Source organism: Lysobacter sp. CFH 32150 (genome assembly GCF_022758295.1).
Taxonomy (GTDB): domain Bacteria; phylum Pseudomonadota; class Gammaproteobacteria; order Xanthomonadales; family Xanthomonadaceae; genus CFH-32150.
On the sequence record NZ_JALDWJ010000004.1, the window covers coordinates 1 to 57,042 of the forward strand.

At 66.4% G+C, this 57,042-nt stretch carries 49 protein-coding genes, 1 tRNA gene and 2 pseudogenes (1 of these 52 only partly in view); 29 read left to right on the plus strand and 23 right to left on the minus strand.

Annotation, left to right across the window (positions count from 1 at the left end; all coding sequences use genetic code 11):
- The 3 genes from MO486_RS08110 to plsB all read left to right on the plus strand — a co-directional run.
- Positions 1 to 1,601: M4 family metallopeptidase (locus MO486_RS08110; RefSeq protein ID WP_242906036.1), on the plus strand; the 1,601-nt coding region annotated here is incomplete at its 5' end.
- Positions 1,602 to 1,965: 364 nt separating this feature from the next.
- Complete coding sequence (locus tag MO486_RS08115) at positions 1,966 to 2,835, plus strand: hypothetical protein (RefSeq protein ID WP_242906040.1); 870 nt, start codon at positions 1,966 to 1,968, stop codon at positions 2,833 to 2,835.
- 47 nt (positions 2,836 to 2,882) lie between these two features.
- Positions 2,883 to 5,564 (plus strand): glycerol-3-phosphate 1-O-acyltransferase PlsB, encoded by a 2,682-nt coding sequence (gene plsB / locus MO486_RS08120; RefSeq protein WP_242906052.1) that lies wholly within the window; start codon positions 2,883 to 2,885, stop codon positions 5,562 to 5,564.
- 61 nt (positions 5,565 to 5,625) lie between these two features.
- On the opposite strand, the gene MO486_RS08125 is transcribed toward plsB, so the two are convergent.
- Together MO486_RS08125 and MO486_RS08130 are read right to left on the minus strand one after the other, a co-directional pair.
- Positions 5,626 to 5,835 carry a YdcH family protein gene (locus MO486_RS08125; protein ID WP_242906690.1) on the minus strand — a complete coding sequence of 70 codons (210 nt, stop codon included), beginning with the start codon at positions 5,833 to 5,835 and terminating at the stop codon, positions 5,626 to 5,628.
- Positions 5,836 to 5,932: 97 nt separating this feature from the next.
- Positions 5,933 to 9,427: a PxKF domain-containing protein gene (locus MO486_RS08130; protein ID WP_242906058.1), complete on the minus strand. Its 3,495-nt coding sequence runs from the start codon at positions 9,425 to 9,427 to the stop codon at positions 5,933 to 5,935.
- A 195-nt stretch (positions 9,428 to 9,622) separates the two neighbouring features.
- Between MO486_RS08130 and ttcA the strand changes: the two genes are divergently transcribed.
- The 5 genes from ttcA (at position 9,623) to MO486_RS08155 (ending at position 13,514) form a co-directional block, all read left to right on the plus strand.
- The gene (ttcA, locus tag MO486_RS08135; RefSeq protein ID WP_242906060.1) at positions 9,623 to 10,528 is read left to right on the plus strand and encodes a tRNA 2-thiocytidine(32) synthetase TtcA; all 906 of its coding nucleotides are present in this window, start codon (positions 9,623 to 9,625) and stop codon (positions 10,526 to 10,528) included.
- A gap of 32 nt (positions 10,529 to 10,560) precedes the next feature.
- Positions 10,561 to 11,466 (plus strand): recombination-associated protein RdgC, encoded by a 906-nt coding sequence (locus MO486_RS08140; protein WP_242906062.1) that lies wholly within the window; start codon positions 10,561 to 10,563, stop codon positions 11,464 to 11,466.
- A 104-nt stretch (positions 11,467 to 11,570) separates the two neighbouring features.
- Entirely contained in the window at positions 11,571 to 12,353 is a 783-nt protein-coding gene (locus MO486_RS08145) for a SprT family zinc-dependent metalloprotease (protein ID WP_242906064.1), read from the plus strand.
- A gap of 59 nt (positions 12,354 to 12,412) precedes the next feature.
- Entirely contained in the window at positions 12,413 to 12,910 is a 498-nt protein-coding gene (locus tag MO486_RS08150) for a hypothetical protein (protein ID WP_242906066.1), read from the plus strand.
- Positions 12,911 to 13,046: 136 nt separating this feature from the next.
- Entirely contained in the window at positions 13,047 to 13,514 is a 468-nt protein-coding gene (locus MO486_RS08155) for a hypothetical protein (RefSeq protein WP_242906070.1), read from the plus strand.
- 9 nt (positions 13,515 to 13,523) lie between these two features.
- Here the strand turns inward: MO486_RS08155 and MO486_RS08160 are convergent, their stop codons facing one another.
- Both MO486_RS08160 and hemH read right to left on the minus strand, forming a co-directional pair.
- Complete coding sequence (locus tag MO486_RS08160) at positions 13,524 to 14,375, minus strand: alpha/beta hydrolase (RefSeq protein WP_242906692.1); 852 nt, start codon at positions 14,373 to 14,375, stop codon at positions 13,524 to 13,526.
- Entirely contained in the window at positions 14,375 to 15,331 is a 957-nt protein-coding gene (hemH, locus tag MO486_RS08165; protein WP_242906075.1) for a ferrochelatase, read from the minus strand. Before hemH ends, MO486_RS08160 begins: the two co-directional genes overlap by 1 nt.
- Before the next feature lie 129 nt (positions 15,332 to 15,460).
- On the opposite strand from hemH, the gene MO486_RS08170 reads away from it, so the two are divergent.
- From MO486_RS08170 to MO486_RS08190, 5 genes and pseudogenes are all read left to right on the plus strand, one after another.
- Entirely contained in the window at positions 15,461 to 16,366 is a 906-nt protein-coding gene (locus MO486_RS08170; RefSeq protein WP_242906077.1) for a lipid-binding SYLF domain-containing protein, read from the plus strand.
- 71 nt (positions 16,367 to 16,437) lie between these two features.
- Positions 16,438 to 16,668 carry a Sec-independent protein translocase subunit TatA gene (tatA, locus tag MO486_RS08175; RefSeq protein WP_242906079.1) on the plus strand — a complete coding sequence of 77 codons (231 nt, stop codon included), beginning with the start codon at positions 16,438 to 16,440 and terminating at the stop codon, positions 16,666 to 16,668.
- A gap of 42 nt (positions 16,669 to 16,710) precedes the next feature.
- A pseudogene (gene tatB / locus MO486_RS08180) lies at positions 16,711 to 16,971 on the plus strand (Sec-independent protein translocase protein TatB); the annotation flags it as partial.
- Between the two features lie 82 nt (positions 16,972 to 17,053).
- Positions 17,054 to 17,788 carry a twin-arginine translocase subunit TatC gene (tatC, locus tag MO486_RS08185; protein ID WP_242906081.1) on the plus strand — a complete coding sequence of 245 codons (735 nt, stop codon included), beginning with the start codon at positions 17,054 to 17,056 and terminating at the stop codon, positions 17,786 to 17,788.
- 1 nt (position 17,789) lies between these two features.
- Positions 17,790 to 18,473, plus strand: a complete 684-nt coding sequence (locus MO486_RS08190) for an RDD family protein (protein ID WP_242906083.1) — start codon at positions 17,790 to 17,792, stop codon at positions 18,471 to 18,473.
- Positions 18,474 to 18,482: 9 nt separating this feature from the next.
- On the opposite strand, the gene MO486_RS08195 is transcribed toward MO486_RS08190, so the two are convergent.
- Positions 18,483 to 19,397 (minus strand): hypothetical protein, encoded by a 915-nt coding sequence (locus MO486_RS08195; protein WP_242906085.1) that lies wholly within the window; start codon positions 19,395 to 19,397, stop codon positions 18,483 to 18,485.
- 76 nt (positions 19,398 to 19,473) lie between these two features.
- Positions 19,474 to 20,220 (minus strand): glutamine amidotransferase, encoded by a 747-nt coding sequence (locus MO486_RS08200; protein ID WP_255746374.1) that lies wholly within the window; start codon positions 20,218 to 20,220, stop codon positions 19,474 to 19,476.
- Between the two features lie 99 nt (positions 20,221 to 20,319).
- Here MO486_RS08200 and glyQ point away from each other — a divergent pair, with 99 nt between their 5' ends.
- From glyQ to MO486_RS08240, 8 genes are all read left to right on the plus strand, one after another.
- Positions 20,320 to 21,210: a glycine--tRNA ligase subunit alpha gene (gene glyQ, locus MO486_RS08205; RefSeq protein WP_242906087.1), complete on the plus strand. Its 891-nt coding sequence runs from the start codon at positions 20,320 to 20,322 to the stop codon at positions 21,208 to 21,210.
- Positions 21,210 to 23,384: a glycine--tRNA ligase subunit beta gene (gene glyS, locus MO486_RS08210; RefSeq protein WP_242906089.1), complete on the plus strand. Its 2,175-nt coding sequence runs from the start codon at positions 21,210 to 21,212 to the stop codon at positions 23,382 to 23,384. Before glyQ ends, glyS begins: the two co-directional genes overlap by 1 nt.
- A 428-nt stretch (positions 23,385 to 23,812) precedes the next feature.
- Positions 23,813 to 25,600: an autotransporter assembly complex family protein gene (locus MO486_RS08215; protein ID WP_242906091.1), complete on the plus strand. Its 1,788-nt coding sequence runs from the start codon at positions 23,813 to 23,815 to the stop codon at positions 25,598 to 25,600.
- A complete protein-coding gene (locus MO486_RS08220; protein WP_242906093.1) occupies positions 25,597 to 29,403 on the plus strand; it encodes a translocation/assembly module TamB domain-containing protein in 3,807 nt (1,268 codons plus the stop codon). Before MO486_RS08215 ends, MO486_RS08220 begins: the two co-directional genes overlap by 4 nt.
- 44 nt (positions 29,404 to 29,447) lie before the next feature.
- Entirely contained in the window at positions 29,448 to 30,167 is a 720-nt protein-coding gene (locus MO486_RS08225; protein ID WP_242906096.1) for a hypothetical protein, read from the plus strand.
- Positions 30,168 to 30,170: 3 nt separating this feature from the next.
- Positions 30,171 to 31,244, plus strand: a complete 1,074-nt coding sequence (locus MO486_RS08230; protein WP_242906098.1) for a winged helix DNA-binding domain-containing protein — start codon at positions 30,171 to 30,173, stop codon at positions 31,242 to 31,244.
- 11 nt (positions 31,245 to 31,255) lie between these two features.
- Complete coding sequence (locus MO486_RS08235; protein ID WP_242906100.1) at positions 31,256 to 31,825, plus strand: GNAT family N-acetyltransferase; 570 nt, start codon at positions 31,256 to 31,258, stop codon at positions 31,823 to 31,825.
- Between the two features lie 39 nt (positions 31,826 to 31,864).
- Positions 31,865 to 32,083: a hypothetical protein gene (locus MO486_RS08240; RefSeq protein WP_242906102.1), complete on the plus strand. Its 219-nt coding sequence runs from the start codon at positions 31,865 to 31,867 to the stop codon at positions 32,081 to 32,083.
- Between the two features lie 9 nt (positions 32,084 to 32,092).
- Here the strand turns inward: MO486_RS08240 and MO486_RS08245 are convergent, their stop codons facing one another.
- The 4 genes from MO486_RS08245 to MO486_RS08260 form a co-directional block, all read right to left on the minus strand.
- Entirely contained in the window at positions 32,093 to 32,899 is an 807-nt protein-coding gene (locus tag MO486_RS08245) for an isocitrate lyase/phosphoenolpyruvate mutase family protein (protein ID WP_242906103.1), read from the minus strand.
- Between the two features lie 77 nt (positions 32,900 to 32,976).
- A complete protein-coding gene (locus MO486_RS08250; protein WP_242906104.1) occupies positions 32,977 to 34,251 on the minus strand; it encodes a hypothetical protein in 1,275 nt (424 codons plus the stop codon).
- Between the two features lie 76 nt (positions 34,252 to 34,327).
- A complete protein-coding gene (gene mnmG / locus MO486_RS08255; protein WP_242906105.1) occupies positions 34,328 to 36,232 on the minus strand; it encodes a tRNA uridine-5-carboxymethylaminomethyl(34) synthesis enzyme MnmG in 1,905 nt (634 codons plus the stop codon).
- A 471-nt stretch (positions 36,233 to 36,703) separates the two neighbouring features.
- Positions 36,704 to 37,390: a hypothetical protein gene (locus MO486_RS08260; RefSeq protein WP_242906107.1), complete on the minus strand. Its 687-nt coding sequence runs from the start codon at positions 37,388 to 37,390 to the stop codon at positions 36,704 to 36,706.
- Positions 37,391 to 37,536: 146 nt separating this feature from the next.
- Between MO486_RS08260 and MO486_RS08265 the strand changes: the two genes are divergently transcribed.
- From MO486_RS08265 to MO486_RS08275, 3 genes are all read left to right on the plus strand, one after another.
- Positions 37,537 to 38,532: a pyridoxal-phosphate dependent enzyme gene (locus MO486_RS08265; protein ID WP_242906109.1), complete on the plus strand. Its 996-nt coding sequence runs from the start codon at positions 37,537 to 37,539 to the stop codon at positions 38,530 to 38,532.
- A complete protein-coding gene (locus MO486_RS08270; RefSeq protein WP_242906111.1) occupies positions 38,529 to 38,960 on the plus strand; it encodes a ketosteroid isomerase-related protein in 432 nt (143 codons plus the stop codon). Before MO486_RS08265 ends, MO486_RS08270 begins: the two co-directional genes overlap by 4 nt.
- A 73-nt stretch (positions 38,961 to 39,033) precedes the next feature.
- The gene (locus MO486_RS08275; protein WP_242906113.1) at positions 39,034 to 40,512 is read left to right on the plus strand and encodes a glycosyltransferase family 39 protein; all 1,479 of its coding nucleotides are present in this window, start codon (positions 39,034 to 39,036) and stop codon (positions 40,510 to 40,512) included.
- A 27-nt stretch (positions 40,513 to 40,539) separates the two neighbouring features.
- Here the strand turns inward: MO486_RS08275 and bioC are convergent, their stop codons facing one another.
- The 4 genes and pseudogenes from bioC to bioB all read right to left on the minus strand — a co-directional run.
- Positions 40,540 to 41,451, minus strand: a complete 912-nt coding sequence (gene bioC / locus MO486_RS08280) for a malonyl-ACP O-methyltransferase BioC (RefSeq protein WP_242906115.1) — start codon at positions 41,449 to 41,451, stop codon at positions 40,540 to 40,542.
- Positions 41,448 to 42,215: a pimeloyl-ACP methyl ester esterase BioH gene (gene bioH / locus MO486_RS08285; protein WP_242906696.1), complete on the minus strand. Its 768-nt coding sequence runs from the start codon at positions 42,213 to 42,215 to the stop codon at positions 41,448 to 41,450. Before bioH ends, bioC begins: the two co-directional genes overlap by 4 nt.
- Positions 42,216 to 42,220: 5 nt before the next feature.
- Entirely contained in the window at positions 42,221 to 43,423 is a 1,203-nt protein-coding gene (gene bioF, locus MO486_RS08290) for an 8-amino-7-oxononanoate synthase (RefSeq protein WP_242906117.1), read from the minus strand.
- Between the two features lie 90 nt (positions 43,424 to 43,513).
- Positions 43,514 to 44,473: pseudogene (bioB, locus tag MO486_RS08295) on the minus strand (biotin synthase BioB); the annotation flags it as partial.
- 49 nt (positions 44,474 to 44,522) lie between these two features.
- Here bioB and MO486_RS08300 point away from each other — a divergent pair.
- Both MO486_RS08300 and MO486_RS08305 read left to right on the plus strand, forming a co-directional pair.
- Positions 44,523 to 45,275: a ComF family protein gene (locus MO486_RS08300; protein ID WP_242906119.1), complete on the plus strand. Its 753-nt coding sequence runs from the start codon at positions 44,523 to 44,525 to the stop codon at positions 45,273 to 45,275.
- A 90-nt stretch (positions 45,276 to 45,365) separates the two neighbouring features.
- Positions 45,366 to 45,848, plus strand: a complete 483-nt coding sequence (locus tag MO486_RS08305; protein WP_242906120.1) for a nuclear transport factor 2 family protein — start codon at positions 45,366 to 45,368, stop codon at positions 45,846 to 45,848.
- Positions 45,849 to 45,873: 25 nt separating this feature from the next.
- Here the strand turns inward: MO486_RS08305 and MO486_RS08310 are convergent, their stop codons facing one another.
- The 3 genes from MO486_RS08310 to ubiA all read right to left on the minus strand — a co-directional run bounded on the left by MO486_RS08310 (position 45,874) and on the right by ubiA (position 47,704).
- On the minus strand, positions 45,874 to 46,392 hold the full coding sequence (locus MO486_RS08310) for a Rid family hydrolase (RefSeq protein ID WP_242906128.1): 519 nt from the start codon (positions 46,390 to 46,392) through the stop codon (positions 45,874 to 45,876).
- 132 nt (positions 46,393 to 46,524) lie between these two features.
- The gene (locus MO486_RS08315; RefSeq protein ID WP_242906139.1) at positions 46,525 to 46,728 is read right to left on the minus strand and encodes a hypothetical protein; all 204 of its coding nucleotides are present in this window, start codon (positions 46,726 to 46,728) and stop codon (positions 46,525 to 46,527) included.
- A gap of 61 nt (positions 46,729 to 46,789) precedes the next feature.
- The gene (ubiA, locus tag MO486_RS08320; protein ID WP_242906147.1) at positions 46,790 to 47,704 is read right to left on the minus strand and encodes a 4-hydroxybenzoate octaprenyltransferase; all 915 of its coding nucleotides are present in this window, start codon (positions 47,702 to 47,704) and stop codon (positions 46,790 to 46,792) included.
- A 142-nt stretch (positions 47,705 to 47,846) separates the two neighbouring features.
- On the opposite strand from ubiA, the gene MO486_RS08325 reads away from it, so the two are divergent.
- The 3 genes from MO486_RS08325 to MO486_RS08335 all read left to right on the plus strand — a co-directional run bounded on the left by MO486_RS08325 (position 47,847) and on the right by MO486_RS08335 (position 50,890).
- Entirely contained in the window at positions 47,847 to 49,091 is a 1,245-nt protein-coding gene (locus MO486_RS08325) for an HD-GYP domain-containing protein (RefSeq protein ID WP_242906150.1), read from the plus strand.
- A 269-nt stretch (positions 49,092 to 49,360) separates the two neighbouring features.
- On the plus strand, positions 49,361 to 50,680 hold the full coding sequence (locus MO486_RS08330) for a bifunctional diguanylate cyclase/phosphodiesterase (RefSeq protein ID WP_242906152.1): 1,320 nt from the start codon (positions 49,361 to 49,363) through the stop codon (positions 50,678 to 50,680).
- 133 nt (positions 50,681 to 50,813) lie between these two features.
- Positions 50,814 to 50,890, plus strand: a tRNA-Arg gene (locus tag MO486_RS08335).
- 87 nt (positions 50,891 to 50,977) lie between these two features.
- On the opposite strand, the gene MO486_RS08340 is transcribed toward MO486_RS08335, so the two are convergent.
- From MO486_RS08340 to MO486_RS08365, 6 genes are all read right to left on the minus strand, one after another.
- Positions 50,978 to 51,430, minus strand: coding sequence for a cupin domain-containing protein (locus MO486_RS08340; RefSeq protein WP_242906154.1), 453 nt, complete (start codon positions 51,428 to 51,430; stop codon positions 50,978 to 50,980).
- 23 nt (positions 51,431 to 51,453) lie between these two features.
- The gene (gene kduD / locus MO486_RS08345) at positions 51,454 to 52,212 is read right to left on the minus strand and encodes a 2-dehydro-3-deoxy-D-gluconate 5-dehydrogenase KduD (RefSeq protein ID WP_242906158.1); all 759 of its coding nucleotides are present in this window, start codon (positions 52,210 to 52,212) and stop codon (positions 51,454 to 51,456) included.
- 25 nt (positions 52,213 to 52,237) lie between these two features.
- Positions 52,238 to 53,086 carry a 5-dehydro-4-deoxy-D-glucuronate isomerase gene (gene kduI, locus MO486_RS08350; RefSeq protein WP_242906159.1) on the minus strand — a complete coding sequence of 283 codons (849 nt, stop codon included), beginning with the start codon at positions 53,084 to 53,086 and terminating at the stop codon, positions 52,238 to 52,240.
- A gap of 95 nt (positions 53,087 to 53,181) precedes the next feature.
- Positions 53,182 to 54,255, minus strand: coding sequence for a LacI family DNA-binding transcriptional regulator (locus tag MO486_RS08355; protein WP_242906161.1), 1,074 nt, complete (start codon positions 54,253 to 54,255; stop codon positions 53,182 to 53,184).
- 47 nt (positions 54,256 to 54,302) lie between these two features.
- Positions 54,303 to 55,877: a family 43 glycosylhydrolase gene (locus MO486_RS08360; protein WP_242906164.1), complete on the minus strand. Its 1,575-nt coding sequence runs from the start codon at positions 55,875 to 55,877 to the stop codon at positions 54,303 to 54,305.
- Between the two features lie 16 nt (positions 55,878 to 55,893).
- Positions 55,894 to 57,042, minus strand: the 3' portion of a protein-coding gene (locus MO486_RS08365) for a TRAP transporter large permease (protein ID WP_242906166.1). Its footprint extends 132 nt past the window's final position; 1,149 of the gene's 1,281 nt are visible here — the last part of the coding sequence; its start codon lies off the right edge, out of view; the stop codon is at positions 55,894 to 55,896.

Genomic DNA, 57,042 nt, shown 5'->3' on the forward strand with positions numbered 1-57,042 from the left:
CGTATTTCGCCGATGCGGCGAAGGGCGGCGCGCCATCGCGTCCGTTCGTGATCGTCGACGCCAACAGCGGTGCGGTGCTGAAGCAGTGGGACAACCTGCAGCACGCGCTGATCGGCACCGGCCCCGGCGGCAACGCGAAGACCGGCCAGTACGAGTACGGCACCGACTTCGGCTTCAACGACGTGGCGCAAAGCGGCACCACCTGCACGATGAACAACGCCAACGTGAAGTCCGTGAACCTCAATCACGGCACCAGCGGCAGCACGGCGTTCTCGTACACCTGCCCGCGCAACACGTTCAAGGCCATCAACGGCGCCTATTCGCCAATCAATGATGCGCACTACTTCGGCGGCGTCGTCTACAACATGTATGCCGACTACGTCGGATCCGCGCCGCTGACGTTCCAGCTGACCATGCGCGTGCACTACAGCAACAACTACGAGAACGCGTTCTGGGACGGTTCGTCGATGACCTTCGGCGACGGTGCCACGACCTTCTACCCGCTGGTCAGCCTCGACGTGTCCGCGCACGAGGTGTCTCACGGCTATACGGAGCAGCAGTCGAACCTGATCTATTCCGGCCAGTCCGGCGGCATCAACGAAGCGTATTCCGACATCGCGGGCGAAGCGGCCGAGTACTTCATGCTCGGCAGCAACGACTTCATGGTTGGCGCGCAGATCTTCAAGGCCAATGGCGCGCTGCGCTACATGGATGACCCGACCCGCGATGGCCGTTCGATTGGCCATGCGTCCGATTACACCAGCGGCATGGACGTGCACTACTCATCGGGCGTGTACAACAAGGCGTTCTACTTGTTGGCACACAAGGCCGGCTGGAATACCAAGACCGCGTTCCAGGTCTTCGCCCGCGCCAACCGCGACTACTGGACGCCGAGCACCAACTTCAACCAGGGTGCCTGCGGCGTGCAAACGGCGGCGACCGACCTCGGCTTCGCCGTGGCCGACGTGACCGCAGCGTTCACTTCCGTAGGCGTGACCTGCACGCCGCCGCAGCCGCCGGGTGTGCTCACCAACGGCGTGCCGGTGACCGGCGTCTCCGGCGATGCGGGCAGCGAACAGTACTGGACGCTGACGGTACCGGCGGGTGCAACCAACCTGCAGTTCGTCACCTCCGGCGGTAGCGGCGATGCCGACCTGTATGTGAAGTTCGGTTCCGCGCCGACCACCGCCAGTTACGACTGCCGTTCGATCGGCAGCACCAACACCGAGACCTGCAACATCGCGACTGCGCAAGCGGGCACCTATTACGTGCTGATCAGTGGTTACAGCGCGTTCTCGGGCCTGAGCCTCACCGGCAGCTATACCGGCGGCGGTGGCGGCAACACGGCGCCGACTGCGAGCTTCAGTTTCTCGGCCTCGCGTTTGACCGTCAATTTCAACGACACCTCCACCGACAGCGACGGCACGATCGTGTCGTACCTCTGGAACTTCGGCGATGGCACCACCTCGACGACCGCCGATCCGACCCACACCTACGCGACGGCAGGCACGTACGCCGTCACCCTAACCGTCACCGACGACGATGGCGCCACGGGCACCACGAGCCAGTCGGTGCGGGTGAGGAAGAACGGCAAGCCATGACCGGTCCGGGCATGCCATGACGACTCAGGGGCAGTGTTCATGCGAATGCTGCCCCTGGTCGCATCTGATCCCAAGCCGGCTCACGGGGCTCGGCATCGGAAACAGTGAAATCAATCACTTATTCAATGCGTCTTCAGGGATTGCACTAGCTTTCGCGCCGGATTAGCCTGCAGACATCCAGCTGCGGCCGGAGCCATGCCACAACTGATACCCCCGACGTGAGTCGGACTTGAGGAGGCCCTGCGCCTCCTTTTTCTTTGGCCTGCTTTCCTTGGGCGCGCTCGCAGTATCGGCACCCGCTCCTTGCCCTGCATCGATGGCCGTGGCCAAGATGCCGACAGCGCCTGGGGGAGTCGCTCCATCCATGTTCCGTCACCTACGCATCGCCACAGCGCTGTTGCTCTGCCTGCTCGCCGCCTGCCAGCGGCAACCGCAGGGCGGCGAGACACGCCCGGCGCAGGCGGTACAGGCCTTGGCCGACCGCCTCCGCGACAACGACCTGACCGGCTTCGCCGCGATGGCGGTGCCGCCGGCCCTGCATGCGCAACTCGAAGCCGGATGGCGCGACGGCCGCAGCCGCTGGCCACTGGACGAGTTGCCGCTGGACGAACGACTGCCGGGGTTGCTCGCGGTGTTGTCGGCGAAAGACGCTGAAACAAAACTGCAGGCCACGTTCGACCGCGAGTTCGCCCGCGCCGGCCGCGACCTGCAGGCCGCCGCCGCCGCGCTCGGCCTGTTCGGCATGCAGTACGTGCGCAACGAGGGCGATTACAGCGCGGAAGAGCGCGCGCATTACCTACAAAGCATCGACGCGCTGAGCCGCTGGGCGTCCGCCGCACCCTTGTCCGATCCGCAACGCGCGCGCCGCACGATCGCGCTGCTGACCGCAGCGGCACGGCGCAGCGGAATCGACGACGACGCCGATTTCGCCGCACTCGGCATGGCCGACAGCCTGGACCGGCTGCAGCCGGTGTTCGCCGCCTTCAAGCGCACCTTTGCCGGGTACGGACTGGACCTCGACGCCAGTTTCGCCAGCGTCGATGCACGCCTGCTGCAGCAGACCGGCGATAGCGCGCGCGTGCGGCTGCACTACCGACTGGGCCCGGGCGAGATCGACAGCGTCGTCTCGATGCAGCGGATCGATGGCCGCTGGTACCTGCGCGACTACCTGCGCCACGCCGAGGCGTCGCTGGTACCGGCCGCTGCCGCCAGCGCCATCTCGGCCGCCCCTTAGGACCTGATCCACCAGCCCGCCGGCGCGACTCCGCCATAATGGCGGCGATGCCGACCCAGCCCACCCTGTTCGAGTCCGAGCCGCCGAAGCCGCAGGTCGCGGCCACGCCCGCCGCCATCCCCGCTGCCGAAGCCGCGCCCTCCGACGAGCCCACGGCTATCGAGTCGCCCACGAGCGACGCCGCGGAGATCGCCCCGGAGCTGCCGTTGCCGCCTCCGGCCCCGGCCGCGCCGGTCGCTGCCAGAACGCGCCGACCGTTGTGGGCCAAGCTGCTGGGCAAGGTAATCGAGCCGTGGATCGCGCTCGAGCTCGAACCCAAGGCCCCGGCACAACAGTTCGACGGCCGCCCGGTCTGCTATGTGCTCGAGGACTACGGCTTGAGCAACGCGCTGATCCTCGAACGCGCCTGCCGCGAAGCCGGACTGCCCTCGCCGCTGCAACCGATGCCGGGCGACCCGCTCGGGCGCAAGCGCGCCTATGTCGCGCTGTCGCGCCGGCACTCGAACGCGCTCGGCCTGCTGCCGGGCCCCGAGCACAAGACCCATTCCGGTTCGCTGGCGCGCCTGCTGGAAGCGCACCGCGCCGATCCGGCGCTGGACGTGCAGTTGGTGCCGGTGTCGATCTTCGTCGGCCGCGCGCCGAACAAGTCCAGCGGCTGGTTCTCGGTGCTGTTCTCGGAAAACTGGACCCTGGTCGGCCGCTTCCGCCGGCTGGTGGCCATCCTGCTCAACGGCCGCGACACCTCGGTGCAGTTCGCGCCGTCGGTGCCGCTGCACGAATTCATCGCCGAAGGCCTCGATCCCGAACGCACCGTGCGCAAGTTGTCGCGCGTGCTGCGCGCGCATTTCCACCGCATCCGCGCGGCGGTGATCGGCCCCGACCTGTCGACACGGCGTCTCCTCGCCGACAAGGTGCTCGCGGCCGAATCGGTGAAGGAAGCCATCGCCGACCAGGCACGCCGCGACAACAGCACCACCGAAGCCGCGTGGAAGAAGGCGCACGCGCTGATCTACGAGATCGCCGCCGACTATTCGCATCCGGTGGTGCGCTCGGCGAGCTTCCTCCTCGCGCCGGTCTGGAACCGCATCTACCGCGGCGTGCTGGTCCACCACCTCGACCAGCTCAAGCAGAACGCGCCCGGCAACGAAGTGGTCTACGTGCCCTGCCACCGCAGCCACATGGATTACCTGTTGCTGAGCTACCTGCTCTACACCAAGGGCATCGTGCCACCGCACATCGCCGCCGGCATCAACCTCAACCTGCCGGTGGTCGGCAGTTTCCTGCGCCGCGGCGGCGCTTTCTTCCTGCGCCGCAGCTTCCACGGCAATCCGATGTATTCGGCGGTGTTCACCGAATACATCGCACAGCTCGTCTCCGGCGGTTATTCGCTCGAGTACTTCATCGAAGGCGGGCGCTCGCGCACCGGTCGCCTGCTCCCGCCGAAGGGCGGCATGCTGGCGATGACCGTGCGCGCCTTCCTGCGCCAGCCGACGCGCCCGGTGCTGTTCCAGCCGGTGTACATCGGCTACGAGAAGCTGCTGGAAGGCACCAGCTACCTCGAAGAGCTCAGCGGCAAGCCGAAAGAGAAAGAATCGATCTGGCACATCATCACCGGCATCCCCAAGGTGCTGCGCAGCAACTTCGGCCAGGTGGTGGTGAACTTCGGCGAGCCGATCCGGCTCAGCGACACGCTCGCCGCGCACGCGCCGGAATGGGACGGCACGCCGCTGGAAGAAGACGACCGCCCCGACTGGCTGTCGAACACCATCGACGCACTCGCGCAGCAGATCCAGGTCAACATCAACCGCGCCGCCGACGTCAATCCGATCAACCTGCTGGCGATGGCCCTGCTGGCCACGCCCAAGCATGCGATGGGCGAAGGCGACCTGCTGGCGCAGATCGCGCTGTCGCAGAAACTGCTGGTCGATGTGCCGTACGCGGAACACGTCACCGTCACGCCGCACACGCCCGAACAGATCGTCGCCCACGGCGAGGAGATCAACGTCCTCACCCGCACCACGCATCCGCTTGGCGACGTGCTCAAGGTCGACGGCGACACCGCAGTGCTGCTCAGCTACTACCGCAACAACGTGCTGCACCTGTTCGTGGCCTCGGCGTGGATCGCGGTGTGCTTCCTGCACAACCGGCGCATGAGCCGCGGCCAGCTGCTGCGCCTGGGCCGTTCGCTATATCCGTTCCTGCAGGCCGAGTTGTTCCTGCCCTGGGATGAAGACGGTTTCGCCGACCGCATCGAACGCACCATCGAGGTCTTCGTCCGCGAAGGCCTGCTCGAACACGTCAGCGATGACGATGGCGGCATCCTCGCCCGCAACGCCGGCCAGACCGACGAGGTGTTCCGCCTGCGAGCGATCGGCCACTCGCTGCAGCAGGCCTTCGAGCGTTACTACATCGCAATCTCGGTGCTGGTGAAGAACGGTGCCGGCACCTTGAGCTCAGGCCAGCTGGAAAGCCTGTGCCAGCTCGCGGCGCAACGTCTGTCGCTGCTGTACGCACCCGCTGCGCCGGAGTTCTTCGACAAGACGCTGTTCCGCGGCTTCATCCAGCAGCTGCGCGGGTTGAAACTGGTGTGGCCCGACGCCAACGGCAAACTCGCCTTCGACCAGCGTCTCGACGTCTGGGCCAAGGACGCGCGCATCATCCTCGGCCGCGAGCTGCGGCACACGATCGAGAAGGTCAGTCCCGAAGCGGCGAAGCCGACGGCGCCGTAGGGCGGGTTTCAACCCGCCGGTGCGGGCGCATCGCAAATGCAATGGCGGGTTGAAACCCGCCCTACGCCGGTTCGTCCGGGATCAACGCACTCTCCAGCCGTTCGATGCTGTCCTTGAGCTGCAGCTTGCGCTTCTTCAGGCGCTTGATCGTCAGCTCGTCGGTTTCGACGTCGGCCTGCAGTTTGGCGATCGCTGCATCCAGGTCGCGGTGCTCGAGCTTCAACGCGATCACGCGCTGGGCGATGCGGGTCAGCTCGATGGGGTCGGTGATGTCGGTCACCCGCCGAGCTTAAACCGCGGGTGGGGCCGCGTCATGACCTGCTGGGAAAGCTGCGGCAGGGCGGACATCGCCCTGCCGCACGTCTTCATCAGTTGAACTTGAACTGCGCCGGATGCGCCTCGCCGTCGCCGAGGTCGAGGTTCACGCGTTTGCAGGTATTGCGATAGCCACTCGGTGCCGACCAGTCGAGCTGGTAGTAGCCGTTGCCCAGGTTCTGCAACTGGCTGTTGCCGCCGCCGTAGACCGAAATCCGGTTCTCGGTGGCGCTGGGGCACGCAATCGCCGTCGCGCCCACGGACGCGGCCGTGAGGTTGTTCACCGGTGCACCCTGCGCATCCACCACCCGCCAGCGGAACGGCGCCGAGCGGCCGGCCTTGAACACATTCAGCGTGGGCGGGTTCGCCACCGGCGAGCTGAAACCGACGAAGCCATAAGCGACGCGGTAATTCGCGCTGGCGTTGGCGCTGTTGCCAGCGGCATCGGTGACCGTGCAGGTCACGCTCTTGCTGCCGATGCTGCCGGTAGCGAGCGGCGCGCATTGCTGCGTGGCGATTCCCGACAATGCATCGCTGCCGTTCGCCGACGCCTGCGCCGTGCTGTTGAGCAGCAGCGTGGCCGCCACCGACGGCGCCAGCGTCGGCGCGGTGCGATCGATCTTCACCGTCACCACGTTGCTGGTCGCGCTGTTGCCGGCGGCGTCGGTCACGCTGCGTGTTGCGGACGTCAACGCCGTGCCCTCGCCACTCAACACCTGTGCGGCCGGGCAAGCCACGATGCCGGCGGTGCCGTCGCTGCAGCTGAAGCCCACGTCGACATCACTCTTGTACCAGCCGGCCGCATTCGGCGCGGTCATCGCGGCCGCGACGACCGTCGGCGCGGTGGCATCACGCTTGACCGTGACCGTCTTGCTGGTGGTGCCGCCTGCGGCGCTGGTCGCGGTGCAGGTGAAGCTGGCAGCCAGTGTGTCGCTGCTGAGCGTGACGGTATTGCAGCCGGTGGTCGAGCTGAGCGGCGAGCCGGAGTCGCTGACGTCCCAGCTTACCTGCACGTTGCTCACATACCAGCCGTTGTTGCCCAGCGTGCCGCTGATCGTCGGCGTCACCGTCGGCGGGCTGGTGTCGATGCGCCAGCTGTAGAGGACCGGCGATGCATCGCGGTTGCCAGCCACGTCGCGAGCGCGCACCGACAACGTGTGCGGGCCATCGACCAGGCCGGCAAAGGCGACATTCGCCGCGCAGGCCTGGTAAGCCGCGCCGTCGAGCGCGCATTCGAAGCCCTCCAGGCCCGACGTCGCATCGCTGCCCGCGACCACGAAGGCCGCGGTGGTCTGATTGGTGTAGGCGTCGGGGCCCGACGTGACACTGGTCTCCGGCGCCGTCGCATCGCGCTTGACGTTGACGGTCTCGGTCGCGCTGCCGCCATCGCTTTGCGCGGTGCAGATGAAGCCGGCGTTCGGACTGTCGTTGGTGAGCACGCTCGGCTCGCAGCCTGCGGTGAACGTGATCCACGATTCCGGTTCGTCCAGCAGCCAGGTGATCTCCACGTCGCTCGTATACCAATCGTCTTGGCCGCGCGTACCAGTCACGTTGGCCGTGATCGATGGCGGCGTGCCGTCGATGCGGAACACAAAATCGTTCTGCGCGACGAAGCCATTCTCGTTGCGGCCCTCGATCGTGACGGGATACACGCCCGCTGCAATCGGTGTCCCTGACAACTGGCCGTCGGTCCCCAGTGCAAGGCCCGGCGGCAGCGCGCCCGAGATGACACTGAAGGTGCCGGGCGTCTGGTGGTAACTGTCATTGGAGACCCATGTGTAGAGCGCGAGCCAAACCTGGATTGCCTGATTCAAGTGCAGCGGTGGCACGTCGCGCGGTTCGAGTTCCAAGTGCGGGTATTGACCACGGCTGTCGTCGCCCCAGCACACGCGCGCGCCGTCGCTGCGGATCGCGCAGCTGTGATCGTTGCCGCTGGTCACCGACACGTAACGGCCGGTCGGCGGCTGCGCCTCGTTGATCACGTGGTTGCCCCAGCACGCCAGGCGGCCGTCGGTGCGGATCGCGCAGCCGTACGAACCGGCCATCGACAGCGCACGGAAGTATCCGGTCGGCGGGTATTGCGCCGAGGGGCCCTGATCGCCCCAGCAGCGCACGAAGTTGTCACTGGTCAGTGCACAGCTGGACCAATCGCCCGCGGCGATCGCGAGGTAACGCACGCCGGCATCGGCGTAGGGCGGCGGATTCGGCACATCGGTCTGGCCGTTGCCGTTGTAGCCCCAGCACACGCCGTTGCCGTCGGCCTGCACCGCGCAACTGTGGGCGAAGCCGGCACTGACGCCGCGGTAAGGCTCGAAGCCCGGCGGCGTGGTCTGCCCGTTCTCGTTCCAGCCCCAGCACCGGATCTCGCCAGAGACCTCCAGCGCACATCCATGCATGCGGCCGAGCCCCAGCTGACGCAAATTCAGTCCCGACCCATTGTGCTCGCCGTGCTCGTTCGTGCCCCAGCATAGGGTGTCGCCGTTGTCGCGGCGCGCACAGCTGTAGGCATCGCCCGCGCCGATTTCGGTGAACCGGTCCCACGACCCATTGGGAGCATCGGTCTGGCCCTGGTTGTTTTCACCCCAGCACGCGACTGTTCCATCCGCGCGGACGTGGCAGTTGTGCGCCATCCCCGCGTCGATGCTGCCGAGGCCGAACACGCCCTCGGGCGGCGTCGCCTGGCCGAAGTCGTTGTTGCCCCAGCATTGCAGGTGCCCATCGCTGCGTAGCGCGCAGGCATGGGCCTCGCCGTCGCTGACTGCCGTGAAGGAACCGGCTGGCGCCAGTGGCGCACCGAGGCCACCACTCATGCACCGCAGGGCGCCGTTGTTTTCCAGCCAGCACTGCCCGCCGCCAACGCTGATGGCGATGACGTTGTTGCCAAACCAGTTGGCCCAACCTGCCACGCACGCGACCTCGCCATCTGCGCGCAAGCCGCAGGCGGTGCCATCGTTACCCGTTGCCAGGGCCGTGAAAGGGCCGCTCTGGGGCGTGTAGAAGATCTCTCCGTTCAAGTCCCAACACACCACGCTGCCATCGGCTTGCAGCCCACACGTGGTCGTCGGACCGACATCCAGCGCCACCAGTCGCGGCAGCTGCCATGGGATCTGGGGACCTTGCCCCCAGCATTCGACCTGTCCCCAGGTCCTCAGCCCGCAGGTGCGCTTGCCGCCCGCAGCGATGGCCGTGAACTCTCCCCATTCCGGCACCGTGGACTGGCCGTCGGCGTTGCTGCCCCAGCACACCGGCCGACCATCATCGCGGAGACCGCAGGAGTGGTCGCGTCCGGCGGTCAGCGCGATGAAATGTCCGGGCGGCGGTGTGGCTTCGCCATGGTCATTCTTGCCCCAGCACGCGACGGTGCCATTGCTGCGCAAGGCACAGGTATGGAAATCCCCTGCCGCCAGCACAACGACGCCACCGCGTCCGTCTGGTACGGCCCCTTCCTGGCGCACCTGCGCGGCTGCCGGCAGCGCCAGCAGGACTGCGATCAACACAAGGCACACGACAGACATGCCGCGCACCGCGCGGCTGAAGCGACTACTCATCCCTAACCCCCGAATCCTTTCCCACGCATCAGGCCGCGTGTTCGCCAAAACGTGCGCTCCGTTGCAGATTGCACGAGCGCCGGAGTATCGCCAGAGGCTCATGACGGTTCAACCCCGCCGGGACGAATCGGCATGCGTACGGGATGAACTTGCAGCGGCGACGTAAAATGACCGATCCGTTGCAACGCCCCCAACATGACCTCCGTCCTGCCCCTCGCCGAACCGTTGCCGCGCGCCAAGCGACAGGCGCACGAAGCCAACAAACTGGCCAAGCGCCTGCGCCACCAGGTGGGCCGCGCGATTGCCGACTTCGGCATGATCGAGGACGGCGACAAGGTGATGGTGTGCCTGTCCGGCGGCAAGGACAGCTACACGATGCTCGACATCCTGGTGCAGCTGCAGAAGAAGGCGCCGGTGCGGTTCGAGCTGGTCGCGGTGAACCTCGACCAGAAGCAGCCGGATTTCCCCGAGCACGTGCTGCCGACGTACCTGGCGTCGATCGGCGTGCCCTACAGGATCCTCGAGCAGGACACATATTCCGTCGTCACGCGCGTCGTGCCCGAAGGCAAGACGATGTGCTCGCTGTGTTCGCGACTGCGCCGCGGTGCGCTGTATGCGCATGCCGAGGCCGAAGGCTTCACCAAGATCGCGCTGGGCCACCACCGCGACGACCTGGTCGCCACCTTCTTCCTCAACCTGTTCTTCCACGCCAAGCTCGGCGGCATGCCGCCGAAGCTGCGGTCGGACGACGGCAAGCACGTGGTGATCCGGCCGCTGGCCTACGTGCGCGAGGAGGACATCGCCGCGTACGCGGCGGCGAAGCAGTTCCCGATCATCCCGTGCAACCTGTGCGGCTCTCAGGAAAATCTCCAGCGCAAGCAGGTCAAGCGGATGCTGGAAGCTTGGGAAAAAGACGCGCCGGGGCGGATCGAAACCATCGCACGCGCGCTTGGCGACATCCGCCCTTCGCAGCTGAGTGATCCGAAGTTGTTTGATTTCCTCGGGCTTGGCCGGCATGGTGATGCTCCGCTGCCGGATGCGCATGCGTGGTTGGCGGGTGAGCCCGCGGCACACGATCAAAACGATACCGACGCGGCCTGAACCGCGCGCCCTTTCCTTTCGCAGGACTTTCGATGTTCTTCCGCAACCTGACGTTGTTCCGTTTCCCAACCTCGCTCGACTTCACCGATCTCGAATCCCACCTCGAACCCGTCCGGCTCAAGCCGGTCGGCGCGCTGGAGTTGTCCTCGCGCGGTTTCGTCTCCCCGTTCGGCCGCGATGGCGAGGCGCTGTCGCATCGCATCAGCGACGCGCTGTGGCTCACCGTCGGCGGCGAGGACAAGCTGCTGCCCGGCGCAGTCGTCAACGACCTGCTGGCGAAGAAACTCGCCGAAATGGAACAGAAGGAAGGCCGCAAGCCCGGCGGCCGCGCACGCAAGCGCTTGAAGGAAGACCTGGTGCATGAGCTGCTGCCACGCGCGTTCGTGCGCCCGAGCCGCACCGACGCGCTGATCGACCTCGAGCACGGCATCTGCGTGATCGACACCTCCTCGCGCAAGAACGCGGAGAACGTGGTCAGCGAGATCCGCCACGCGCTCGGGAGTTTCCCGGCGCTGCCGCTGAATGCGGAAGTCGCGCCGCGTGCGGTGCTGACCGGTTGGATCGCCGGCGAGCCACTGCCGGAAGGCCTCTCGCTCGGCGACGAATGCGAACTGAAGGATGCCGCCGACAAGGGCGCGGTGGTGAAGTGCCAGCGCCAGGAACTGACCGGCGACGAGATCGGCAAGCACCTGGAAGCCGGCAAGCAGGTGACGCGCCTGGCATTGACGCTCGACGACCATGTGTCGTTCGTCCTCGGCGAGGACCTGGTGATCCGCAAGTTCAAGCTGCTCGATGGCGCAGTCGACCAGCTCGAAAGCACCGAACGCGACGATATCCGCGCCGAGCTGGATGCACGCTTCGCGCTGATGGCCGGCGAAGTGAAGCGCCTGTTCAGCGTGCTCGAGCCGGCGCTGAAGTTAAGCAAGGCCGACGCCTGAGTCCCCTGCAAGAGCCCCTGTAGGAGCGACGTGAGTCGCGAGCTTTTGCGTGCGCGACCAAAAAACAAGCTCGCGACTCACGTCGCTCCTACAATAGCCACCATATGCCCAACCTGATCCGTCGCCTGCTGGCGCCGAAGCCGCGCGTGCTCGAGCGCGATGCCATCGAGATCGTGCTGGCGGACGGCCGCACCGTCGAAGTCATGCGCATCCGCAATCCGCGTTCGCGACGCCTGCGCCTGTCGGTGGACGAGCGCGGCGCGCGCCTGACCATGCCGGTGCGTGCGAGTGCGATCTCCGGCCAGCGTTTCATCGCCGAGCATCGCGACTGGCTGGCGGAACAACTCGATCGCTACGTGCTCGCCGACATCCCTGCACTGGTCCGCGGAGAAACCTCGGCCTTGCCGTTGCGCGGCGCATGGTTGCCGCTGGAGTGGCGCGAAGGGCGTTATACGCGTGTCGATCGTGGCAGTGACGGGCTGACGTTTACGGTGCCCATGCGCGCCAGCGATGCTGCCTTGGCTCGCGCGTTGCGCGATTTCTACGAAGGCGAGGCGCGCGCCGATGTCGGCCGCTGGTTGCCGCAATACTTGCCGTCGCTGCCACGGCCGCCGCGGCGGGTGCAGTACAAGGTGATGTCGTCGCAATGGGGCTCGCTCGCGCCTGATGACACGGTCGCGCTCGATTTGGCGCTGCTGCTGGCGCGGCCATCGGCCTTCGAATACGTGCTGGTGCACGAGCTCTGCCACCTGATCCGCGCCGATCATTCACGCGTGTTCTGGCGGGAAGTCGAGGTACGTTTTCCGAGTTGGCGCGACGAACGCGATTACTTCCACACCGAAGGCCGGCGCCTGAAGGCCATGCTGCGCGCGTTGCTGTCCGGCTAGGGCCATTCGATACGTATTGAATGTGGTCGGCAACGTGCCGACGATGCTGGAGATCCGCCATGCGCCTGTTGCTGTTCCTGCTGTGCATCCCGATGTTCGCTGCCTGCGGTAAGCAGGCCGGGGATACCGTCGCCGAAGCCATGATCGAGCAGTCGACCGGCGCGGATGCCGAAATCGAACGCAAGGACGGCCGCGTCGACATCCAGGCCAAGGGCGCGCATATGCAGATTGCCGAGGAAGGCCAGGCGTTGGAACTGCCGGCCGATTTCCCCGCCGACGTGTACCGTCCCGAGGGTTTCCGCGTGCGCCACGTGATGGACGTGCCGACGATGTTGATGCTCACCGGGGAAGTGCAGGGCAATCGTGCCGCAGTGTTTGCAGAGGCGCGCGCGGCGATGGCGCAACAGGGGTGGACGGAAGTGCGGGCCGGCAAGATGGGTTCGGCCGATAGCGCCATGTTCCGCAAGGAGAAGCGCGAGATGGTGATGTCCTTGATGGACCGCGACGGCCTGGTGCAGCTGAGCATGCAGCTGCAGAAACCGAAGCCGAAGTCCTGACTGGCCCAGTCACCGCCGATCGGCGCTAAAAAGCGGGCGCGCGCTCCGATTGTTGTGATGCATGGATCATTTGGCCGGGCGGACTCGATGCTAACGTTGGCGTGGTTGTGTACCCGTCAACGGAAAGGAGTCCGCCATGGCAGTACTGCGCAACATCGATCGCAAACTCGCTCTGCTGGCCTGCATGACCCTGGTAGTGACTGCCTGCACCAGGGCCGTCGAAGAAGCGGCCGCCGCCGCCACCCTCACCCGACCTTCCATCGTGGATGCGGACACGTCTCCAACAGGCAGTGAACGCTACCCGGCCGATGTCTACCGGCCAGCCGACTACACCGTGCGCAGCGTGACCGAAACCGGACATGTGCTGACCATCAGTGGCGACGCGCCCGGAAGTGCAGCGGCTTTGTTCGCACAAGCGCGCGCGACGATGCCGATCCAGGGCTGGAAGGAGATGAGCGTCGAGGAGTACATGGAGGCGCGCATGCTGGCATTCGAGAAGTCCGGCTACGAGGCCAAGCTCACCTTCATCCCCAACGGCGACGCGACCCAGCTGCGCATGCAATTGCGCAGTCCGGGGTCGGGTGCGCAGCCCGGCATGGATTAGCGCCAGGCGTCAGCCGCGCAGGAAGAAATCGCCGATCGCGCCGGCGACGGCTGGCGCATCTTCCATGTGCAGGTGATGGCTGCCCGGCAGCACGATCAGTTCGCCGCGCGGCAGCAGGGCTGCGCGTTCGCTGCGCAGCGGCTCCGGGAAATACGATTGCGCGGGCGCGCCGTAGATCACCCGGGCTGGACATTCGATGCCGCGCAACAGATCGCGTACCTGCGCTTCGGTCATGCGCACCAGGGTCGGCAGGGTCAGGCGCGGATCGCTACGCCAGGTGTAACCGCCGTCAACGCGCGCGATCCCGCGCTCGACCAGCAGGCGTGCCGCGGCCTCGCTCACCTTGCCGATGCCTTGCATGCGCGCACGCACCGCGGTGTCGATGTCGGCGAACACACGTAGCTGCTTGTCGACCAGTCCGGTCTGTGCCGCGAACGCTTCGCGCAGGCGCGCGGCGGTGCGGTCTTCGGTTTCGACCAGCAGGCCCAGCGATTCGATCGACACCAGGCGTTCGATGCGCTGAGGCTGCGCCGCCGCCATCAGGCTGGCGACGCTGCCGCCGAGCGAATGTCCGAGCAGGGCAAAACGGTCCCAGCCCAGCGCATCGGCGGCGGCGAACGCGGCGCGCGCGGCGCTGGTCGCGAGGTAATCGGCGGCGGACGGCAGGTGCGCGCTGGCACCGTGGCCGGGCAGGTCGAGCGCGACCAGTTCGATGCCGACGAGGTGTTCGGCCAGCGGGATGAAGCTGGCGGCATTGTCGAGCCAGCCGTGCAACGCCAGCACGCGCGCACCGCCCTTGGCGCCACCGCGCAAGCCGGCAATGTTACCAAGCGCGGTATCGAGCATGAAGTCGCGCAGCATCACCACGCCGCCAGTTGGCGCTGGGCAAGCGCGGCGAGTGCATCGGCGTGTGCTGGTGTGGCGTTGAGACAGGGGATGTAGTGCAGCGCTTCACCGCCCGCGCTGCGGAATGCTTCCGCATTCACCATCGCGATCTCCTCCAGCGTTTCCAGGCAATCGACGGCAAAACCGGGGCAGACCACGTCGACGCGACGCACGCTATCCGCCGCGAGGGATTGCAGGGTCGCCTGCGTCGCAGGTTGCAACCACGCTTCCCGACCGAAACGCGATTGATAGGTGAGCATGAACTCATCGTCACGCAGTCCGAGCGTACGCGCGATCGCCGCCACGCTGGCCTCGCATTGCGTTGCATAGGGATCGCCGTCATCGACCAGGCGCTGCGGAATGCCGTGGAACGAAAGCACCAGTTTTTCGCCGCGACCATGCACCTGCCAGTGCGCGTGGATCGAAGCGGCGATCGCGGCGATCCAGCCGGCATCGAGGTGGTACTCGCTGACGAGACGCGTCTCGATGCCCTTTGCACCGGCGAGCACATCGGCGACCGACGCCGTGGTGGTGGTCGAATACTGCGGGTACAGCGGCAGCGCCAGCACGCGACGGATCCCTTCATCGCGCAGCGTGGCCAGCGTCGCCGCCAGCGCCGGCTCGCCATAGCGCATGGCATGCGCGACGCGCAGCTGCGGCAACTGCTGCTGCACCACCGCGGCCAACTCGCGCGTGTGCACCGCAAGCGGGGAACCGGCGTCCATCCAGATCTCCGCGTACTTACGCGCCACCCGGGCACCACGCAGGGGCAGGATCACGCCACGCAGCAGCGGCTGCCACAGCCACTGCGGCAGCTGCACCACGCGCGGATCGCTGAGGAATTCGGCCAGGTAATGCCGTACCGCACGCGGCGTCGGCGCTGCAGGCGTGCCGAGGTTGACCAGGAGCAGGGCGGTATCGGAATGGGACATCGCATTAGGATGACATGCGACCTAGGGCCTGTTAACGCATATGGAATGGGTCCTAGCAGGCCCACGATTCCAACTCGGTTCATCGCTGCGACACTAGCCTGACGCCACCCGCCCCCGCCGGAGTCCACCATGTCCGTCCAGCCGCGCCCGTACCTTCGAGTCCTCGTCCTGCTGCTAGCGGGTTTGTTCGCCACGACCACCATGGCCGGTTCGCAGGAAGACGACCGTGCACGCAACGCGGTGCGGGTGCTGACCGACTTCCAGGCAATTCCCGAATCGGCGATCCCGGACAAACTGCTCGACGAAGCCCGCGCCATAGTCGTAGTACCCGATTCGATCAAGGCTGGCCTGGTGATCGGCGGCCGTCGCGGCCATGGGCTGATGGCGGTGAAGAATCCGGACGGTACCTGGTCCAATCCCAGCTTCGTCAGCCTCACCGGCGGCAGCATCGGTTTCCAGGCGGGCGTGCAGTCGGCCGACATCGTGCTGGTGTTCCGCAGCGACCGCGGGCTGGAATCGATCGTCAACGGCAAATTCACCCTGGGCGCCGATGCCGGCGTCGCCGCCGGTCCGCTGGGCCGTAATGCCTCCACCGCCACCGATGGCGAACTGAAGGCGGAAATCTGGTCGTGGTCGCGCGCCCGCGGCCTGTTTGCCGGCGTGGCCCTGGACGGCGCCGTGCTGGCGATCGACGACCGCGCCAACGAAGCCGTCTATGGCCGCGACACCACGCCACGGATGATCTTCGAAGGCCGCATCAATGCGCAGCCGTCATCGGATGTCGTCGCCTTCCGCGACCAGCTCGAGGAAGCCAGCGCGACCGCCCGCAGCAATCGCGGCACGAATCCCCCAGTAACGACCGCTCCAGTCGCCACCAGTGCGACTGCGAACACCGCGACGAGCGTCGAAACGACCACCGAGCCCGCCACGGCAACGCCGCAACCGGCGGATGAGGCGCAAGGTGCGATGTTCGAGCCCGTGCCGAACACGCCCAGCGCACCGGAACCGCTGCCCGAGACTCCCAAGCAACCGTAAACGCCACCGCTCTCCAGCTGTCACACAGGCTGCGCTATCCTGAGTGTCCCTGTTATTCCTGTGAGTACGCCATGGGTGGTTTCAGTCTCTGGCATTGGCTGATCGTGCTGGTGATCGTGGTGCTGGTGTTCGGCACCAAGCGATTGGGCAACGTCGGTAAGGACCTCGGCGACGCGGTCAAGGGCTTCAAGAAAGGCATGCAGGACGACGACAAGCCTGCAGCCAAGCTCGGCGACGATTCGCAGCGCAACGCCACCAGCGAAACGCAGCGCGACACCGATCGCAACGACCAGGCGCGCTGACGCCGCCGGCGTCAGTCCCGCTCATCCCGAGTCCGTCGACGGATGTTCGATATCGGCTTTTCCGAGCTGCTGGTCATCGCGGTCGTCGCCTTGATCGTGCTCGGTCCGGAACGCCTGCCGAAGGCCGCGCGCTTCGCCGGCCTGTGGGTGCGGCGTGCGCGTGCGCAGTGGTATTCGGTCAAGTCCGAACTCGAACGCGACCTCGCCGCCGAGGAACTCAAGCGCAGCCTGCACGACACCGAAGCGGCCCTGCGCGGCGTCGAAAAAGATCTGCGAGACAGCGGTGACGAGGTCCGTCGCGAACTGGACGCCGTGCGTGCCACGGCGCAGGCGCCTGCCAGCACCGAAACGGGTCCCGGCACCACACCGCGCGCGGACGACGACGATGCACAACGCTGAGTCAGCGCCGGAAACCCGGCTGATCGACCACCTGATCGAACTGCGCGCACGCCTGCTGCGTGCAGTGGTCGGATTGCTGGTCGTGTTCGTCGCCTTGTTGCCGTTCGCCAATCGCCTGTATGCGTGGCTGGCGGCGCCGCTGTTGGCCAAGCTTCCGGCCGGCGGGCAACTGATCGCAGTGGAGGTCGCCTCGCCCTTCTTCGCACCGTTAAAGCTGGCTTTCTTCGTCGCCGTGGTGATCGCGATGCCATGGTTGCTGTACCAGGCCTGGGCTTTCGTCGCGCCGGGCCTGTACCAGCGCGAAAAACGCCTCGCCATGCCGCTGCTGGGCTCGGCGCTGGCGCTGTTCTATACCGGCTGCGGGTTCGCGTTCTACCTGGTGCTGCCGACGGTGTTCGGCTTCCTCGCCAAGGTCACGCCTGCAGGCGTGGCGATGATGACCGACATCAACGCCTACCTCGATTTCGTGCTGGTGATCTTCCTCGCCTTCGGCCTCAGCTTCGAGTTGCCGGTGGCGCTGGTGATCCTGGTACTGCTCGGCTGGGTGACGCCGACACAACTGCGCGAATGGCGCGGCTACGCCATCGTCGGCATCTTCGTCATCGCGGCGGTCATCACCCCGCCCGACGTGGTCTCGCAGCTGCTGCTGGCGGTGCCGATGGTGCTGTTGTACGAGCTGGGCATCATCGCTGCGCGATTGCTGGCACCGCGTTCGAACTGAGATGGCGCCTGCGGGATTCTGGAAACGCTGCGCCGCCTGGACGCTCGATGCGGCGATCCTGCTACCGCTGACCTGCATGCTGGCTGCGTCGTCGCTCGCAACCATGGGCGCCGCGACGACGGCCGCGGCGCAGACCCTGCTCAATGAGGTTGCCAGCGCCATGGCCCGGTTGCTGGAGCAAGGCAGTGATCCAATCGGCAGCGCACTCGCGCTCGTCCACGATCCAGTGCTGTTGCAAGGCAGCCAGGCGCTCGCGGCCGCGCTCACGCACGGACTGCAGCCGGTGCTCATCACGTTCGCAATGCTGACCGGCCTCTTTCACGTCGCGTTCGAACAAACGCGCTGGCGCGGCACGCCAGGCAAGCGCCTGCTCGGCATCGTGGTCGCCGATCGCGCCGGTGCGGCGCCATCCTTGCCGCTCAGCCTGTTGCGCAATGGCGCCGGTGTGCTGTCGTGGCTGAGCCTGAACCTCGGCCATGCCCTGGCTGCATTGCCACCGGAACATCGCGCACTGCACGACCGTATCGCCGGTACGCGTGTGCTCGCGCGACATCCCGGTCCCATGCCGCAGTGGGCGCGAATCTGGCTGATCGCGCAGGCCGTGCTGTTCGTGCTGGCTTGCGTTGGTGTCTCGTGGTGGGCGCAGCAGGCGCTCGATGCGGCCCTGCTGCGCGCACTGGGCTAGGCCCCGAGCTCAGGCTGCGACTGCGTCGTCGCGCGTGGGCGTCTCGCTGCCGCAGACATCACGCCACAGGTGGTAGACGACGCCGAACATCACCACGTACAGCACCAGCAACATGCCGATGTAAACCGGAAGCGCCAGCACGACCGCCAGCGTCGGATGGATCAGGTTGCCAAGCAGCGCCAGCAGCATCACCAGCAATCCGACACCGATCACCAGCAGCAGTCCCAGCACGAAGGCGCAGATCGCCAGCACCAGGATCGGCAGCAGGTTCTTGAGCGTACCGACCACGCCGTCGACCACGGCGCCGCCGACACTGCGCGAGCCCAACGCGACCTGGCCGAACCCGATCGCGTACATCCCGCCGACAAACAGCACGAACACGAAACTCAATGCGAAAAACAAACCGAAGTTCGCGGTGATCCCGGCAGGAACCGGAGGCACGGCCTTGGGATCCCCACCCTGCTGCGCGGCCGTGCTTACCGCTTGCCAGTACCACTCGAAGAATCCTTCGCCGAAGCAGACCCGCACCAGCAGCACGAAGCAGACGATGTAGATCGCGGTCATGATCAGGCCGAAGCCGATCATCCGGCCTGCGCCTTGCCCGCTTTTGTAGGTGTCAAACAACGCCGTGGCCGCGACCGGGCGGTCGTGCTCGCTGGCATCGATGACGCGCAGGAAACCGCCGATCAAAGGCGGCAACACCACCAGCGAGACCAGCATCACCACGCCCACCACGCTGAGCAACGCAGGGCCCTGCATACCGAAGCCCAACTGGGCGATCAACTGGACCGCGGTGGGAATCAGCCCCACCACCAACAACAGCGCGGCGGCGCCGAAGATCGCCTTCGGATTGCGCGCGCCCAGGTTGATGCCCCGTTTCAACCAGCTCCAGCCGGTACCCGGCCCCATTGCACGTGTCTGCATGTTCCCTACCCCTGGAAGTTGTGGGTCGTGATGTCGAGCATGCGCTGCTCCCCGGCAGCCATCCTAGACGAAAGCCTCAGCGCGCATGCAGCCCGCGCGCATGGCGCACGAACCGCCGCAGCACCTTGCGCGCATGTGGCGCGGCGCTGATGCTGCGCGCCAGTTGCTTCGAGCACCGCGACTCGCTGGCGAGCGCATCGTGGCGCGCGCGCACGTAGCCGTGCATGTGGGTGACGCTGAACTCAGGATGGAACTGCACGCCCCATACGTGATCCTGCCAGCGGAATGCGTGGCAATGGTCCTGCGCGGATTTCGCCAGCACCGTCGCGCCCTCCGGTGCGCGCAGCACGGTCTGCAGGTGCGTGGCCTGCGCCGGGAATTGCGCCGGCAACCCTGCGAACAACGGATCATGCTCGGCATGCGGATGCAGCTCGAGGTCGATCGTCCCCATCTCGCGCCCGGCCGGGTTGACGCCGACTTCGCCACCCAGCGCGTGCGCCAGCAGCTGGTGGCCGTAGCAGATGCCGAACAACGGCAGCCCGGCATGCGCGGCCTCGCGCAACCACTCGGCGCTGCGTTCGCTCCAGTCGTGGCGTTCGGTGACCATCGCCGCCGAACCGGTAACGATGACGCCGGCAAAGCCCTGCCGCGGCGGCAATGCATCGCCGCCTTCGACGTTCGTCACGACGGCCGCATCACGTTCGAGCCCGGCGGCGACGCGGATCCAATGCGGAAAGCCGCCGTGGCGGCGCATCGACGGCACCGGCTGCCCGGTTTCGAGGATGAGGAAGGGTTGCTTCAAAACAGCGCTCTCAACCGGCAAAAACCCTGAAAAACGTCGGCCCAACGCGGGCTCGGACGTGCGTTTGACAACTATACTAGCCCGCTTTTCCGCGCCCAGACACGGACCTCGCTCACGGTTATGACCGGCCCAACTTTCCAAGAGCTCATCCAAAAGCTCAACGCCTACTGGGCCGCGCAGGGTTGCGTGCTGATCCAGCCGCTGGACCTCGAAGTCGGCGCCGGCACCTTCCATCCGGCCACGTTCCTGCGTGCGCTCGGACCCGAAGCGTGGAACGCCGCCTATGTGCAGCCCTGCCGTCGTCCCACCGACGGCCGCTATGGCGAGAACCCGAACCGCCTGCAGCGCTACTACCAGTACCAGGTGGTGATGAAGCCGAATCCCGACAACATCGTCGAGTTGTATTTCGACTCGTTGAAGGCGCTCGGCGTCGACCCGCTGGTGCACGACCTGCGCCTGGTCGAGGACAACTGGGAATCGCCGACGCTCGGCGCCTGGGGCCTGGGCTGGGAAGTGTGGTTGAACGGCATGGAAGTCACCCAGTTCACCTATTTCCAGCAGGCCGGCGGCATCGAGTGCAAGCCGGTGCTCGGCGAGATCACCTACGGCCTCGAACGCCTCGCCATGTACCTGCAGAACGTCGACAACGTGTTCGACCTGGTGTGGACGCACGGCCCGCAGGGCACGGTCTACTACCGCGACGTCTACCACCAGAACGAAGTCGAACAGAGCGCCTACAACTTCGAACACGCCAACGTCGAAGAATTGTTCCATCGCTTCGATGCGTGCGAAAAAGAAGCGCAGGCCCTGGTCGAACTCGGCCTGCCGTTGCCGGCCTACGACCAGGTCTGCAAGGCCTCGCATTCGTTCAACCTGCTCGACGCGCGCCGCGCGATCAGCGTCACCGAACGCCAGCGCTACATCCTGCGCGTGCGCAAGCTGTCGCAGGCGGTGGCCGAGGCCTATGTCGCTAAACGCACCTCACTGCTGTCGCAGCAGGAGGTGGTGTGATGACTGCGACCATGCAACCGCTGCTGATCGAGCTCGGCACCGAAGAACTGCCCGTCAAGGCGCTGCCCGGGCTGGCGCAGGCGCTGTTCGACGGCGTCATCGATGGCCTCGTGAAGCGCGGCATCGCGCTCGATCGTGGTGAAGCCAAGCCGCTGTATTCGCCACGTCGCCTCGCGGTGTTGCTGCCGGGCGTCGCCAGCGAACAGCCGGAGCAGCAGTCGGAAGTGCTCGGCCCGTATCTCAACATCGCGCTCGACGCCAACGGTGAACCGACCAAGGCGCTGCAGGGCTTCGCGCAGAAGGCCGGCGTCGAATGGACGCAGCTCGCGAAGACCAGCGACAACAAGGGCGAACGCTTCGTCCATCGCGCGGTGAAGCCCGGCGCGCGGACTGCGGGCCTGCTCCCGGAGATCCTGCGCGAAGCAATCGCGGCGATGCCGATCCCCAAGCCGATGCGCTGGGGCGATCACGACTATGGTTTCGCGCGCCCGGTGCACTGGTTGGTGCTACTGCTCGGCAAGAACGTGGTCGAAGGCGGCATCTTCGGCACCCGCAGCGACCGCATGAGCCGCGGCCATCGCTTCCACCACGACAAGGCGGTGTGGATCGGCCAGCCCGGCGAGTACGTCGAGGCGCTGCGCGGCGCCAAGGTGCTCGTCGATCCGGATGAGCGCCGCGCGCGCATCGTGCGCGAAGTCGAACAGGCCGCGAAGGCTGGCGGTGGCGTTGCGCGCATCGATGCCGGCAACCTTGAGCAGGTGAACTGCCTGGTCGAATGGCCCAGCGCGGTGGCCTGCGATTTCGAAGACGAATTCCTGGCCGTGCCGCAGGAAGCGCTGATCGCGACGATGGAAGACAACCAGAAGTTCTTCCCGGTCCTCGACGGCGACGGCAAGCTGACCCACCGCTTCATCGGCGTCGCCAACATCGAATCGAAGAACGTCGCCGAAGTCCGCAAGGGCTACGAGCGCGTGATCCGCCCGCGTTTCAGCGATGCCAAGTTCTTCTTCGTCGAGGACATGAAGCAGGGCCTGGTGGCGATGAACACCGGCCTGGCGAGCGTGACCTATCAGGCCAAGCTCGGCACCGTCGCCGACAAAGTCGCCCGCGTCGCCACACTGGCGGAAGCGATCGCCGGCGAAGTCGGCGTCGATCCCAAACTGGCACGCCGTGCTGCGGAATTGTCCAAGGCCGATCTGCAATCGCGCCTGGTCAACGAATTCCCGGAACTGCAGGGGATCGCCGGCCGCTATTACGCCGCGGTTGCAGGCGAGTCGATCGAAGTCGCCAACGCGATCGACGAGGCGTACATGCCGCGTTTCTCGGGCGATGCGGTCGCGCCGAGCAAGCTGGGGCAGGTGCTGGCGATTGCCGAGCGATTCGATGTGTTGGCGGGCGGCTTTGCTGCCGGATTGAAGCCCACCGGCAATAAAGATCCGTTTGCGCTACGGCGCAATGCGTTAGGCCTTGCGCGCACACTGATCGAAGGCAGACTTGATCTCAATGTATTGAGCTTCATCGTCAGCGCCCTTAATGAAGTGACGCTTGCGGTTGCCGAATCCGATCTTACAAAGAAAGTTCGCGCAGCAGATCATGCTCGGGCGCAAGGCGTTGAAGTACCCATCGGGCAAATGGTCATAGGTACGGCGCACCCGGAGTACGTCAAAGAGATTTACGAGTTCATCACTGAGCGATTACGCGGCTACTACGCCGACCAGAGCGTTCCCCCGCAGCAGTTCGAATCCGTTGCGGCATTACGCCCGGCATCCCTGCTCGACTTCGACCACCGCCTCAAAGCCATCGGCGAATTCGCCAAGCTACCGGAAGCCGAAGCGCTGGCCGCGGCCAACAAGCGCATCCGCAACATCCTGAAGAAGGTCGAAGGCACGATTCCGTCGACCGTGGATGCTTCGCTGCTGACGCCGGGTGCCGAACAGGACCTCGCCGATGCGGTCGCGCAAGCCATCACCGACACCGATGAAGCCCTGAAGCAGCGCGACTACGTCACCGTGCTCGGCCGCCTCGCGCGGCTGCGGCCGCAGGTCGATGCGTTCTTCGACGGGGTGATGGTGAACGTCGACGATATGGCTGTACGCAACAACCGACTGGCATTGCTGCAGCGGCTGGCGGATCGCCTCGGCAGCGTTGCGGCAATCGAACACCTGTCGACCTAACCGCTTCGCTCTTGCCTCTGGGAATGCCGCACCCGCGTCATTCCTCCATAACCCGAAGGGCGGCGCACAGGACGTGCGCCGTTTTCCGACCGAGGCAGGATGCCGAGTCGGAAAATCTCCATGACCTTCACGCCGCGGGGTGTGCTCTTGCCAAGGAGGCCATTTCTTTTGGTTATTTTTCTTTGGGCCAGCAAAGAAAAGTGACCCGATGCGCAGCAGCGGAATGCTCTGTCTTCAAGGCAACGCAAGGGCAGACACTGGATCCCCGCCTTGCCAGCCATTCGGCTGTTGAGAGCCACGGAGATCGCAAGCAAGTCACTAGATTCCTGCTTGAACAGCCATTCGGCTGTTGAAAGCCGCAGGAATGACGAGCAAGGGCAGAGCGAAAGCGTTAATCGTTCTTGACGCGCGACAGGTATCCTTCCGCGATGCGCCCAGTCCCCCGCCTGCTCGCCGCTGCGATCCCATTGCTCGTCGCAGCCGGCACGGCGCAGGCGGCGACGGTCACTAACGTCGAGATCCTCGGCCTCGACGAAACGATGACGATCAACGTGCGCACCGCGTTGTCGCTGACCGACGCGATCGGCAAGGACCTCTCCGGCCGCCGCCTCGCCTACCTGGTGCGCGAAGCCGAGGCCGAAACGCGCGAAGCGCTGGAACCCTTCGGCTACTACTCGCCGCAGATCACGGTCGAACGCAGCCGCGATGAAGCTGAGGATGCGCCGGTCACGGTCACCATCAGCGTGCAGCTCGGTGCACCCGTGCGGGTGCGCAGATCCGACATCGCCATCGATGGCGCGGGCCAGGGCGACTTTTTCCTCAAACAGGAGATCGCGGCGTTCCAGCCGCATGTCGGCGACGTGTTCGACCACGCGGTGTACGAAGCCGGCAAGGCGCGCATCACCCGGCGCCTGGCCGAGCGTGGTTACTTCGATGCCGACTTCGTCGAGCGCAAGGTCGAGGTCACGCGCGCCGATCACGCGGCCGACATCGCGCTGCGCTGGGACAGCGGCATGCGCTACGGGATCGGCACCGTCACGTTCAACCAGGCGCCGAAGCGGATCATCCGCGAGAGCCTGCTGGACAAACTGGTGGACTGGAAGGAAGGCGAGCCTTACCACCAGAGTCGCCTCGATCGCCTGCGCAAATCGCTCACCGGCCTCGACTACTTCGGCCGCATCGATATCGAGCCACAGCCGGAGCAGGCCGTCGACGGTCGCGTGCCGGTTGCGATCCACCTGACCCCGGCCAAGCGCAGCATCTACACCGCAGGCTTGAGCTACGGCACCGACAGCGGCGCCGGCGTGCGGCTTGGACTCGAGCGCCGCTATCTCAACGACCGCGGGCACAAGCTGCTGGCGCAGGTCGACTGGGCCGAATTCCGCAAGACCGCGACCGTGCAGTACCGCATTCCCGCATTCGCCTGGCTCGATGGTTGGTACACCGCCAGCCTGCAGGGTGCGGACGAGCAGACCGAGTTCGCCGACACGCGGCGCCTGGAGTTCGTCGCCAGCCGCAGCGGCGAGATCAACGATTTCTGGACCGCCACCGCCTCGCTGCACGCGCTGCGCGAACGCTGGCGCTTCGTCTCGGAGGACCCGACGATGCCGGTCGAGGACTGGCGCTATTCCTCATTGCTATTCCCGTCGCTGCGCGGCGAATACATCAACGCCGACGACCGCCTGTATCCGCGCGACGCCATTGGCGCCACGGTGCTGTTGCGTGGCGGCGTGGAAGGCGTGGGTTCCGACGCCACCTTCGTGCAGATGCACGGCAGCCTGCGCTGGTTCCGCGGCCTGGGTGCGAGCAGCCGGTTGATCGCACGCGGCGAACTCGGCCACACCTTCACCAACGCGCTGGTCGAAATGCCGTTGAGCCTGCGCTTCTTCGCTGGCGGCGACCGCAGCGTGCGTGGGTACGAGTGGCGCGAAATCGGTCCGCGCATCACCGTGGGCAGCAAGACGTTCGCCTTGGGTGCGAAGAACGTCGCCACCGGCAGCATCGAATACGAGCAGTACTTCAACAGCAGTTGGGGCGCAGCGGTGTTCGTCGATACCGGCAGCGCCTTCAACGACACGCCGGCCTGGCGCACCGGCGTCGGCATCGGCTTGCGCTGGCGTTCGCCGGTCGGACCGGTGCGCATCGATGTCGCGCGCGGCCTGAATGATGCGACCTCGCCGTTCACGCTGCACTTCAATATCGGTGCCGACCTGTGAACACGCCGACGCCGACTCCCAGGCGCATGTCGCGTCGCCGCAAGATCTACTGGGGCGCGGGCTTCGGTGGAATCGCGCTGGTGCTGCTGTTCGCGCTGTTCGTGTACTGGCTGCTCAACACGATCGGTGGGCGCGACCTGCTGCTGTCGCAGATCGTCGCGCGCCTGCCGGAAGGCACGACGCTGCACTGGGACAGCGCGGAAGGCCCCGCAGCGGGACCACTAACTTTGCACGGCGTGCGTTTCGAACACCTGAGCGATGTCAGCGTGCCGGGCAAGCGGCTGGTGTTCAACGCGCGCACCGTCACGCTCGATCCGGCGATCCGTCCGTTGCTCGGCCGGCGTCTGCGACTGGACGCACTGGCCATCACCGGCGCCGCGCTGGAAATCCCGGAAAGCGACGAGCCGTTCGAGTTGCCGCGTTGGCCGGAATCGCTGCCGCACATCGATCCGCCGCTGGCGCTGCAGGCGGATGCGTTCCGCATCGATGGCTTCAAGGTCACGCGCGATGGCCAGCCGTTGATCGACATCGAACACGCGCGTGGCGGCATCGACGCCTCAAGCGGCGCACTGCATGTCGAACACCTCACTGTCGACAGCGATCGCGGCCAATTCACCGTGCACGGCGACTACATGCCCCGTGACGACTACCGCAGCGACCTGCTCGCCACCGCGGTGTTGCCAGCATCGACGGGACGCACGCCGCTGCGCCTCGGGCTGGTCGCACGTGGCGATCTGGCGCGCATGGATGTGGCGATCGCGGGACGCGCACCGGCGCCGCTGCGCGCGAGCCTGGTCCTGCGTGGCAAGGACGATCCGCGCTGGAGTGCACGCGCCAAGACCGATGCACTCGACCTGGCGATGCTGATGGGCGAAGACGACGCCGGCACGCCGCTGGCCTTCGATCTGCGCGCCAACGGTGTCGGCGGTCACGCCAGCGTGCAGGGCAAGATCACGCAAGGCGAGTTCGTCGCCACGATCCAGCCGTCGCAGGTCTCGCTCGAAGACCAAGTGCTGCGGGTCGCGCCCCTGGTCATCGATGCCCTCGAGGGTCGCACCACGCTGCGCGGTCATGCCGACCTGCGCGTTCCGGAAAACTCCAACCTGCGCTTCGCGATCAATGCGCGCGGCCTGACCTGGGGTGGTGCGAACAACACACCTTCCGTCATCGCCGACGCCGATTTCGGCATCGCCGGCAAACCCGAAGCCTGGGCCGCGATCGGCAACGCACGCATCGTGCGCGATCAGCAGCGCGCGGACGTGCGCTTCGACGGTCGCGGCGATCGCGAACAGGTCGCGATCCGTTCGCTGCGCGCGACGATGCCGACCGGCACGCTCGAAGCAGGCGGCAGCGCACGCTGGTCGCCGCAGTTGGGCTGGGACTTGAAGGCGACGCTGGCCGGCTTCGATCCCGGTTATTTCTTCCCGGGCTGGAACGGCGCGGTCAACGGCAAGCTCGCCACGCGCGGCGCGGCGCGTGACGGTGGTGGTTTCGATGCCAGCCTCGACGTGCCGCAACTCGGTGGGCGCCTGCGTGGGCGCGCGCTCGCCGGGCACGGCAAGTTCGTGCTGCGTGGCGAGGATGTCGATGGCGATCTCGCATTGTCCTTGGGCAACAGTCGCATCGAGGCCAAGGGCCGCGTCGGCAAGCAACTCGCTGTCGATGCACGGTTTGCACCGCTGCATCTCAACGACTTGTGGCCGGATGCGGCCGGCACCTTGCGCGGCACGCTAGCGCTCAGCGGCGCGCGCGATGCGCCAAACGTCGATGCCGATCTCGACGCCAACGGCCTGCGCTGGGGCGATTATCGCGCCGAGTCGCTGCAGGCCCACGGGCGCTTGCCGTGGCGCGGCGGCAACGGTGCGATCACGATCGATGCACAAGGCCTCGACGTCGGCATCGCCCTCGACAGCCTGCGCGTGAATGCACGCGGCGCGGTCGAGCAGCTGCAGCTCGAAGGCGATGTGCGCAGCGAATTCGGCACGCTTGCGCTCAGCGGCAACGCCAACAAGCGCGGCAACACGTGGCGGGGAGCGTTGGCATCGCTGCAGCTCGCACCGGTGAAAGGCGCGACCTGGCGCTTGCAGCAACCGGCGCGTTTCTCGTGGACATCCTCTTCAACCGCAGGTCGCAACGGCGCGTTGTCGCGCGCCTGCCTCGATTCCAGCGGTGGCGGCGCGCTGTGCGCGAGCGCTGACTGGCCGCGGCGCGGGCTCGATGTCGACGGCAACGGCCTGCCGCTCACGCTGCTCACGCCTTACCTGCCCGAACGCGACGATGGCCGGCAGTGGTTGTTGCGCGGCGAGATCGCCATCGATGGACAGCTGCGCCCGGTCGGTAACAGCTGGCGCGGCAACGCGAAGATCTCTTCCGCCAGTGGCGGCTTGAAGCTGAGCGAAGGCGCGCGGCGCGAGATCGCCTCTTACGACAACCTGGCGCTGGATGCGGTCTTCGATCCGCAACGCATCACTGCCATCCTCGGCACCACCCTCAACACCGATGGCCGCGTCGATGCACGCATCAGCACCGGCTGGGATGAGTACGCACCACTGGCCGGCGAAGTCGCGCTCAACACCGACGAACTGACCTGGATGGAATTGTTCTCGCCGGACATCGTCGAGCCCAAGGGTCGCCTCGATGGCCGCATTGCGCTCGGCGGCACGCGGGCGCAACCGACGCTCGGTGGGCAGGCGCACCTGTCCGAATTCAACACCGAACTGCCGGCGCTGGCGATCACGTTGCAGCAGGGCGATGTGCGCCTCGATGCACAGCCCGACGGCAGCGCGCGCATCCGCGGCAGCCTGAAGTCGGGCGATGGCACGCTCAACCTCGATGGCACGCTGGGTTGGTACGGCAACGACACGCCGCTCGTGCTGAACGTGCGCGGCGCCAACGTGCTGGCATCCGATACGCGTGACCTGCGCGCGGTGATCGATCCCGACGTGGTGGTGCGCTACACCGCCGAGCAGCCGCTCAATGTCACCGGCACCGTCGGCGTGCCGTCGGCGCGCATCGACCTCGAGCGCCTCGACGAAGGCGTGTCCGCATCGCCCGACGTGGTCGTGCTCGATCCGGTCGACCCCAAGCGTGGCGTCGCCACGCCGCTCGATCTCGACCTGACGCTGGCGCTCGGCGACGACGTGAAACTCAACGGCTTCGGCCTCGACGGCACGCTCACGGGGAGCCTGCGCGTGCGCCAGCGTCCGGGGCGCGAGATGACCGCCAACGGTACGCTCGAGACCGAAGGCCGCTACACAGCGTATGGACAAGAGCTCACCATCACCCGTGGCGAGTTGAACTGGTCGAACAACGCCATCGCCAATCCCGCGCTCAACATCCGCGCCGAACGCGTCGTTGGCGACGTCACCGCCGGCATCCAGGTCAGCGGCCGCGCGACCGCGCCACAGGCGCAGGTGTGGGCGAACCCGGCGATGGATGAATCCGAAGCCCTCGCCTACCTCGCGCTCGGCCGTCCATTATCGACCGCCAGCGATGCCGAAGGCCGACAACTCAGCGCCGCCTCCGCCGCGCTCTCCGCCGGCAGCAGCCTGCTCGCTTCGCAACTCGGCGCACGCATCGGCCTCGACGACGCCGGCGTGATGCAATCGCGCGCGCTAGGCGGCAGCGTGTTCGGGGTCGGCAAATACCTGTCGCCAAAACTGTACGTCGGCTACGGGGTCTCGCTGCTCGGCACCGGCCAGGTGCTGACGCTGAAATACCTGTTGCGCAAGGGCTTCGACATCCAGATCGAATCGAGCACGCTGGAAAACCGCGCGTCGGTGAACTGGCGCAAGGAGAAGTGATGGGCCGATACAACGCGATGGGGCGACGCCACGCGATCCATCGCATGCGCTTGCGGCTGGAACGCGATGGTTATCCGCGCCTGCAGATGCTGCTGCTGGTGACGATGACTGGCGCTGCCGGGTTTATCGCGTCGTACTTGCTGCTGCGGGCCGGGCTCAACGCGATGTGGCTCCGATACCTCCTCGCGCTTGGCTTCGCGTACCTCGCCTTCCTGATGTTGCTCTGGCTATGGTTGCGCACACGTCCGCAGGACTACCTGGATGTTCCCGACGTCTCCGGACTGGATCTTTCGCGTCGCCCTAATGAATGCTCGGCGGAATGGGGTGGACAAGGCGGCAGCAGCGGTGGTGGTGGCGCCAGCAGTTCGTTCGAGGCCAGCGATGGCGGGACAAATGCGCTCGAAGACACGGCAAGCCCGATTAGCGAAGCCTTGGGCGCGGTTCCGGATGCGGATGAACTGGCCGTCCCGTTGGTCGCGTTACTGCTCGTTGCTGCGCTGGTTCTGTCGTCGCTGTTTGTCGTCTATTCCGCGCCTGTTCTTTTTGCGGAACTGTTGGTCGACGGCGTGCTTGCAGCCAGTTTGTATCGTCGCCTCCGCGGACTGGAGCCTGGCCATTGGCTGGAAACCGCCATTCGCCGGACTTTTTTGCCCTTTGTGCTTACCACGGCTTTCGTGATTGCGGCTGGATGGGGAATGGCGCGTTATGCCCCAGGGGCCGATTCGATTGGTGATGTCCTGGCGCACACAAGACAGCACGATTAGACAATGACGACCCGGAACCTGCTGAAGCACCGTCTACACGCGCAAGGCATTGCCACCGCGCGTTTCGACACGCCTGCCGACGTCGTGCGCTGGCTGGTCGCGATGCAGGCCCAGGATTACTACGGCGCCCTGTGGGCAGTGGGATTGCGCATGCGTGCGGCGAGCGAAGCCGTGATCGAGCAGGCCATCGCCGAACGCAGGATCGTGCGTACCTGGCCGATGCGCGGCACCCTGCATTTCGTCGCCGCGGAAGACGCGCGCTGGATGCTGGAGTTGTTGACGCCACGGGTGATCGCGCTCAATGCCGCCCGCATCGAGCGCGACTTCGGCCTCGATGCCGCCATGCTCACACGCTGCCGTCGCATCGTCGGGAAAGCCCTTGCCGGCGGCAAGGCGCTGACGCGCGGCGCGCTGTACGCAGCACTGGACGAGGGCGGCGTCAGCTGTGCGGAACAGCGTGGCATCCACGTGACCGGCCGACTCGCGCAGGAAGGCCTGATCTGCCTGGGCCCGCGTGCGGGCAAGCAACCAACCTTCGTGTTGCTGGACGAATGGCTGCCCGCCGTCCCCCGCAAGACCCGCGAGGAAGCGCTGGCCGAACTGGCACACCGCTATTTCCGCAGCCGCGGCCCGGCCACCGCGCAGGACTTCGCCTGGTGGTCGAACCTCACGGTGAAGGATGCGCAGGCCGGCATCGCACTGGCGCAATCGCGCCTCGTGCGGGATGTCGTCGACGGCTCGACGTATTGGTTGTCGCCCGATGCGACGCCGTCACACAAAAGCAGCGCCATCCACCTGCTGCCGCCGTTCGACGAATACCTCGTCGCCTACAAGGACCGCAGTGCCGCACTGGATACCAGCCTCGGTCGCCAGGTCATCGGCATCAACGGCCTGGTCAACGCCAGCATCATCCGTGACGGCCGCGTTGCCGGCGTGTGGAAGCGCGCAGTGCAGAAGCAGTCCGTCATGGTCTTGCCCAACTTGTTTGCATCGCTACCACGCGCCCAACACCAGGCCTTGGCCCGCACTACGAAACAATACGGCGCGTTCCTTGGTTTGCCCGTGACGATGCCTTGAGCACATCCCGCATGCCCTATCAGCTACGCAAGGCCATCGCAGACGATCAACCCAGGCTCGATGCCCTGATCGCACGCTCGGCACGGGAGTTGAGTGCGCACGACTACACGCCGCAACAGATCGAAGGCGCGTTGCGTGGCGCATTCGGCGTGGACACCCAACTCATCAGGGACGGCACGTATTTCGTGGTCGAGACGGAAACCGAAATCGTCGGCTGCGGCGGGTGGAGCCGGCGTCGCACACTTTTCGGTGGCGACGCCCATGCCGAACGCGACGCTGCGGAGCTCGATCCGCGGGTGGACGCCGCAAAGATTCGCGCGTTCTTCGTCGATCCCGCGCATGCCCGGAGAGGGATCGGCAGGGCCATCCTCGAGCGCTGCGAAGCCGAAGCGCGCGCCTGCGGTTTCTCCCGGTTCGAATTGATGGCGACGCTGCCGGGCGTCCGGCTCTACCAGGCTTACGGCTATGTGCCTGGCAGTCCCTTCCAGCACCCGCTGGGACCTGGACTCACCATCGAGTTCGTGCCAATGAGCAAGTCCGATTCAAGCCAAGATCGAAGCGGCGATTCGCTCAAGCCTTAGCCGGTTGCGACCCATGTCACTCAAACACAGAGGTGTCTGATGCTTGCTGCCTATATCGACGAGATCATCATGTTTTTCGCAGGAGCCTGGGCCACGGCAACGGGCTTCGGTTACCTGCGCGTGAGCAAGGATCCCATCGCCGAGGAGAAGTGGCGAGCGCGATTCGGCAAGCACCTCAAATGGATCGGCCCGTTGCTGCTCCTCATTGCGACGGTGCTGGCGGTTGCCAAGTTCACCGGGGCCTCGGGGGCCACTTGATTCGAGCATTCAACGCGCGGGCATCAGTGCATTGATGTCGCCGTAGCCCATCGCATCCGTAGCCAGCGGATCGGAACTGCCATCGCGTAGAAATGCCGTCGCCAATGCGGCGGTACGCGCGAATGCACTCTGGGCGATGCCGGAGCCCGCACTGAGGCGGCGCACGCCGAGCGCGGCGAGTTCCATGGCCGGCGGCACGTCCGGTAGCGCGAGTACGTTGAGTGGCAGCGACAGGGCCGACGCGATCGCGCGGATGTTGGCACGATCACGCAGGCCCGGGACGAAGATGCCGTCGGCGCCAGCGGCGCGGTAGCGCTCGGCGCGCAGCAGGGTTTCATCCGTGCGCTCCCCGGCGGGGACGAGCCCGCGCAGATAGACGTCGGTGCGCGCATTGACAAAGACGTCGAGGCCGTTGCGGGCGCAGGCGAGCTTGATGTGTTCGATCTTGGCGCAGAGCAGGTCCGGTGCCTCGGTGCCGTCTTCGAGGTTGATCCCGGCCACGCCCAGTGCGGCGAGTTGGACGACGGTTTCGCCGACGCTGGCAGGGTCGCGCGAATAACCGTCCTCGATATCCACCGTGAGCGGAATGCGGATGACGCGGGCGATGTCCGCCACCGTCGCCAGCAGCAGGGGCACTGGCAATACGCAGCTATCAGGATAGCCGTGCGACCAGGCGACGCCGGCACTGGTGGTGGCGACGGCCTGCGCGCCCAGGCTTTCGATCAGTCGTGCGCTACCAGCGTCCCAGGCGTTGGCGAGCAGCAGCAGGCCATGGGCGTGCAATTGGCGAAACGAATCCACGGATGTGGGTCTCATCGAAGCTCCTTTTCGAAGATATAGGTCGGGGCCGCCGCGCCATGCGGGCGTCGGTCCAGTATCGGAATCCGTCGTGGTTAAGGCGTGATGGTGACGCCGCGCAGTTGCGGCCCGCCGTCGATCAAATCGGTCCAGACGACATACGCCGTACCGTTGCGCAGTACCAGTTGTGGAAAACCGGTGGCGCGGCCCCGGCCTTGCAGCTTGGCGACGACGACGCGTTGCAGCTCGCGCGAAAGATCGGGCGCATAGCGGGCGAGTTGCAACACTTGCCCGCCGCCGTCCTCGCGCAGCCACACCACCCACGCCGCGTCGGCATCGAGCGCGACATCGACGCGGCCCTGCACTGGTGCGCCGGTGTCGAGCGAGACTGGTGCGGCGAACGTATCGCCTGCATCGGCGCTGCGCGCGAGCTTGAGCGTGGGCGCGTCACCGGCGGCGGTGTACCAGGCGACGATCGCTGCGTCCCCGCGTGCGTCGACGGCAGGGCCGTTGAGCGGGCAACCCCCCATTTTCCAGCCATCGGCATGCACGGCCTTGGGCGTGTTCCAGCGCGAACCGTCGTGGCGTGCGATGTAGATGTCGCGGATGTCGTCGGGGCTGCGATCGCGGTACACCAGCAACGCGCCGCGTCCGGTCATGGCGATGTCGGTCCCACAGCACTCGCACGTCATCGCGTCGAGTTCGCCTTCGTCACTGCGTCGCAGGTAGGCATCGAAACCGGCGCTGCGCAGGGTCATCGCGCCAGTGTCGTGCTCGCCTTTGGCATGCGCGTCATCGGCGTGCGTCGTCGTCGCCATGTTGCGGCCGTCCAGCCAGGCGATGCCGAGCGTGTCCTGGCGCAACGGCCACAACGACACGAAGCCATGCTCGGTGGCCGTATTGTCGTCGTTGACGCGTACCGGCGGCGCCCAATGCATGCCGTCGTCGCGCGAGGTCGTCAGCCACACATCGCCGGCGTGGCCTGTGCCCGACGATTGCAACCAGTGCGCCCACAGTGCGCCGTCATCCGTCATCGCGATGTGCGGCGTGTCGGCCCAGTTGGCCACCATGGTGGTGCCGACCGCAATCGTCTTCGGCGCCGATTCCCAACGCCCGGCGCCGGCATAAGCGGCGTATTGCAGTGCGTGGCGGCCGCCGATGCGACGGATCCAGCTCAGCAGCAGGCGGCCATCGGGTGCGACCACCAGATCCGGTTGTCCCGCAGCCTCCTGCGCGGGCAACGGCCACGGCGCGATCTTCAGGCCCTGCACCTGCGTGCTGGTGGCTTCGACAACGGGCGCGGCGTCGCGACCGCAACCGGTCGCCAGCAATGCGCCGAACAAAATTGCGATCGTCAGCGTCGTTTTCATGCGGCTAGCGTAGCGCGGTTGGAGAAAGCTGGCGTAACGGTGCTTCGTAGTGCCGGACGGCTCGGTATCACAAACCTCAGGCGACTCGATTGCGCCGCGCGCGGGTCAGGTGCACCAGCAGCAGCGAAATCGCCGCCGGGGTCATGCCGGGAATCCGCTGCGCCTGGCCGATCGTTTCCGGCTGCACGCGCGTGAGCTTCTGCTGGACTTCTGCCGACAACCCGCGCACCTGCGCGTAGTCGAACCCCGCCGGAATGTCAGTGGTCTCGTGGCGCTGCTGGCGCGCGATCTCGTCGCGCTGGCGATCGAGGTAGCCGGAATATTTCACGCCGATCTCGACCTGCTCGGCCACCTTCGCATCATCAACGGCGGGGCTTAGCGACGGTAGCGTCATCAGCCGTGCGTAGTCGAGTTCCGGACGCTTGATCAGATCGAGCGCGGTGGTTTCGCGGGTGAGCGTGATGCCGAGCGTCGCTTCGAGCTCGCGGCCGAGCGCGTTGTTCGGCGATGCCCAGGTCCCGCTCAAGCGCGCTTGCTCGCGCGTAATCGCTTCGCGCTTGGTTGCGAAGGTTGCCCAGCGCGCGTCATCGACCAGGCCGAGTTCGCGACCGGTTTCGGTCAGGCGCAGGTCGGCATTGTCCTCGCGCAACTGCAGCCGGTATTCGGCGCGCGAGGTGAACATGCGGTAGGGCTCGTTGGTGCCGTGGGTGATCAGGTCGTCGACCAGCACGCCAAGGTAGGCCTCGTCGCGACGCGGCGACCAAGCCACTTTGTCCTGCACGAAACGCGCGGCGTTGACGCCGGCAAGCAGGCCCTGCGCCGCGGCTTCTTCGTAACCAGTAGTGCCGTTGATCTGGCCGGCGAAGAACAGGCCGTTCACTGCCTTGGTTTCCAGCGAGGATTTCAAGCCACGCGGATCGAAGAAGTCGTACTCGATGGCGTAGCCGGCGCGGGTGATGTGCGCGCGTTCGAAGCCGCGGATGCTGCGCACGAGGTCCAGCTGCACATCGAACGGCAACGACGTCGAGATGCCGTTCGGATAGATCTCGACCACATCGAGACCTTCTGGCTCGACGAAGATCTGGTGCGAGGCCTTCTCGGCGAAACGTACGACCTTGTCCTCGATCGACGGGCAATAGCGCGGACCGATGCCTTCGATCTGCCCGGTGTACAAGGGCGAACGATCGAGCGCGCCGCGGATGATCTCGTGCGTGCGTTCCGAGGTGTGCGTGATCCAGCACGACACCTGGCGTGGATGATCGTCGCGCGACCCCATGAAGGACATCACCGGGCGCGGATCGTCACCGGGTTGTTCTTCCATCACGGAATAATCGAGCGTGCGGCCGTCGATACGCGGCGGCGTGCCGGTCTTCAGGCGGTCCACCACGAACGGACGCTCGCGCAGGCGCGCCGCAAGCGTGGTCGCGGGCGGATCGCCCATGCGGCCAGCGGTGTACTGGGTTTCGCCGATGTGGATCTTGCCGGCGAGGAAGGTGCCGGCGGTGAGCACGACCGCGGGCGCTTCGAAGCGCAGGCCGGTCTGGGTGATGGCGCCACGGACGGCGTCGCCCTCGCCCGCGTTGTTTTGAATCAGGAGGTCGTCGACGGCGGCCTGGAACAGCGTGAGGTTCGGCTGCGCCTCGACCAGGTGCCGGATCGCCGCGCGATACAGCGCGCGATCGGCCTGGCAGCGGGTGGCACGCACGGCCGGGCCTTTCGATGCATTCAAGGTGCGCCACTGGATGCCGGCGGCGTCGGCCGCTTTCGCCATCGCACCACCGAGCGCATCGATCTCCTTGACCAGATGACCCTTGCCGATGCCGCCGATGGCCGGATTGCAGCTCATCGCACCGACCGTCTCGACGTTGTGGGTGAGCAGCAGCGTGCGCGCACCCGCGCGCGCGGCCGCCAGCGCCGCCTCGGTGCCGGCGTGGCCGCCGCCGATCACGATCACGTCATAGCGGTAGAAGGAATCGGTCATGGCTGTGGCGGACCTGTTGGGGCCAGGTCGATTGGGGCGAATTTTAAGCGCCTCGGGCCGGCTTCGGAGCCGGAATGTGAAGACGGAGTGAAAGTTGGCACGCTTCCTGCGTTAGTACCCTTGCACCCGACGTGGCAGGCGCCATGGGCGCCGGCCGGAGTGGAACAGGGGCTGGCCAAGCGCACGCCGGGGATGCCAGGGGTCGAATGTCGGGGGACGTTCGACCCCTTTTTTTGCCTGCGAAATCGAATCGTCCGGCGTTGGCCGCTGTCGACGGCTACGCCATGGCGTCCGATGCGTTTGGGCAGGGGGTCCGGGAAGGGCGCCGACGCCCGGCGGGAAGCGGAACAGGGGGGATCCTAAATTCCCGACGGGCGTCGACATGGAAAACTTGCCGCGGAGTGCGTCGCAAACCGACGCATCCGGTCACACGGGGCCAAGCTTGCGACGGTCGCCGCCGCGGCGCAAGTCTTACTGCCCATCTTCGCGACTGGGCGCACGTTCCTGTCCGCGCCTGACCCTGCCCTCGCCAGGCTGACTGCGGGGCGTTTGCGCAGCAGGCGTGTCCTGGCGCCGCGGCGATGCTGGCGGTGGCGCGATGCTGTCCGGCTGGCGGCGGCGTGTTTCGTCCACTCGGCGCACGGGTGGGGTGTCATCGCCGACCTGACGCGGGGGCATGATGCCGCCTTCCTGCTGGCGTCGCCGTCCCTGGTCCACCCTGTGCCTGGCCGAGCCGTCGTCGTCCGGGGCGCGATCAACAGGGTCGACATCCGGTGGCGGCACGTAGCGGCCGCCTCCCTGTTGGCGCCGCCGCAGTTCGTCCAACCGCCGCCAGGGCGAGGTGCTGTCGTCAGGGGTGGGGTCAGCGTGCCGCACCGGGCGACGGTAGTAGTAATGGGAATATGGATAGCCATACGGGTAGCCGTAACCGCCGCGGTAACCGTAGGGATACCCGCGATACCAATAGCTGTATGGATCGGCATAACGGTACGGGCCGTAATAGCCGTAGGCCCCGTAGGGATAACTTGGGTAATAGCGGTATTCGACCGCCGGCGCTCCGTAGTAGTAATCGCCACTGCCCTGGCGATAGCTGTAGCCGGTGACGCAGCCGCCCAGCAAGGCGATCGCGACCGCCGGCAGGATCAATTTGCGGATCATGTTGTTTCCCCTGTTCCTGATGCTGGTGGTGCCTGGCTCGGATACCGGCAGCTTCAGCCTGCGGCTTTGAATCCGTGCTTAATCCTGCCGGTTCCAGGCGACAACTACCTGAACGTCTCCAGCGCCGGTTCCGTTAGCATCGCGACATGGACGGAACCCCGATGACGCTGCCCACCTACGCCGATGTCCTCGCAGCTGCCGCGCGGATCGCACCGCATGCCCATGTCACGCCCGTGCTGCGCTCGCGCACGCTCGATGCGATGGTCGGGGCGGAACTACATTTCAAATGCGAGCATTTGCAGCGGATCGGTGCGTTCAAGTTCCGCGGCGCCTGCAATGCGGTGTGGGCGCTGAGCGACGTCGAAGCTGCGCGCGGCGTAGTGACCCATTCCTCCGGCAACCATGGCGGCGCACTGGCGCTCGCTGCGAAAACCCGCGGCATCGCCTGCCATGTCGTGGCACCGGACAACACGATTGCCAGCAAGCTCGCCGCGATCGAAGCCTACGGCGCCACCCTGCACCTCTGCGCGCCCGGCCTGGCCGCACGCGAAGCCAGATGCACCGAGGTGCAACACGCGACCGGCGCGGTGCTGGTGCACCCCTATACCGATCCGATGGTGATCGCTGGCCAGGGTACGGCGGCGATGGAACTGCTCAACCACTGCGGTACGCATGCCTACCACCCGCTCGACGCGCTGATCGTGCCGGTCGGCGGTGGCGGGCTCGCATCGGGCACCGCGTTGGCGGCGGCAGCGCTCGCGCCGGCGTGTCGCGTGTTCGCCGCCGAGCCTGCGGTAGGCGCGGATACGTTTGCTTCGTTGCAGCGGGGCGAACGCATCAGCGGCTCCCAGCCGGATACGATCTGCGATGGTTTGCGCGGCACCCTGGGGGCGCCGAACTTCACCTTGCTGCGCACGCATGGCGTCGAAGTACTGACCGTCGACGATGCCGAGACCATCGCGGCGATGCGGCTGTTGTGGACCCGCACCAAGCAGTTGGTCGAACCCTCCTCGGCGACAGTGCTGGCGGCACTGTTGAAGCATCGCGAACGTTTCGCCGGCCAGCGCATCGGCGTGATCCTGTCCGGCGGCAATGTCGACCTCGATGCGCTGCCGCAACTGTTCGCCAAGGAACCGGCATGAAAATCGACGGCAGCCGCCGCAACGACCGCGCCACCGAGCTGGTGCTCAGCTGGTATGCCGCCTTCAATCGCGGCGACTGGAACGGCATGCTCGCGCTGCTCAGCGACGATGTCATCCACGACCGCAACCAAGGCCCGCGCGAACTCGGTCGCGAAGCTTTTGCCAAATACCTGCAACACCGCGCGACGAGTTATCGCGAGCAACTGCAGAGCATCGTCGTGATGGTATCGCCGGACGGCACCCGTGCCGCCGCCGAATTCACCGTGCAGGGCGCATACGTGCGGGATGATGCCGGCCTGCCACCCGCGCGCGGACAGCGTTACACGCTGCACGCCGGCGCTTTCTTCAACATCCATGCCGGCCAACTGCGCCGGGTCAGCGAATACGCCAACCTGCAGGAGCTGATCGCGCAGGTCGCGATTAGCTGATCGCACGGCGGAGTTTTAACGGCACGCGGCGGGCGAGTGGGTAAACTCGCGCATCCTGTCGCCGGGGTAGTGCATGTCGCGAGCATCGCGTGTGACTGCGTTGTGGATTGCAGCCCTTGCGTTGGTGCTCGCGTTCGCCTTCCTCGGCAGCCGCGGCATCTGGGATCCGGACGAAGGCCGCTACACCAACGTCGCGCTGAACATGCTCGACAGCGGCGACTGGCTCAATCCGCGTCGCAACGATGAAGTCGGCCACTGGACCAAACCGCCGCTGACCTACTGGACGATCGCCGCCAGCAGCGCGGTGTTCGGCAAGAATGCCTGGGCAGCGCGCTTGCCGATCGCGCTGTCATACCTGTTGTGCGGGTGGCTGGCCTGGCACATCGGCCGGCGTTTGGCTCCGGGTGCGGAGGCGACCGCGGCGCTGGCCTACGCGACGATGCTGCTTCCCTTCGGTGCTTCGCAGCTGATTACTACCGACTACGTGCTCGCTGCATGCCAGGGCGTGGCGTTGTGGGCATTCGTCGAGGCGCGGTTCGGACCATCGCAGCATCCGCGGGCGTGGATCGCGTTGATGTGGGCCGGTTTCGCGCTTGCCTTCATCACCAAGGGCCCGCCGGGACTGTTGCCACTGCTGGTGATCCTGTTGTTCGATCACCTGATGCCGGGGCCGCAGCGGCATCGCGTGCTGCAGCTGTCGGGCATCGTTTTGTTCGTGCTGCTGGCGTTGCCCTGGTATGCCGCGGTGATCCATGGCCATCCCGGGTTGTTCAAATATTTCGTCGGCGACGAAGTGGTGAATCGCGTCACCACCAATGAATTCGGCCGTCACGGCGAGTGGTACGGCTGGCTGCAGATCTACGCGCCGACGCTGCTGCTCGGCACGGTGCCATGGACCCCAACGCTATGGCGTTGGGTGCGCGGATTGCCGGCTGCCGTGCAGGGATGGCGCGACCGCGATACGCGCGGCGCCGAGAGCGGCGTGCTGTTGCTGGCGCTGTCGGTGTTGCTGCCGCTACTCGTGTTCTGCCTCGCACGTTCGCGCATGCCGCTGTACATCCTGCCGCTGTTCCTGCCGCTGGCGGTGCTGGTCGCGAGACAACGTCAGGGCGAAGGCCGTGCCTTGCCGCGTTGGCCGTGGTTCATCGCGTGGGGCGCGCTGCTGCTGGCACTGAAGTTGGGCAGCGTGCTATGGCCGACGCACAAGAATGCCGCCGGCTGGGCCGCCGCGATCCGCGCCCGCGCGCCATGGCCGGTGCACGAAGTCGTGTTCGTCGAGGACATGGCGCGCTACGGCCTGCGCCTGCACTTGCAGGCCGAGATCGAGAAGATCGCGCTCACGCCGCTGCCACAACCGCCGTTCAACCCGAGCTACGACGAGCTGCTGGAAGAAGAGCTGGCCGAACACGAGCCGGGCGTGGTGTGGATCTGCAAGCAGTCGCAGTGGCCGCAACTGCAGGCACGGATCGCGGCGCTTGGTTATCGCGCGACCGCATTGGGAACCCCTTATCGTGAACGGATGATGTTCACGGTCGAATCGCCGCCGTTGTAGCGTCGAGTGCGCTTGGCGCCCACCGGTTTAGGTACGGCGACGGATCGGAATCCGCGACAACGGTACCGACGTCACTTCGAAGTCGCCTTCGCGGATCGGCGCACCGGGTTCGGGCGCCCACGCCATCGCGGTGATGGTTTCCCAGGTCGCCGGCAAACCGCCATCGCTGCGACGTTCGTGTTCGTAAGCCGCGGCGGCGGCGGCGAAACGGGCCCTGCCGGTCAGCGTGTGCCGGCGCGACGCGAGCGCGTTGGTCGCGCCGATCGCGCGCAACTCGCGCATCAGCGCCGGCAGGTCGGGATAGGTGCTGATGAATTCGTCGCGGTCCAGCACCGGATTGCGGAAACCGGCGTGCACCAGCGCGTCGCCGAATTGCGCGATCGATGCGAACGGACTGACGTGCGGCACGCTGTCGGCCTGCGCGAACGCGCTGCGCAGTTCGATCAGCGTGTCCGGACCGAACGTCGACACCAGTAGCAGGCCGCCGGGCTTGAGCGCACGGCGGAAACCGGCGAACGCCGCCGGCAGGTCCTCGACCCACTGCAGGCACAGGCTGGAGAACAGCACGTCGACGCTGCTTTCCGCGAGCGGCAGCGCGCGCACATCCGCGCAGATGCGATCGATGGGTTTCTGCAGCGCGTGCCGCCAACCACCGCTGCGCTTGCCGGCTTCGCGCAACATCGGCAGTGCAAGATCGATTGCGACCACGCGCGCCCGCGGCCAGCGCTTGCGCATCGCCGCGCTGGCACGGCCGGGGCCACAGCCGAGGTCGAGCACGACTTGCGGCGGTTCGCGGGCCAACGCGGGATCATCCAGGTAATCGAGCGACTCCAGCAGGCGGGCTTCGACTTCATGCTGCAATTTCGCCGCGTCGTCGTAATGCGCCGCCGAACGCGAGAACGCGCGACGCACCTGCTGCGTGTCGAAGACGCGGCTCATGCCGCGACCTGCGCGAGGAACGCATCGAACCGCATCGCGACCGCATCGGCATGGGTCAAGAACGGCGCATGCCCGGCATGCTCGATCACATGCACTTCTGCATTAGGCGCGAGCGCAGCCGCATCGCGCATCGCCCGCGGGTCGACCAGGCGATCACGACGCCCGGCCAGCCACAGACTGGGCACCGGTAGCGTCGGCAACACTGCGCGCAGGTCGGTGGTCTCGAGCAGGTCCAGGCCATCGGCCAGCACTTGCGCGGTCGGTTCGCCACGCGCGAACAGGCTCTCGCGCATCGCACGGATTTCGTCGCGCGCGTTGTCCGAGCCGAATGCCTCCAGCGCGACGAAGCGATCCAGCGTGCCGCGATAGTCGCTGCGCAAGCCGCTGGCGAAGTCGCGGAAGATTTCCGCGGAGACACCAAACTTCCAGTCATCGCCACGCACGAAACGCGGACTCGCGCAGAGCATCGCCAACTGCGGCACCTGTTGCGGTCGCATCGCCGCCGCATGCAGGGCCACCAGTCCCCCCAGCGACCAGCCGCACCACGGCGCACGCGGCACCGCTGCGACGACCGCATCGACGCACGCGTCGAGTTGCAAGGGAACGCCGCACTCGCGACTGAGCCCATGCCCAGGCAGATCGACCACATGCAGCGTGTAACGATCGCGCAAACGTTCGACCAAAGGCGCGAATACGCCGCCATGCATCGCCCAGCCGTGCAGCAGGACCAGTGGCGGGCCGGAGCCTGCCACCTCGACGTGCAGCTTGGTCATGCCACTGCGCCGTAGCCTTGTTCGACCGCGTCGCGCGCCCACGCCAGGGCATCGACCAGGGCATCGACTTCAGCCGGGGTGTGCAGTGCCGACAAGGTGATGCGCAACCGCGCGCGGCCCTCGGGCACGGTCGGCGGGCGGATCGCGGCGACCCAGAACCCTTGCGCTTCCAGCGCCGCCGCCAGTGACAGCGCACGCGCGTCTTCGCCGCAGATCAACGGCTGGATCGGCGTGTCGGAGGGCAGCAGTTCGAACCCGCGCTGCTGCGCGCCGTTGCGGAAACGTCCGACCAGGGTCTCCAGCTTGTCGCGGCGCCACTGGTCCTTGCGTGCCAGCTTCACCGCCGCCAATGACGCCGCGGCCTGCGCCGGCGGCAGGGCGGTGGTGTAGATGTAGGGACGCGCGGTCTCGGCGAGGTGGTCGATCAGCGACGCATCGCCCACTACCGCCGCCCCGTAGCTGCCTAGGGCCTTGCCCAGCGTGACCAGCTGCAACGGCACTGCGGCGAAATCGAGGCGCGCGGCGGCGACGCTGCCGCGGCCATCCGGGCCGAGCACACCGACGCCATGCGCGTCGTCGACGTAGAGCGTCGCGTGCTGCACGCGCGAAACCAGGGCGAGCTCGCGCAGCGGCGCGACGTCGCCGTCCATGCTGAAGACGCCGTCGGTGACCAGCATCGCCGCCCCGTCGGGGACCCCTCGCAACTGCCGCAGCGCGCCTTCCGGATCGGCATGCGGATACCGGCGCAGCCGGCACCCGGCGAGGCGCGCGGCATCGATCAGGCTGGCGTGGTTGAGCCGGTCCTGCACGCATACGTCTTCATCGTCGCTGAGCAGCGCCTGCACGACCGCCAGGTTGGCGAGATAACCGCTGCCGAACAGCAGCGCGCGCGGTGCCTGCAGCCACTCGGCGAGTTCGCGTTCCAGCGCTTCGTGCACGGCGTGGTGGCCGCAGACCAGGTGCGAGGCGATGCCGCCCGCGCCATCGCGCGAGGCCGTGTCCTGCAAGGCATTGACCACCGCGAACTGTTGCGCGAGGCCGAGGTAGTCGTTGCCGCAGAAGCCGGTCAACCAGTGGCCGTCGACTTCGAAACGCACGCCGTCGCGGCGCGTGACCGTGCGCCGCAGCCGCGTGCGCACCTGGGCCGCGCGTTGTTCGCGCAGCGCGGCGACGCGCTCGTGCAGGCGCGGTCGCGACATCGCTTACGCCGCTTCCACCGTGATCGCGGCATGCACGGTGGTGCTGCACGCGTCGGCGGGCTCGACTTCGCCATCGCCTATCGAGGCCGGCATCGGCCGCAGGCCGAGGCGCGCGAACAGCGCTTGGTCGCGCGCGACATCCGGATTGCCGGTGGTCAACAGCTTTTCGCCGTAGAAAATCGAATTGGCACCGGCGGCGAAGCACAGCGCCTGCAGTTCGTCGCTCATGGTCTCGCGGCCGGCCGACAGTCGGACCATAGATTGCGGCATCAGCAGGCGCGCGATTGCGATAGTGCGCACGAATTCAAAGGGGTCGAGCTCGGCAGTACCCGCCAGCGGGGTGCCTTCGACCTGGACTAGGCGATTGATCGGCACCGAGTCCGGGTGCGCCGGCAGGTTGGCCAGCGTCTGCAGCAGGCCGGCGCGCTGCTCGCGCGACTCGCCCATGCCGACGATGCCGCCGCAGCAGGTCTTCATGCCGACGTCGCGGACGTGGGCGAGGGTGTCGAGGCGGTCCTGGAATTCGCGGGTATGGATGATCTCGCCGTAGAACTCCGGTGCGGTGTCGAGGTTGTGGTTGTAGTAGTCGAGGCCGGCGGACTTCAGCGCCTTGGCCTGGTCGCCGGACAGCATCCCGAGCGTGGCGCAGGTCTCGAGACCCAACGCCTTCACTTCCTGGATCATCGCCGCTACTTTCGGGATGTCGCGATCCTTGGGCGAACGCCAGGCCGCGCCCATGCAGAAGCGCGAGGCGCCTGCGGCCTTGGCCTGCTTCGCCTTCTCGACCACGGCTTCGGTCGACATCAGCTTGGTCGCGTCGACGCCGGTGTGGTAACGCGCGGCCTGCGGGCAGTAGCCGCAGTCCTCGGGGCAACCGCCGGTCTTCACCGACAGCAGGGTGCTGACCTGGACTTCGGCCGGATCGAAATGCTGGCGGTGCACGCTGGCGGCCCGGTGCAGCAGCTCGGGGAACGGCAGCGCGAACAGGGCGAGGACTTCCTCGCGGCTCCAGTCGTGGCGCAAGGCGAGGTGTTGGCTGACGGCAGGCATGGGACTTCCCCGACGGACACGCATGGGCAGGTCGGGCAGTCTGGAAAGCATGTCCGCGCCTGTCAACCAAACCTGCCCCGTCGAAGTTGACAAGGCCCGTGCCCGCTTCTGGTTCTGGCTGCGCAACGATGCCGCCCGCCTGCTATGGCCCAGCCGCTGCCTGGCCTGCGGGGAATGCGGCGATGATGCCCTGGACCTGTGTCCGGCTTGCGCACGGGCGTTGCCGTGGAACCGGTGCGCCTGCCCCCGTTGCGCGATCCCGCTGCCCGCACCGGCCCTGGCCTGCGGGACCTGCCTGCAGCGGCCGCCACGGCTGGCGATGGTCCACGCCACATGCGTCTACGCCCCGCCGCTCGACCGGCTCCTGCCGCGTTTCAAGTTCCACCACGACCTCGCCGCTGGCCGCCTGCTGGCGCAATTGATGGCCGAGACCTGCGTCGCATTGCCGCGTCCCGATGCACTGGTCCCGATTCCCCTGCATCGCGCGCGATTGCGCCAGCGTGGCTACGACCAGGCGCTGGAGCTGGCGAAACCACTCGCACGCGCGCTGCAACTACCGCTGCTGGAGGACCTGCTGCTGCGGATGCGCCCTACCGCGGCGCAGTCCGAACTCGATGCCGTCGCGCGTCGCCGCAACCTGCGAAATGCGTTTGCTGTCCGCGGCCATCAACCATTGCCCGCGCACGTAGTGCTGATCGATGACGTGATGACCACGGGCGCCACGTTGCATGCCGCGGCGCAGGCCTTGCGCCGCGCCGGGGTTGCGCGCGTCGACGCGTGGGTTTGCGCGCGGGTACCGTGATGGCTGGCCACTCGTGCCTGGGACTTACGGCAGTGGCTGCGCGCGCTGCATACCGCCATCGTGACGCCTCCCCCGCGAAAGGACGGCACGATGAAAGTATTCCCCGCCGCACTCCTGGCATTGGCGCTGATGGCCGGCAGCAGTCAGGCCCACGCTACCGACACCGCAACCGAACAGCAGCTGCACGACGCCACCCAGGCCGTGCTCGATGCGCAGCGCACGTTCGACCAGCCGACGCTGGATGCGTTGCTCGCGCCCGATTACCTGGAAATTTCGCCGATCGGCGATGTCGACGATCGCGCCGAAGTGCTGTCCTTCTACAGCGCGGACGCCAAGGCCAAGGCGACCGCCGGCGGCATGGTGCCGCTGTCGTCATTGGCGAGCGACACGAATGTCCGCATCGACGGCGACCACGCGACAGTGATCGCGCTCGACACTATCAGGATCAAGACCGGCGAAACGGAACGCGAAGTCGCGATGCGCCTTGCATTCCATTTCCGCCGCATCGACGGCAAGTGGCTGCTGCAGACTGCGCAATACACTCCGCAGCGGAAACCCGCCCACGCCGGTTAAGCAGGTTTCCCCAAGCCCGTTGCGGTCAATGCACCGCGGCGGGCGTGGGCTTCGGGATATCGGCTTTCGGTGCCTTGCCCGAACCGATCATCGCCACGACGCGCATCTCTACGGGTGCGCGTTCCGCCAGCAGCGCAGTGGTACCGACCGCGGTCCACGCGGGGTAGTGATCGGGGAAATATTCGTGGTGGATCTTCGAGAACTGCTCGAACTCCGCGCGAAACGCCGCAGTGTCCTTAGGCCCGGCATGAAAGGTGGTCAGCTCGACCACATCGGCCAACGTGGCGTCGGCACTTTGCAGGTGCGCCTTCAGCTGCTCGAACATCCAGCGGATCTTGGCCTCGTAAGTGTCGCCGCGCATGGCGGGGATGCCGGACACGATCACCATGTCGCCGACTTTCACCACCGGCGTGTAGTGGTACGCGTGATACGAATCTTCCCAGCCGGCGGGCGCGAGATGTTCGCGCGTCGGGGGTTCCGCCGCACTCGCGAGCAACGGCAGGGCCAGTGCAAACGCGACGCTGATCGGGCGGAAGGCGGACATGGCGCAGCACCTCGCAGGCGGGATGCCCGGCAGCCTGCGCCGACGATCGTGGGCGCGCCCGTGCGGAAGGTCATCCCGGAAACGCAACGGCCCACCCCTGGATGGGGCGGGCCGTTGTGGAAATCACGGGCCTCAGGCTGCTGGCTGCGACGCTTCCTGCTTGCGGCCGATCAACCACAGCGCGGCGCCGACCACGATCAGGCCAACGCGGATCGCGATGCCCGTGGTTGCGCCCCAGTTGTCGATCCAGCCCAACAGCTTGAATTCCATGCCGAGCAGGTTCAGGACAAACGAGCCGACGCCGAAGATGAACAGCAAACCGCCGAATGACTTCATGGATGCTCCCCTGGAGTTGTGTTGGCCCGGCTCCCCAGCCGGGTCGGGCGAGTAGGCCAGTTCAGGGCTTGGCGCGCAAGGCGTAGTCCAATGCGATCCCGGCGAACACCGTCGCCCCGACCCAGTGGTTGTGCAGGAACGCACGGAAACAGGCATCGCGCTCGCGATAACGGGCGATGACGAATTCATAGGCGACCAGGACCGCGGCCAACCCCAGTGCGCTCCAGTAGTAGACGCCGAGCCCGGCGCGTTGCCCGACCAGGGCCAGCGCCGCGAAGAACAGGGCGTACAGGACGCCCTGGGCGACCAGGTCCATCTCGCCGAACAGGATCGCGGTCGACTTGGCACCGGCACGCAGGTCGTCGTCGCGATCGACCATCGCGTACCAGGTGTCGTACGCGGTCGCCCACAGGATGTTGGCCGCATACAGCACCCACGCGATCGGCGGGACTTCGCCCCGGAGCGCCGCGAATGCCATCGGAATGCCCCAGCCGAACGCGAGGCCGAGATAGACCTGCGGCAGATAGGTGTAACGCTTGAGGTAGGGATAGCTGGCGGCAAGCAGCACGCCGACGAGGCTCATGTAGATGGTGAGGCGGTTGAGCGTCAGCACCAGCGCGAACGCCACCAGCATCAGTGCCGCGAACAGCAGCAGCGCCTCGCGTCCGGAAACTGCCCCCGTCGCCAACGGCCGGGCCTTGGTGCGCTCTACCTGCGGATCCAACCAGCGATCGGCGTAATCGTTGATCACGCAGCCGGCCGAACGGGTCAGCCAAACCCCGGCGCTGAACACCAGGAGCGGCCACCACGGCGGCCTGCCCTCCGCCGCCAGCCACAGCCCCCACCAGGTGGGCCAGAGCAGCAGTAGCCAGCCGATCGGGCGATCGCCGCGGATCAGCAGCCAGTACTGCGTGAGGCGCTCGCGCCAGCGCGGGACGGGCGGTGAGATCGGGGCGTAATCGCGTTCGTAGGTCATCGGATGAAGGCCACTGCGAATCTCAGGATCTGCCGGGCGGGCATTGTCTCCCATGCCATCATCGCTACTGCCTGCCATGCACTATGCCCACTGCGGCAACCAGTCTAGGCTAGGCCCGCGTCTCGCAGGGGGACGGTTCTGCATGGACATCGACACCAGGGAAGTCAGGATCAGTGTCCAAGGCGTCGGCCTTGGCATGTTCGTCAGCCGGCTCGACCGGCCTTGGCTGGACACGCGCTTCCCGATCCAGGGAATGATGATCACCTCCGACGAGGAAGTTTTCAGGCTGCTGCGCAGTTGCAGCCATGTCTGGGTGGACGTCACCGCCGGCCGCGCGCCCGATCTGCGCTACCTCGCGCTCGATGAGCCGGAGGTGGTGCGCGTGGCGCGCGCACAGGAAGATTTCCAGGCGCTTCGCAGGACCCGTTGGAATGTCGAGACGGACCTCGAAACCGAACTGCGCTTGGCCCACACCGCAAACGCCTCGCTTGCCGCCTGTGTCGAGGAGGTCATGGACGACCTGCGACTAGGGCTCCGGCTGGACCTCGGCAAGCTCAAGGACGGCGTCGATGCGATGATCGACTCGATCCTGCGCAACCCGACGGCGTTCGCATGGCTGAAGGAGTTGAAGCGCCGCGACAATTACACGTACCAGCATGCGATGGGTTGCGGGATCTGGTCGGCCAGTTTCGGGCGGCACCTGGGCCTGGAGAGATACGAGATTCGCAACCTGGCATTGGGTGGCCTGCTCTGCGACATCGGCATGACCCGGCTGCCGCTGGACCTGCTGGCCAAGCAAGGGCCGCTGGCAGCGGACGAAGCGGAACTGGTGCGCCGCCATGTCCAGCATGGTCTGGCGCTCGTCGAGAACAACCCGGACCTGCCGCCGGAGATCATCGAGATCGTCGCGACCCACCACGAGCGCCATGACGGCAGTGGTTACCCCTCGGGCCTGAAGGGCAACGACATCCCGATCTTCGGGCGGATCATGGGGTTGGTGGATAGCTACGACGCGATGACCTGCATCCGCCCCTATGCGCGCAGCCGCTCGCCGCACGAGGCAGTGGCGGAGCTGTACCAGCAGCGCGGTTCATTGTTCCAGCCTGAACTGGTGGAACAGTTCATCCAGGCGTGCGGCATCTATCCGACCGGCTCGCTGGTGGAACTGTCCTCCGGTCAGGTCGGTGTGGTGACGGAAGTACACAGCCTGAAGCGGCTGCGGCCGCGGGTGATGTTGCTACTGGATGAGAACAAAGCGCCCTTGGCGCGCTTCAAGGAGATCGACCTGGGCGAAGAAACCGAGCAGGGCGGCCAACCGCTGACCGTCAAGTGCGGACTCGCGCCGGGCGCCTTCGGCATCGATCCGTCCGAGCTGTTCCTGGACTAGGGCCTGTTAACGCCTATGGAATGGGTCGCGTTGCTTCTCAATGGTCGTCAGGTGGTGCTGCGTCGCGCTGCGCCTTGCTGCCTGCAAGGTCAAGCGGTGCGGCGCCGCATGGCGGCCATTGAGAAGCAACCCGAAGGGCCGGGCCTGACGCCGTGCGATGCCGCGTCATCGCTCGGTTGCGTATCGACATACGCGTCCTCGCTCTTCCCTGCCTCGCACGCCCTCAGGCCCGGCGCGACCCACTCCATAGGCGTTAACAGGCCCCGGCGATGACTACGGCCGAAGACGCCCTGACCGGCCTGCACAACCGCCGGAGCTTCATGTCGCTGCTGCGCCGGCACATCGGATTGGCGAACGACCACCAGACCAACCTTGGCCTTGCGGTGATCGACATCGACGGCTTTGCACGGATCAACGCGACCCATGGTTTCGACTTCGGCGACCGTGTGCTGGTTCATCTGGCGAATCAAGTGAGGGAAGTGGCGCGTAAGCAGGACTACGTCGCCCGCATCGGCGACAACCGATTCGCGCTGGTGCTCACACGAGTGATGAACAAGGGACATGTCGAGCTGGCGGTGCAGAAATTGTTCCGTCTACTCGACCTGCCGTTCGAGGCCGGCGCGACCCGGCTCAAGCTGCCGGTCACCGTCGGCGCGGCGCTGTGCCCGATGCACGCCTCGCAGGCGGACTACCTGCTGCGCCAGGCCGAGATGAGCATTGAAGCCGCGCGAGCGATCGGGCAGCACAGCATGTTCGCGCCGGACAACGAGCAAGATACCGGCCTGTCCGAGTTCTGGGATCTGGAAATCGAGCTGGCTGGCGCGGTGGAACGTGGCGAGATCACCCTGCACTACCAGCCCAAGTTGCGCGCGTCGGACCGGCAGCCGGTCGGCGCCGAGGCGCTGATGCGCTGGCACCACCGCACGCGTGGTCTGGTCTCACCCAACCTGTTCATCCCGATCGCCGAGCAGACCGGGCAGATTCGGGCCATGACCATGTGGGCGATGAACACCGCATTGCGCCACGCCAGCGAATGGCGTGGCGGACCGTTGTCGGTGGCGGTGAACGTGCCGGCCAATCTGGTCGCACGCCACGACCTGCCCGACCTGGTCGAGAACGCGCTGCATCTGTGGGGACGCGACAGCATCCAGCTGACGTTGGAGATTACCGAACGCTCGCTGGTGGCCGACCCCAAGCACAGCTTCGCCATCCTTTCCCGGATCCGCGATCTCGGCGTCAAGATCTCGATCGACGACTTCGGCACAGGCTATTCGTGCCTCGCCTACTTCAAGGACATCCCCGCCGACGAACTGAAGATCGACCGCTCATTCGTCTGTGGCCTGCTCGACGACCCTGCGTGCGCCGACATCACTGCGCTGATCATCGACCTCGCGCACCGCTTTGGACTGTCAGTAGTCGCCGAGGGCGTCGAGGACGAGGCGACCTTCCTGGCTCTCCTGCAGCGTGGTTGTGACGTGGTGCAGGGCTACCATTTCGGTGAGGCGATGCCCCCGGATGCGTTCGCGCGCTGGCTGGCGCAATCCTCGGGCGGGCCTAAGCACGCCGCGGACGACTTCGCTACCGGCTAACTTGCGTCCTTGGCAGGACCGGCGCGTGCTGGCTCGCTACTCGCACGCGAGACCGAACAGACCCAGCCCCCCACCGCGATCGAGCCGCGCCAGTACGCGGCGGGCGCCCATCCGTTAAGCTATGCGGCCGAGTGCGCCTGTAGCTCAGCCGGATAGAGTAGTGGCTTCCGAAGCCATTGGTCGGGGGTTCGAATCCCTCCAGGCGCGCCAATTCCCTTGTGACGATCCGGTGCCATTGCACGGACCGTCCTGCCTGCGGACTGTTTCCGCTTCCACGTACTCGCGACCAGCCCGCTCTCAGCGCCGCACGGCCTGCTTGCGATAGACGATGAAGATCACCAGGTCTTCCGCACCCAGTTGTTTCAACGCGTGGCTGTCGCCGTTGCGGGTCAGGACGGCGTCTCCCGGTCCGACTTCACGCGTCTTGCCCTGCAGCGTGAGCTCGCCTTTGCCCGACAGCACGTAGTAGATCTCGTCCTTGTCGTTGACGTGGGCGCCGATGGTCGCGCCGGGATGCAGCGCGCGCTTGCGGAAGATGAGCTCGAAGTCCTTGGCCTGCTCGAAGAAAGGATAGGCCGTCGTCGTGCCGAGGCCTTCGTGCGGGCCAGGCTGTTCGGTGGCGATCCCGCGCTCGTTCTGCACGTACGAATCGCTGCGTGTCGCGCTCGGTGCGGATTGGGCAGAGACGTCACCTGCGACAAGCAGCGATGCCGTGGCGGCGATCGCGAGGAAGATCTGTCGTGGATCCATGGACACCTCCGCTTGCGGATTGATCAGCGCGCCAGCCAGCCGCCATCGACCGGCAATACCGCGCCGTGGACGTAGTCGGAAGCTGCGCTGCACAGGAACACCGCAGCGCCGCCCAGGTCGGAGGGTCCGCCCCAACGCCCCGCTGGAATGCGTTCCAGGATCGCCTTGTTGCGTGTCGCGTCGTTGCGCAGTGCTTCGGTGTTGTTGGTGGCGAAGTAACCCGGCGCGATCGCGTTGACGTTGATGCCCTTGCCCGCCCATTCGTTGGCGAGCAAGCGGGTGATGCCGAGCAGGCCCGACTTGCTCGCCGTGTATGAAGCGACGCGGATGCCGCCCTGGAACGAGAGCATCGAAGCAATGTTGACGATCTTGCCGCCGCGCTGCGCGGCGACCCACGTGCGCGCCACTGCTTGCGAGAGGAAGAAGGCGCTCTTGAGGTTGACGTCGATCACCGCATCCCAATCGTCTTCGGTGAAATCAAGTGCGTCGTTGCGGCGGATGGTGCCGGCGTTGTTGACGAGGATGTCGATGCGACCAAAGTGGGCGGTCGCCGATTCGACGATCCCCAGAATCGATGAGGTGTCGTCCAGCGTGGCTTCGATCCACGCGCAGCGGCGGCCGAGCGCCAGCACCTGCGCTTCGGTATCGCTCGGCACGCTGCGCCCGACCGCGGCGATGTCGGCGCCGGCCTGGGCCAGCGCAACGGCGATGCCCTGGCCGAGGCCGGTGTTGGCGCCGGTAACCAGCGCCACCTTGCCGGTAAGGTCGAACGGAGAGGCCATGCGCTTCGCTCCTATCGAGCCGCTGTCATTGCAGCTGGCAGATGTCCAGCTGGTTCATGTCGGTGTAGTCCAGGTTCTCGCCGCCCATCGCCCAGATGAAACCGTAGCTGCTGGTGCCCGAACCCATGTGGATCGACCACGGCGGCGACAACACGGCTTCGTCATTGGCGATCACCAGGTGACGCATGTCGGTGGGCTCGCCCATGAAATGCATCACGCGCTGGTTGTCGTCCAGGCCGAAGTAGAAATAGACCTCGGAACGCCGATCGTGTAGGTGCGGCGGCATCGTGTTCCAGACGCTGCCGGGCTTGAGCATGGTCACGCCGAGCAGCAGCTGGCAGGACTTGCACGTGGCCGGCACGATGTACTGGTAGATCGTGCGCTCGTTGGAGGTTGCCAATGCGCCGCGTTCCAGCGGCACCGCCAGGTCGATCGAGATGTGCTTGGTCTCGTAGCGCGCGTGGGCAGGCGTCGAGAACAGGTAGTACTTCGCCGGCACCGCGGCGTCGGCCGACTCGAAGCGCACGTCGGCGCTGCCCATCGCCACGTACAGGCCATCGCGCGGTTTCAGCGTGTAGGTCGTGCCATCGACGACGACGCGGCCCTCGCCTTCGCCGACGTTGACCACGCCGAGTTCGCGCCGCTCCAGGAACGGTTTGCCCGCCGCGGAAGCGGGCTCGGTCTGCGCCGGCAGCGGCAGGGCGGTCTTCACCGGCGCAGCGCCGCCGACCACGATGCGTTCGTAGTGGGTGTAGTTGAGGCGGACCTCGTCGGCGGCGAACAGGTCGCGGACCAGGTAGCGGTCGCGCAGCTGTTCGTTGCTGGCCGCAGCCAGCGATTCGGGATGGGTGGCGTGGTAGGTCTTGCGGTACATGCACGGGCTCCGATCGCACGACGGACTGACTGCATTCTAGCTGTCTTGGTAACCGGTGTCATTCAATGCCACGAAGTCTCCCCCGGCGACAGGTTTCACTGCTGCGGCGGATGGCAGGAGTCGCGGATGACCAGGTGCGGATGCACGCTGTTGGCGGCGAGCGCGCTGGCCGAAGCGGCGTCCGGCTGCAGCAGCATCGAGGCGGCGATGCGGCCCATGTCGCGGATCGGCAGGCGCACCGAGCTCAGCGCCGGCCACAGCCGCGAAGCCAGCGGGCTGTCGTCGAAGCCGATCACCGACAGCTGCTGCGGGATCGCGATGCCGGCGCGCAGCGCGACCTTGTAGACACCAGCCGCCATCTCGTCGTTGCCGCAGAAGATCGCCGTCGGGCGGCGATTGCCGGCGAGCAGGTTCTCGGCGGCGGCGACGCCGGATTCGAAGGTATAGCCGGCCTCGACGATGCGCGCCTGCGGCAGCGTGACGCCGCCCTTGGCCAGCGCGTCGACGAATCCGGAGGTGCGTTCGTGCGTGGAACGGTAGCTGCTCGGACCGGTGACCAGCGCAATGTCGTGGTGACCCAGCGACAACAAATAGTCGGCTGCTTCGGCCGCGCCCTCGCGGTCATGGGTGACGACCATATGCGAGGCGTCGTCCAGTGCCACCGAGGCGATGCGCGAATAGCGACAGCCGATCTCGGTCAGCATGTCGACCAGTGCCTGGTCTTCGGAGACGCGCGGAATCAGCATCACGCCATGGAGTTTCTGCTGCTGCACGAAGCGACGGACGCCGTCGATGTAGCCGGGGCTGCGGCTGTCGCAAGGATGCACCACCAGCTCCAACCCCGAATCCCGGATCGCGTCCAACGCGCCGTATTGCAGGTTGACGATGTATTGCGCGGTCGGGTTGTCGTAGACCATGCCGATCAGCAACGAGCGCCGAAACGCCAGCGCACGCGCCATCGGATCCGGCACGTAGCCGACTTCGCGCATCAGCGCTTCGACCTTCTCGCGCGTGTCCTGCCGCACCAGCGGCGAACGATTGATGATCCGCGAGACGGTCTTCTTGGACACGCCCGCCAGCCGTGCGATGTCGTTGATCGTCGCCGCCTTGGTCGGCGTGCTGACCGGAGCCGGGTTGGCGGGACGTCCGTGTGTTGTGCGCGCTGGCATGTGGCGGTGTGTTCCTTACGCTTGGCCGATTCTAGCCCGGCATGGCCTCAATCCAGCGCGCGATAGCGGAAATCCCGGAAATGCACGCGTCCGCTGCCGGCGGCGTAGATCGCGGGCTTCAGCGCCAGGAACTTGCCGGCCACGTTGTGGTGGTAGCCCGACACTTCCATCTGCACCCCGTACTTCTGCCAGGTCTTGCCGTCGCGACTGTGGTGGAGGGTGACGATGTGACGGTCGTTGGTCAGACGCAACCAGAGCTTGCCGCCCTTGCCGGAGGGCAGCTGCGCCGGCCGTTCTTCGCCATAGCGATGCAGCACGAAGACGTCGCCATTGCTGCCCAGGCCGGCGTACAGGCGATCGCTGTAGAACAGCAGCACGCCGCCGACTGCGCCGGGCTCGACGTCGAGCATGACCTCGAATTGATACGACTGGTCGCCGGCAATCGCCACCAGCGGCGAAGCATCGCGCGGTGCGGTGCCCTTGCCTTGCAGCGTCATCGCGCCGTCGCCGAACGAGAGCCGCTTGGCCTCGTCCTGCGCAGGATTGAAGAAAGCCCATTGCGGCCCGAGTCGACCACTGCGGAAATCGTCCGACAACGCCCGTCCGTGCCGGCCGACCGAGTCGCCGCTTGGCTTTTTCAGCGGTTTGCCCAGGGTGCCGCCCTTGGCGACGAACCAGTCATCGCTGGTCCATTCGATCGGATCCAGCAGCGCCTGGCGGCCGAGCGTCCAGTAACCGTGTTCGTAGCCGTGGTAGATCATCCACCAGCGCCCATCGCCACCTTCCACCAGTGTGGCGTGGCCGCGCGACCACCACGGCTCGTCGGCGCTGACCGTGCGCGTGATCGGGTTGTGCGGCGAGTCCTGCCACGGGCCGTGGATCGAACGCGAGCGCGCGCTGATCACCATGTGCCCGGTCGGCGGACCGGCGGTGCCACCAACCGCGGTGGTCATGTAGAACCAGCCGCCATGGCGCGTGATCTTCGGGCCTTCCTGCGAATAGCTTTCGACATCCCAGTGTTCCGGATACTTCCAGCCGTCGTAGACGTGCTTCACCTCGCCCGTCGTGCGCAACCCGTCGTCGGACAACTGCACGTAATCGCCGCCGCTAAGGAACAGGTAACGCTTGCCGTCTTCGCCGACGGCGTGGCCGGGATCGATGTGACGCGGCAGGCCGATATCGACCGGCTCGCTCCACGGGCCGCGGATGTCGTCGGCCCACACCACGAAGTTGCTGCGGCGCTCGCCGGTGCGTGCAGGGAAATAGATGTAGTAGCGGCCTGCGTGCTTGACCAGGTCCGGCGCCCAGATCGAACCGACGTTGCGCGCGATGGCATGGCCGATCGGCTCCCAGTTGACCAGGTCGCGCGAATGCCACAGCGGCAAACCGGGATACGCATCGAACGACGACAACGTCAGGTAGTAGTCGTCGCCATCCTTGAGCACGGACGGATCGGGACGATCGCCGGCGAAGATTGGATTGAGGAAGGTGCCATTGCCAAGATCCGCCTGCCGCTGGTTCTCGATGCCACGTTTCCATGGCGATGCCGCAAGCGCGAGCTGCGCAAATACGGGCAACGCCAGCAGCAGGCAGGCGGTCAATGCAGGGATGAAGGACTTCATCGATGTCATCGGCGGATCACTTCAGCAAGGCGGGCAGCCACAGCGACAGCTGCGGCACGAAAGCGACCACCAGCAGCACGGCCAGCGCGGCCAGCCAGAACGGCCAGATCGTGCGCAGGCATTCGCCGATGCTGATCTTGCCGATCGCGGTACCGACGAACAGCACCGAGCCCAGCGGCGGACTGATCAGGCTCAATCCGCCCTTGAGGATCAGGATCACGCCGAAGTGGACCGGATCGATGCCGATCGCTTTCGCCAGCGGCAGGAAGATCGGCGTGCAGATGATGATCATCGGCGCCAGGTCCATGAAGGTGCCGAGCACCAGCAGGATCAGGATCATCAGCAGCAACATGAGGTTCTTGTCGGTGGTGATGCCAGTCAGCAATTCCACCGCCGCCGCAGGCACTTGCAGGAAGGCCAGCAACCAGCCGAATGCCGCGGCCGACGCGATCACCAGCAGGATCATGCCGGTGGTGCGCCCGGCGTGACTGCAGGTCGCGACGAAATCCCGCCACGACAGGCTGCGATACACCAGCCCGGTGATCAGCAACGCGTAGGCCACCGCGATCGCCGCGCTTTCCACTGCGGTGAAGATGCCGGCACGAATACCGACGAAGATGATCGCCACCAGCAACAGACCAGGCAGCGCCGAAACGAAGCGACGGGCGACAATGGGGAAACCTGGAAACATTTCCACGACATAGCCGCGACGGCGTGCGATCAGCCAGGTGGTGAACATCAGCACCACGGTCATCAGCAGCGCCGGGATGATGCCGGCGGCGAACAGGTCGGCGATCGAAATGCTGCCACCGGCCGAAGCGGAGTACAGGATCAAGTTGTGCGAAGGCGGTACCAGCAGCGCGACGAGCGCCGCGGTCATGGTGACGTTGACGGCGAAGTCGCGATCGAAGCCGCGCTTGACCATCTGCGGGATCATCGCGCCGCCCACTGCCGACACATCGGCGATCGCCGAGCCGGACACGCCGCCGAAGAACAGCGACGACAACACGCTCACCTGGCCGAGGCCGCCGCGCACGTGGCCGACCAGCGATGACGCGAGGCCGATCAGCCGTTCGGAAATGCCGCCGCGCAGCATGATCTCGCCGGCGAAGATGAAGAGCGGAATCGCGAGCAACGAGGCCGACGCCGCGCCGGTTGCCGTCAA

Excerpts from the sequence above, each read along its gene's own strand:
- MO486_RS08115 (WP_242906040.1), top strand. The coding sequence starts at position 1,966 with ATGTTCCGTCACCTACGCATCGCCACAGCGCTGTTGCTCTGCCTGCTC.
- plsB (WP_242906052.1), top strand. The coding sequence starts at position 2,883 with ATGCCGACCCAGCCCACCCTGTTCGAGTCCGAGCCGCCGAAGCCGCAG.
- MO486_RS08130 (WP_242906058.1), bottom strand. The coding sequence starts at position 9,427 with ATGAGTAGTCGCTTCAGCCGCGCGGTGCGCGGCATGTCTGTCGTGTGC.
- ttcA (WP_242906060.1), top strand. The coding sequence starts at position 9,623 with ATGACCTCCGTCCTGCCCCTCGCCGAACCGTTGCCGCGCGCCAAGCGA.
- MO486_RS08140 (WP_242906062.1), top strand. The coding sequence starts at position 10,561 with ATGTTCTTCCGCAACCTGACGTTGTTCCGTTTCCCAACCTCGCTCGAC.
- MO486_RS08145 (WP_242906064.1), top strand. The coding sequence starts at position 11,571 with ATGCCCAACCTGATCCGTCGCCTGCTGGCGCCGAAGCCGCGCGTGCTC.
- MO486_RS08150 (WP_242906066.1), top strand. The coding sequence starts at position 12,413 with ATGCGCCTGTTGCTGTTCCTGCTGTGCATCCCGATGTTCGCTGCCTGC.
- MO486_RS08155 (WP_242906070.1), top strand. The coding sequence starts at position 13,047 with ATGGCAGTACTGCGCAACATCGATCGCAAACTCGCTCTGCTGGCCTGC.
- MO486_RS08160 (WP_242906692.1), bottom strand. The coding sequence starts at position 14,375 with ATGCTGCGCGACTTCATGCTCGATACCGCGCTTGGTAACATTGCCGGC.
- hemH (WP_242906075.1), bottom strand. The coding sequence starts at position 15,331 with ATGTCCCATTCCGATACCGCCCTGCTCCTGGTCAACCTCGGCACGCCT.
- MO486_RS08170 (WP_242906077.1), top strand. The coding sequence starts at position 15,461 with ATGTCCGTCCAGCCGCGCCCGTACCTTCGAGTCCTCGTCCTGCTGCTA.
- tatA (WP_242906079.1), top strand. The coding sequence starts at position 16,438 with ATGGGTGGTTTCAGTCTCTGGCATTGGCTGATCGTGCTGGTGATCGTG.
- tatC (WP_242906081.1), top strand. The coding sequence starts at position 17,054 with ATGCACAACGCTGAGTCAGCGCCGGAAACCCGGCTGATCGACCACCTG.
- MO486_RS08190 (WP_242906083.1), top strand. The coding sequence starts at position 17,790 with ATGGCGCCTGCGGGATTCTGGAAACGCTGCGCCGCCTGGACGCTCGAT.
- MO486_RS08195 (WP_242906085.1), bottom strand. The coding sequence starts at position 19,397 with ATGCAGACACGTGCAATGGGGCCGGGTACCGGCTGGAGCTGGTTGAAA.
- glyQ (WP_242906087.1), top strand. The coding sequence starts at position 20,320 with ATGACCGGCCCAACTTTCCAAGAGCTCATCCAAAAGCTCAACGCCTAC.
- glyS (WP_242906089.1), top strand. The coding sequence starts at position 21,210 with ATGACTGCGACCATGCAACCGCTGCTGATCGAGCTCGGCACCGAAGAA.
- MO486_RS08215 (WP_242906091.1), top strand. The coding sequence starts at position 23,813 with ATGCGCCCAGTCCCCCGCCTGCTCGCCGCTGCGATCCCATTGCTCGTC.
- MO486_RS08225 (WP_242906096.1), top strand. The coding sequence starts at position 29,448 with ATGCGCTTGCGGCTGGAACGCGATGGTTATCCGCGCCTGCAGATGCTG.
- MO486_RS08230 (WP_242906098.1), top strand. The coding sequence starts at position 30,171 with ATGACGACCCGGAACCTGCTGAAGCACCGTCTACACGCGCAAGGCATT.
- MO486_RS08235 (WP_242906100.1), top strand. The coding sequence starts at position 31,256 with ATGCCCTATCAGCTACGCAAGGCCATCGCAGACGATCAACCCAGGCTC.
- MO486_RS08240 (WP_242906102.1), top strand. The coding sequence starts at position 31,865 with ATGCTTGCTGCCTATATCGACGAGATCATCATGTTTTTCGCAGGAGCC.
- MO486_RS08245 (WP_242906103.1), bottom strand. The coding sequence starts at position 32,899 with ATGAGACCCACATCCGTGGATTCGTTTCGCCAATTGCACGCCCATGGC.
- MO486_RS08250 (WP_242906104.1), bottom strand. The coding sequence starts at position 34,251 with ATGAAAACGACGCTGACGATCGCAATTTTGTTCGGCGCATTGCTGGCG.
- mnmG (WP_242906105.1), bottom strand. The coding sequence starts at position 36,232 with ATGACCGATTCCTTCTACCGCTATGACGTGATCGTGATCGGCGGCGGC.
- MO486_RS08260 (WP_242906107.1), bottom strand. The coding sequence starts at position 37,390 with ATGATCCGCAAATTGATCCTGCCGGCGGTCGCGATCGCCTTGCTGGGC.
- MO486_RS08265 (WP_242906109.1), top strand. The coding sequence starts at position 37,537 with ATGGACGGAACCCCGATGACGCTGCCCACCTACGCCGATGTCCTCGCA.
- MO486_RS08270 (WP_242906111.1), top strand. The coding sequence starts at position 38,529 with ATGAAAATCGACGGCAGCCGCCGCAACGACCGCGCCACCGAGCTGGTG.
- MO486_RS08275 (WP_242906113.1), top strand. The coding sequence starts at position 39,034 with ATGTCGCGAGCATCGCGTGTGACTGCGTTGTGGATTGCAGCCCTTGCG.
- bioC (WP_242906115.1), bottom strand. The coding sequence starts at position 41,451 with ATGAGCCGCGTCTTCGACACGCAGCAGGTGCGTCGCGCGTTCTCGCGT.
- bioF (WP_242906117.1), bottom strand. The coding sequence starts at position 43,423 with ATGTCGCGACCGCGCCTGCACGAGCGCGTCGCCGCGCTGCGCGAACAA.
- MO486_RS08300 (WP_242906119.1), top strand. The coding sequence starts at position 44,523 with ATGTCCGCGCCTGTCAACCAAACCTGCCCCGTCGAAGTTGACAAGGCC.
- MO486_RS08305 (WP_242906120.1), top strand. The coding sequence starts at position 45,366 with ATGAAAGTATTCCCCGCCGCACTCCTGGCATTGGCGCTGATGGCCGGC.
- MO486_RS08310 (WP_242906128.1), bottom strand. The coding sequence starts at position 46,392 with ATGTCCGCCTTCCGCCCGATCAGCGTCGCGTTTGCACTGGCCCTGCCG.
- MO486_RS08315 (WP_242906139.1), bottom strand. The coding sequence starts at position 46,728 with ATGAAGTCATTCGGCGGTTTGCTGTTCATCTTCGGCGTCGGCTCGTTT.
- ubiA (WP_242906147.1), bottom strand. The coding sequence starts at position 47,704 with ATGACCTACGAACGCGATTACGCCCCGATCTCACCGCCCGTCCCGCGC.
- MO486_RS08325 (WP_242906150.1), top strand. The coding sequence starts at position 47,847 with ATGGACATCGACACCAGGGAAGTCAGGATCAGTGTCCAAGGCGTCGGC.
- MO486_RS08330 (WP_242906152.1), top strand. The coding sequence starts at position 49,361 with ATGACTACGGCCGAAGACGCCCTGACCGGCCTGCACAACCGCCGGAGC.
- MO486_RS08340 (WP_242906154.1), bottom strand. The coding sequence starts at position 51,430 with ATGGATCCACGACAGATCTTCCTCGCGATCGCCGCCACGGCATCGCTG.
- kduD (WP_242906158.1), bottom strand. The coding sequence starts at position 52,212 with ATGGCCTCTCCGTTCGACCTTACCGGCAAGGTGGCGCTGGTTACCGGC.
- kduI (WP_242906159.1), bottom strand. The coding sequence starts at position 53,086 with ATGTACCGCAAGACCTACCACGCCACCCATCCCGAATCGCTGGCTGCG.
- MO486_RS08355 (WP_242906161.1), bottom strand. The coding sequence starts at position 54,255 with ATGCCAGCGCGCACAACACACGGACGTCCCGCCAACCCGGCTCCGGTC.
- MO486_RS08360 (WP_242906164.1), bottom strand. The coding sequence starts at position 55,877 with ATGAAGTCCTTCATCCCTGCATTGACCGCCTGCCTGCTGCTGGCGTTG.